58 protein-coding genes, 2 tRNA genes, 2 pseudogenes and 1 riboswitch (2 of these 63 cut by a window edge) are annotated in these 54979 nt (G+C 68.8%); of the genes and pseudogenes, 31 read left to right on the forward strand and 31 right to left on the reverse strand.

Going from position 1 to position 54979, the window contains the following annotated elements:
* Positions 1–541 carry the 5' portion of a glycosyltransferase family 4 protein gene (locus tag AB0J87_RS45235; protein WP_363977185.1) on the reverse strand. 1007 nt of this gene lie to the left of the window's left edge, so the window shows 541 of its 1548 coding nt (coding positions 1–541); the start codon lies at positions 539–541; the stop codon falls past the left edge of the window.
* Between the two features lie 176 nt (positions 542–717).
* On the opposite strand from AB0J87_RS45235, the gene wecB reads away from it, so the two are divergent.
* Both wecB and AB0J87_RS45245 read left to right on the forward strand, forming a co-directional pair.
* The gene (gene wecB, locus AB0J87_RS45240; protein ID WP_363977188.1) at positions 718–1848 is read left to right on the forward strand and encodes a UDP-N-acetylglucosamine 2-epimerase (non-hydrolyzing); all 1131 of its coding nucleotides are present in this window, start codon (positions 718–720) and stop codon (positions 1846–1848) included.
* Positions 1849–1902: 54 nt separating this feature from the next.
* On the forward strand, positions 1903–3939 hold the full coding sequence (locus AB0J87_RS45245; protein ID WP_363977191.1) for a glycosyltransferase: 2037 nt from the start codon (positions 1903–1905) through the stop codon (positions 3937–3939).
* A gap of 205 nt (positions 3940–4144) precedes the next feature.
* On the opposite strand, the gene AB0J87_RS45250 is transcribed toward AB0J87_RS45245, so the two are convergent.
* The 4 genes from AB0J87_RS45250 to AB0J87_RS45265 form a co-directional block, all read right to left on the reverse strand.
* Positions 4145–4792, reverse strand: coding sequence for a hypothetical protein (locus tag AB0J87_RS45250; protein ID WP_363977194.1), 648 nt, complete (start codon positions 4790–4792; stop codon positions 4145–4147).
* A gap of 107 nt (positions 4793–4899) precedes the next feature.
* Entirely contained in the window at positions 4900–6231 is a 1332-nt protein-coding gene (locus AB0J87_RS45255) for an SPFH domain-containing protein (protein WP_363977198.1), read from the reverse strand.
* A 79-nt stretch (positions 6232–6310) separates the two neighbouring features.
* A complete protein-coding gene (locus AB0J87_RS45260; protein ID WP_363977201.1) occupies positions 6311–7795 on the reverse strand; it encodes an SPFH domain-containing protein in 1485 nt (494 codons plus the stop codon).
* Positions 7796–7809: 14 nt separating this feature from the next.
* On the reverse strand, positions 7810–8010 hold the full coding sequence (locus AB0J87_RS45265; RefSeq protein ID WP_350732563.1) for a hypothetical protein: 201 nt from the start codon (positions 8008–8010) through the stop codon (positions 7810–7812).
* A gap of 226 nt (positions 8011–8236) precedes the next feature.
* Between AB0J87_RS45265 and AB0J87_RS45270 the strand changes: the two genes are divergently transcribed.
* The 5 genes from AB0J87_RS45270 (at position 8237) to AB0J87_RS45290 (ending at position 12736) form a co-directional block, all read left to right on the forward strand.
* Positions 8237–9094, forward strand: coding sequence for a PrsW family glutamic-type intramembrane protease (locus AB0J87_RS45270; protein WP_363977204.1), 858 nt, complete (start codon positions 8237–8239; stop codon positions 9092–9094).
* A gap of 167 nt (positions 9095–9261) precedes the next feature.
* Positions 9262–11403 (forward strand): nitrate- and nitrite sensing domain-containing protein, encoded by a 2142-nt coding sequence (locus tag AB0J87_RS45275; protein WP_363977207.1) that lies wholly within the window; start codon positions 9262–9264, stop codon positions 11401–11403.
* A 13-nt stretch (positions 11404–11416) separates the two neighbouring features.
* On the forward strand, positions 11417–11824 hold the full coding sequence (locus AB0J87_RS45280; RefSeq protein WP_350732559.1) for a roadblock/LC7 domain-containing protein: 408 nt from the start codon (positions 11417–11419) through the stop codon (positions 11822–11824).
* Positions 11821–12183, forward strand: a complete 363-nt coding sequence (locus AB0J87_RS45285) for a DUF742 domain-containing protein (RefSeq protein ID WP_350732557.1) — start codon at positions 11821–11823, stop codon at positions 12181–12183. Before AB0J87_RS45280 ends, AB0J87_RS45285 begins: the two co-directional genes overlap by 4 nt.
* The gene (locus tag AB0J87_RS45290; RefSeq protein WP_350732556.1) at positions 12164–12736 is read left to right on the forward strand and encodes an ATP/GTP-binding protein; all 573 of its coding nucleotides are present in this window, start codon (positions 12164–12166) and stop codon (positions 12734–12736) included. The genes AB0J87_RS45285 and AB0J87_RS45290 overlap by 20 nt, the downstream gene beginning before the upstream one ends.
* Here AB0J87_RS45290 and AB0J87_RS45295 read toward each other — a convergent pair.
* From AB0J87_RS45295 to AB0J87_RS45315, 5 genes are all read right to left on the reverse strand, one after another.
* Positions 12733–13110: a DUF742 domain-containing protein gene (locus AB0J87_RS45295; protein ID WP_363977211.1), complete on the reverse strand. Its 378-nt coding sequence runs from the start codon at positions 13108–13110 to the stop codon at positions 12733–12735. The genes AB0J87_RS45290 and AB0J87_RS45295 overlap by 4 nt on opposite strands.
* Positions 13107–15497: a nitrate- and nitrite sensing domain-containing protein gene (locus tag AB0J87_RS45300; RefSeq protein ID WP_363977214.1), complete on the reverse strand. Its 2391-nt coding sequence runs from the start codon at positions 15495–15497 to the stop codon at positions 13107–13109. Before AB0J87_RS45300 ends, AB0J87_RS45295 begins: the two co-directional genes overlap by 4 nt.
* 56 nt (positions 15498–15553) lie before the next feature.
* The gene (locus AB0J87_RS45305; RefSeq protein WP_363977217.1) at positions 15554–16240 is read right to left on the reverse strand and encodes a DUF998 domain-containing protein; all 687 of its coding nucleotides are present in this window, start codon (positions 16238–16240) and stop codon (positions 15554–15556) included.
* A 76-nt stretch (positions 16241–16316) separates the two neighbouring features.
* Positions 16317–16694 carry a VOC family protein gene (locus AB0J87_RS45310; RefSeq protein WP_363977220.1) on the reverse strand — a complete coding sequence of 126 codons (378 nt, stop codon included), beginning with the start codon at positions 16692–16694 and terminating at the stop codon, positions 16317–16319.
* Positions 16695–16832: 138 nt separating this feature from the next.
* Positions 16833–17957: a S1 family peptidase gene (locus AB0J87_RS45315; RefSeq protein WP_363977223.1), complete on the reverse strand. Its 1125-nt coding sequence runs from the start codon at positions 17955–17957 to the stop codon at positions 16833–16835.
* A 181-nt stretch (positions 17958–18138) separates the two neighbouring features.
* On the opposite strand from AB0J87_RS45315, the gene AB0J87_RS45320 reads away from it, so the two are divergent.
* A complete protein-coding gene (locus tag AB0J87_RS45320) occupies positions 18139–18501 on the forward strand; it encodes a hypothetical protein (protein WP_363977226.1) in 363 nt (120 codons plus the stop codon).
* 12 nt (positions 18502–18513) lie between these two features.
* Here the strand turns inward: AB0J87_RS45320 and AB0J87_RS45325 are convergent, their stop codons facing one another.
* A complete protein-coding gene (locus tag AB0J87_RS45325) occupies positions 18514–18846 on the reverse strand; it encodes a helix-turn-helix domain-containing protein (protein ID WP_363977228.1) in 333 nt (110 codons plus the stop codon).
* Positions 18847–18933: 87 nt separating this feature from the next.
* Between AB0J87_RS45325 and AB0J87_RS45330 the strand changes: the two genes are divergently transcribed.
* Positions 18934–19506: an NAD(P)H-dependent oxidoreductase gene (locus tag AB0J87_RS45330; protein WP_363977231.1), complete on the forward strand. Its 573-nt coding sequence runs from the start codon at positions 18934–18936 to the stop codon at positions 19504–19506.
* 15 nt (positions 19507–19521) lie between these two features.
* Positions 19522–20802, forward strand: coding sequence for a TIGR04013 family B12-binding domain/radical SAM domain-containing protein (locus AB0J87_RS45335; RefSeq protein WP_363977234.1), 1281 nt, complete (start codon positions 19522–19524; stop codon positions 20800–20802).
* On the opposite strand, the gene AB0J87_RS45340 is transcribed toward AB0J87_RS45335, so the two are convergent.
* Positions 20799–21032, reverse strand: coding sequence for a hypothetical protein (locus AB0J87_RS45340; RefSeq protein ID WP_185069775.1), 234 nt, complete (start codon positions 21030–21032; stop codon positions 20799–20801). The two genes, AB0J87_RS45335 and AB0J87_RS45340, sit on opposite strands and share 4 nt — an antisense overlap.
* A gap of 44 nt (positions 21033–21076) precedes the next feature.
* Positions 21077–21586 carry a VOC family protein gene (locus AB0J87_RS45345; protein ID WP_363977238.1) on the reverse strand — a complete coding sequence of 170 codons (510 nt, stop codon included), beginning with the start codon at positions 21584–21586 and terminating at the stop codon, positions 21077–21079.
* A gap of 63 nt (positions 21587–21649) precedes the next feature.
* Here AB0J87_RS45345 and AB0J87_RS45350 point away from each other — a divergent pair, with 63 nt between their 5' ends.
* From AB0J87_RS45350 to AB0J87_RS45370, 5 genes and pseudogenes are all read left to right on the forward strand, one after another.
* The gene (locus AB0J87_RS45350; RefSeq protein WP_350732538.1) at positions 21650–22099 is read left to right on the forward strand and encodes a MarR family transcriptional regulator; all 450 of its coding nucleotides are present in this window, start codon (positions 21650–21652) and stop codon (positions 22097–22099) included.
* 60 nt (positions 22100–22159) lie between these two features.
* A complete protein-coding gene (locus tag AB0J87_RS45355; protein WP_350732537.1) occupies positions 22160–22348 on the forward strand; it encodes a hypothetical protein in 189 nt (62 codons plus the stop codon).
* Positions 22349–22377: 29 nt separating this feature from the next.
* A pseudogene (locus AB0J87_RS45360) lies at positions 22378–22575 on the forward strand (xylose isomerase); the annotation flags it as partial.
* A 170-nt stretch (positions 22576–22745) separates the two neighbouring features.
* Positions 22746–24149, forward strand: coding sequence for a xylulokinase (gene xylB / locus AB0J87_RS45365; protein WP_363977243.1), 1404 nt, complete (start codon positions 22746–22748; stop codon positions 24147–24149).
* Positions 24150–24278: 129 nt separating this feature from the next.
* Positions 24279–25022 (forward strand): hypothetical protein, encoded by a 744-nt coding sequence (locus tag AB0J87_RS45370; protein WP_363977246.1) that lies wholly within the window; start codon positions 24279–24281, stop codon positions 25020–25022.
* A gap of 5 nt (positions 25023–25027) precedes the next feature.
* Here AB0J87_RS45370 and AB0J87_RS45375 read toward each other — a convergent pair whose 3' ends face one another.
* The gene (locus AB0J87_RS45375; RefSeq protein ID WP_363977249.1) at positions 25028–25945 is read right to left on the reverse strand and encodes a methyltransferase domain-containing protein; all 918 of its coding nucleotides are present in this window, start codon (positions 25943–25945) and stop codon (positions 25028–25030) included.
* A 10-nt stretch (positions 25946–25955) separates the two neighbouring features.
* On the opposite strand from AB0J87_RS45375, the gene AB0J87_RS45380 reads away from it, so the two are divergent.
* Positions 25956–26468 (forward strand): hypothetical protein, encoded by a 513-nt coding sequence (locus AB0J87_RS45380; protein ID WP_363977252.1) that lies wholly within the window; start codon positions 25956–25958, stop codon positions 26466–26468.
* Positions 26469–26491: 23 nt separating this feature from the next.
* Here AB0J87_RS45380 and AB0J87_RS45385 read toward each other — a convergent pair whose 3' ends face one another.
* Both AB0J87_RS45385 and pyrE read right to left on the reverse strand, forming a co-directional pair.
* The gene (locus tag AB0J87_RS45385; protein ID WP_363977255.1) at positions 26492–27178 is read right to left on the reverse strand and encodes a hypothetical protein; all 687 of its coding nucleotides are present in this window, start codon (positions 27176–27178) and stop codon (positions 26492–26494) included.
* A 103-nt stretch (positions 27179–27281) separates the two neighbouring features.
* Positions 27282–27806: an orotate phosphoribosyltransferase gene (gene pyrE, locus AB0J87_RS45390; protein ID WP_355202957.1), complete on the reverse strand. Its 525-nt coding sequence runs from the start codon at positions 27804–27806 to the stop codon at positions 27282–27284.
* 282 nt (positions 27807–28088) lie between these two features.
* On the opposite strand from pyrE, the gene AB0J87_RS45395 reads away from it, so the two are divergent.
* Positions 28089–29270, forward strand: coding sequence for an Ig-like domain-containing protein (locus AB0J87_RS45395; RefSeq protein WP_363977259.1), 1182 nt, complete (start codon positions 28089–28091; stop codon positions 29268–29270).
* Positions 29271–29480: 210 nt separating this feature from the next.
* Positions 29481–29581: riboswitch (SAM riboswitch) on the forward strand.
* A 7-nt stretch (positions 29582–29588) separates the two neighbouring features.
* Positions 29589–30218, forward strand: a complete 630-nt coding sequence (locus AB0J87_RS45400; RefSeq protein ID WP_363977262.1) for a GNAT family protein — start codon at positions 29589–29591, stop codon at positions 30216–30218.
* A 174-nt stretch (positions 30219–30392) separates the two neighbouring features.
* On the opposite strand, the gene AB0J87_RS45405 is transcribed toward AB0J87_RS45400, so the two are convergent.
* The 3 genes from AB0J87_RS45405 to AB0J87_RS45415 all read right to left on the reverse strand — a co-directional run bounded on the left by AB0J87_RS45405 (position 30393) and on the right by AB0J87_RS45415 (position 32252).
* Positions 30393–30797, reverse strand: coding sequence for a hypothetical protein (locus tag AB0J87_RS45405; RefSeq protein WP_363977265.1), 405 nt, complete (start codon positions 30795–30797; stop codon positions 30393–30395).
* 504 nt (positions 30798–31301) lie between these two features.
* A complete protein-coding gene (locus AB0J87_RS45410; protein ID WP_363977268.1) occupies positions 31302–31505 on the reverse strand; it encodes a hypothetical protein in 204 nt (67 codons plus the stop codon).
* 288 nt (positions 31506–31793) lie between these two features.
* The gene (locus tag AB0J87_RS45415; RefSeq protein WP_363977271.1) at positions 31794–32252 is read right to left on the reverse strand and encodes a hypothetical protein; all 459 of its coding nucleotides are present in this window, start codon (positions 32250–32252) and stop codon (positions 31794–31796) included.
* Positions 32253–32587: 335 nt separating this feature from the next.
* On the opposite strand from AB0J87_RS45415, the pseudogene AB0J87_RS45420 reads away from it, so the two are divergent.
* Together AB0J87_RS45420 and AB0J87_RS45425 are read left to right on the forward strand one after the other, a co-directional pair.
* Positions 32588–33611 (forward strand): annotated as a pseudogene (locus tag AB0J87_RS45420) (IS701 family transposase).
* A gap of 10 nt (positions 33612–33621) precedes the next feature.
* On the forward strand, positions 33622–34005 hold the full coding sequence (locus tag AB0J87_RS45425; protein ID WP_363977274.1) for a hypothetical protein: 384 nt from the start codon (positions 33622–33624) through the stop codon (positions 34003–34005).
* Positions 34006–34026: 21 nt separating this feature from the next.
* On the opposite strand, the gene AB0J87_RS45430 is transcribed toward AB0J87_RS45425, so the two are convergent.
* Entirely contained in the window at positions 34027–34275 is a 249-nt protein-coding gene (locus tag AB0J87_RS45430; RefSeq protein WP_363977277.1) for a hypothetical protein, read from the reverse strand.
* A 266-nt stretch (positions 34276–34541) separates the two neighbouring features.
* Between AB0J87_RS45430 and AB0J87_RS45435 the strand changes: the two genes are divergently transcribed.
* Positions 34542–35852 carry a DUF2716 domain-containing protein gene (locus AB0J87_RS45435; RefSeq protein ID WP_363977279.1) on the forward strand — a complete coding sequence of 437 codons (1311 nt, stop codon included), beginning with the start codon at positions 34542–34544 and terminating at the stop codon, positions 35850–35852.
* A 185-nt stretch (positions 35853–36037) separates the two neighbouring features.
* On the opposite strand, the gene AB0J87_RS45440 is transcribed toward AB0J87_RS45435, so the two are convergent.
* Positions 36038–36226: a hypothetical protein gene (locus AB0J87_RS45440; RefSeq protein WP_363977282.1), complete on the reverse strand. Its 189-nt coding sequence runs from the start codon at positions 36224–36226 to the stop codon at positions 36038–36040.
* Between the two features lie 930 nt (positions 36227–37156).
* Between AB0J87_RS45440 and AB0J87_RS45445 the strand changes: the two genes are divergently transcribed.
* Positions 37157–37600, forward strand: a complete 444-nt coding sequence (locus tag AB0J87_RS45445) for a tyrosine-type recombinase/integrase (protein WP_363977285.1) — start codon at positions 37157–37159, stop codon at positions 37598–37600.
* An 89-nt stretch (positions 37601–37689) separates the two neighbouring features.
* Here AB0J87_RS45445 and AB0J87_RS45450 read toward each other — a convergent pair.
* Both AB0J87_RS45450 and AB0J87_RS45455 read right to left on the reverse strand, forming a co-directional pair.
* Positions 37690–37779 (reverse strand) — tRNA-Ser (locus AB0J87_RS45450).
* A 162-nt stretch (positions 37780–37941) separates the two neighbouring features.
* A complete protein-coding gene (locus tag AB0J87_RS45455; protein WP_363977288.1) occupies positions 37942–38508 on the reverse strand; it encodes a YceI family protein in 567 nt (188 codons plus the stop codon).
* A gap of 191 nt (positions 38509–38699) precedes the next feature.
* Here AB0J87_RS45455 and AB0J87_RS45460 point away from each other — a divergent pair, with 191 nt between their 5' ends.
* On the forward strand, positions 38700–39191 hold the full coding sequence (locus AB0J87_RS45460; RefSeq protein WP_363977291.1) for a MarR family transcriptional regulator: 492 nt from the start codon (positions 38700–38702) through the stop codon (positions 39189–39191).
* Positions 39192–39213: 22 nt separating this feature from the next.
* Here the strand turns inward: AB0J87_RS45460 and AB0J87_RS45465 are convergent, their stop codons facing one another.
* On the reverse strand, positions 39214–39723 hold the full coding sequence (locus tag AB0J87_RS45465) for a SigE family RNA polymerase sigma factor (RefSeq protein ID WP_350732510.1): 510 nt from the start codon (positions 39721–39723) through the stop codon (positions 39214–39216).
* Between the two features lie 216 nt (positions 39724–39939).
* Here AB0J87_RS45465 and AB0J87_RS45470 point away from each other — a divergent pair, with 216 nt between their 5' ends.
* Together AB0J87_RS45470 and AB0J87_RS45475 are read left to right on the forward strand one after the other, a co-directional pair.
* A complete protein-coding gene (locus tag AB0J87_RS45470; protein WP_350732508.1) occupies positions 39940–40884 on the forward strand; it encodes a hypothetical protein in 945 nt (314 codons plus the stop codon).
* A gap of 7 nt (positions 40885–40891) precedes the next feature.
* Positions 40892–41683 (forward strand): MauE/DoxX family redox-associated membrane protein, encoded by a 792-nt coding sequence (locus AB0J87_RS45475; RefSeq protein WP_363977295.1) that lies wholly within the window; start codon positions 40892–40894, stop codon positions 41681–41683.
* A 103-nt stretch (positions 41684–41786) separates the two neighbouring features.
* Here the strand turns inward: AB0J87_RS45475 and AB0J87_RS45480 are convergent, their stop codons facing one another.
* Positions 41787–42968 carry an ATP-binding protein gene (locus AB0J87_RS45480; RefSeq protein WP_350732505.1) on the reverse strand — a complete coding sequence of 394 codons (1182 nt, stop codon included), beginning with the start codon at positions 42966–42968 and terminating at the stop codon, positions 41787–41789.
* 263 nt (positions 42969–43231) lie between these two features.
* Here AB0J87_RS45480 and AB0J87_RS45485 point away from each other — a divergent pair, with 263 nt between their 5' ends.
* Genes AB0J87_RS45485 through AB0J87_RS45495 form a run of 3 tightly spaced genes read left to right on the forward strand, consistent with a single transcriptional unit; the run spans position 43232 to position 45381 of the window.
* Positions 43232–43690 (forward strand): MaoC family dehydratase, encoded by a 459-nt coding sequence (locus tag AB0J87_RS45485; protein ID WP_350732503.1) that lies wholly within the window; start codon positions 43232–43234, stop codon positions 43688–43690.
* A gap of 39 nt (positions 43691–43729) precedes the next feature.
* Positions 43730–44197 carry a SigE family RNA polymerase sigma factor gene (locus AB0J87_RS45490; protein ID WP_363977299.1) on the forward strand — a complete coding sequence of 156 codons (468 nt, stop codon included), beginning with the start codon at positions 43730–43732 and terminating at the stop codon, positions 44195–44197.
* A complete protein-coding gene (locus AB0J87_RS45495; RefSeq protein ID WP_363977302.1) occupies positions 44194–45381 on the forward strand; it encodes a hypothetical protein in 1188 nt (395 codons plus the stop codon). Before AB0J87_RS45490 ends, AB0J87_RS45495 begins: the two co-directional genes overlap by 4 nt.
* Here AB0J87_RS45495 and AB0J87_RS45500 read toward each other — a convergent pair.
* The 5 genes from AB0J87_RS45500 to AB0J87_RS45520 all read right to left on the reverse strand — a co-directional run bounded on the left by AB0J87_RS45500 (position 45353) and on the right by AB0J87_RS45520 (position 49956).
* Entirely contained in the window at positions 45353–46909 is a 1557-nt protein-coding gene (locus AB0J87_RS45500; protein ID WP_363977305.1) for a radical SAM protein, read from the reverse strand. The two genes, AB0J87_RS45495 and AB0J87_RS45500, sit on opposite strands and share 29 nt — an antisense overlap.
* Positions 46906–47637, reverse strand: coding sequence for a prolipoprotein diacylglyceryl transferase family protein (locus AB0J87_RS45505; RefSeq protein WP_363977308.1), 732 nt, complete (start codon positions 47635–47637; stop codon positions 46906–46908). The genes AB0J87_RS45500 and AB0J87_RS45505 overlap by 4 nt, the downstream gene beginning before the upstream one ends.
* Position 47638: 1 nt before the next feature.
* Positions 47639–47932 carry a hypothetical protein gene (locus AB0J87_RS45510; RefSeq protein WP_363977311.1) on the reverse strand — a complete coding sequence of 98 codons (294 nt, stop codon included), beginning with the start codon at positions 47930–47932 and terminating at the stop codon, positions 47639–47641.
* A 231-nt stretch (positions 47933–48163) separates the two neighbouring features.
* On the reverse strand, positions 48164–48796 hold the full coding sequence (locus AB0J87_RS45515) for a response regulator transcription factor (RefSeq protein WP_363977314.1): 633 nt from the start codon (positions 48794–48796) through the stop codon (positions 48164–48166).
* Positions 48793–49956, reverse strand: coding sequence for a histidine kinase (locus AB0J87_RS45520; RefSeq protein WP_363977317.1), 1164 nt, complete (start codon positions 49954–49956; stop codon positions 48793–48795). The genes AB0J87_RS45515 and AB0J87_RS45520 overlap by 4 nt, the downstream gene beginning before the upstream one ends.
* A gap of 229 nt (positions 49957–50185) precedes the next feature.
* On the opposite strand from AB0J87_RS45520, the gene AB0J87_RS45525 reads away from it, so the two are divergent.
* A tRNA-Arg gene (locus tag AB0J87_RS45525) sits at positions 50186–50258 on the forward strand.
* On the opposite strand, the gene AB0J87_RS45530 is transcribed toward AB0J87_RS45525, so the two are convergent.
* On the reverse strand, positions 50224–51396 hold the full coding sequence (locus AB0J87_RS45530; protein ID WP_363977320.1) for a LysR family transcriptional regulator: 1173 nt from the start codon (positions 51394–51396) through the stop codon (positions 50224–50226). The two genes, AB0J87_RS45525 and AB0J87_RS45530, sit on opposite strands and share 35 nt — an antisense overlap.
* A gap of 84 nt (positions 51397–51480) precedes the next feature.
* Between AB0J87_RS45530 and AB0J87_RS45535 the strand changes: the two genes are divergently transcribed.
* Together AB0J87_RS45535 and AB0J87_RS45540 are read left to right on the forward strand one after the other, a co-directional pair.
* Positions 51481–51642: a hypothetical protein gene (locus AB0J87_RS45535; RefSeq protein ID WP_363977323.1), complete on the forward strand. Its 162-nt coding sequence runs from the start codon at positions 51481–51483 to the stop codon at positions 51640–51642.
* A gap of 248 nt (positions 51643–51890) precedes the next feature.
* On the forward strand, positions 51891–54979 hold the 5' portion of the coding sequence (locus AB0J87_RS45540; RefSeq protein WP_363977326.1) for a BTAD domain-containing putative transcriptional regulator. Its footprint extends 52 nt past the window's final position; the window shows 3089 of its 3141 coding nt (coding positions 1–3089); it begins with the start codon at positions 51891–51893; its stop codon lies off the right edge, out of view.

Consider the following 54979-nt stretch of genomic DNA (forward strand, 5'->3'; position numbering starts at 1 on the left):
GCCGGTAGTAGGGGATGCCGTCGATCTCCTCGAACGGCGCCGCGTCCGCGTGCCCCTGCAGCATCGGCCAGCCCCAGCTGGTGACCACGTGCGGGTCGAGCCCGGCGGCTTTCTGCGAGGTGACAATGCGGTGCGTGCGCACCGTGTACCCGGCCTGCGTGTACGGCAACGCGTTCGTGACCATGTGCAGCACCCGGCCCGCGACGCGGTCGGTGATGGCCACCTTCGGCCCGGGCGGGATCGGGTCAGGGCTGATCGCGGCCAGCTCGCCCCGGTAGTAGGCGGCCCTGCGCTTGACGAACGGGTACTTGGTGTGGGCTTCGAGCACCTCGGCGGCCTCGGTCACCCTGCCGGCGTCCCACAGCTCTTTGGCCTCGTTCCACGGCCCCTTGACCACGCGCATGCCGAACTTGCGCACGATGCGCCGGGCGCGCCGGGCGACAGGCCACGCGACGCTGCCCACGACGGGACGCAGCCGGGGCGGGAGCGCGTCGGCGGCGGCCTGGGCCACCCGGACGGGGTCGGATTTGACCTTCGTCACGACGACACGGGAAACGATGATCGGGTGCTGAACGAAACCTTTGAGAAGTCCACCGACGCCGGCTCGGGCGGACTTCGCGGAAACCTTGGAGGAGTCTTGACGACTGGCGTCGGATGCCACGCGGTGACCGTACCATAGGCAACGTTTTTCCCCTTCCGCTATGAAAGGCGAGGTCAATGAGGGAGAACCCCCTGGTCCTGCACGTATTGGGCGCTCGCCCCAATTTCGTGAAAGCGGCCCCGGTGGTGCGGGCACTCGGTGAACTCGGCGTGCGGCAGGGCATCATCCACACTGGTCAGCACTATGACGCGCTGATGTCGGACGTCTTCTTCGCCGACCTCGGCCTCCCCGAGCCCGTCGCGAACCTGGGGGTCGGCTCGGGCAGCCACGCCAAGCAGACCGCGGCGCTCCTCGTCGGCCTGGAGGAGGTCGTCCAGGAGCAGGACCCCGACCTGGTCGTCGTCTACGGCGACGTGAACTCGACGCTGGCCGCGATCCTCGTCTGCTCCAAGCTGGGCATCAGGACCGCGCATGTGGAGGCGGGGCTGCGCTCGTTCGACCGGGGCATGCCGGAGGAGGTCAACCGGGTCGTCACCGACGCGCTGGCCGATGTGCTCTTCGCCACCTCCCCCGAGGCCCTGGCCTACCTGGCGAACGAGGGCGTGCCCGCGTCCAAGGTGCACCTGGTGGGCAACCCCATGATCGACAGCCTGTACTCGGCGCTGCCGTCGCTGGACCCGGCGCCCGTCGTGGAACGGCTGGCCATACCGGCTCGTTATGCCGTGGCGACCCTGCACCGGCCCGCGAACGTGGACACCCCCGAGGCCGCCAAGGAGCTGGTGGACGCGGTGCTGCAGGTCTCGCGGCAGATCCCGATCGTGGTGCCGATCCACCCGCGCGGCAAGGCGCGGCTGGCCGAGGCGGGCCTGGTGGACGGGGAGTCGGTCAAGGTCGTCGACCCGCTGGGCTATGTGGACTTTCTCTCACTCGTACGTGGCGCCGCGCTGGTGGTCACGGACTCCGGCGGCGTCCAGGAGGAGACGACCGTGCTGGGCGTCCCCTGCCTGACCGTGCGGCCCAACACCGAGCGGCCGATCACGATCACGCACGGCACGAACCGCCTGGTCACGCCGACCGTCCTGCCGGCCGCCGCGGAGAAGGCGCTGGCCGACGGGGCCGCCACGCCGGCGGGCGAGCTGCCGGTGCTCTGGGACGGCCAGGCCGGGATGCGGATCGCGCGGGTGATCTCCGCCTGGCTGAAGGGCGACAACCTCGCTCCCGCCTCTCAGGCCAAACGCCCCGTTTAGCTGCCATATCCGCCGTAACATGACGTACCTCCGCTAAGCGATAGGCGTATCACCATGGCCGAAACCCCTGAAGAGCCCACGTACCAGCGGCTCGGGCCCGTCAACTGGCTGCCCGAGGAGCGCAAGCTCGTCGAGCGATTCGAGGCCGAGGTCAGGGAGCTGCGGCGGCGGCTGGAGATCGCCGAGGCCAAGGCCGCGTACGCGAGCTGGAAGCTGGAGGCCACGCAGGCGAAGCGGACGTACAAGCTGGGCGAGGCCCTGGGCTCGAAGAGCCCGGGGAAGATCGTCGAGGCGGTCCGGTCGAAGGAGAAGGCGCCGAAGCCGCCCGTACCGGTCTCCGAGGCGACCGAGCTCGCCAACCACCGGCCGCCGCTCGTCGAGGTGCCGGCGGTGAAGTGGCCGAAGGGGCCGGTCAACCGGCCGGACCTGAAGGTCGCGGTGATCCTGGACGACTTCTCCCGGATGGCCTTCAAGTACGAGTGGGACCAGATCGAGTTCGGGCTCAAGGACTGGCCGGAGATCTTCGCCGAGAAGCGGCCCGACCTGCTGTTCTGCGAGTCGGCCTGGCACGGGAACCAGGGCCGCTGGCGCTACCAGATGACCGGCACCAACGCGCCCAAGGAGCCGCTGCGCGAGCTGGTGGCCTGGTGCAAGCGGGAGGGCATCCCGACGGTCTTCTGGAACAAGGAGGACCCGCCGAACTTCGACTTCTTCATCGACACGGCCAAGCTGTTCGACTACGTGTTCACCTGTGACGGTGACATGGTGCCGAAATATCGGGAAATTTTGGGACACGATCGGGTTGATGTGCTGCAGTTCGCGGCCCAGCCCCGCGTGCACAACCCGATCCAGCAGCGGCAGGGGCGCCTGCACGACGTGGTCTTCGCCGGGATGTACTTCCGCGACAAGCACCCCGAGCGCCGCGAGCAGATGGAGACCGTCATCGACCCGGTCAGGGAGCTGGGTCTGCACATCTTCGCGCGCAACGGCGAGGTGGACGAGAAGTACGCCTGGCCGGAGAAGTACCGGCCGCACATCGTGGGCGAGCTCCCCTACGACCAGATGCTGGCCGCGTACCGGATGTACAAGGTCTTCCTCAACGTCAACTCGGTGCTCGACTCGCCGACCATGTGCGCCCGGCGGGTCTTCGAGCTGTCCGCCTGCGCCACGCCCGTCGTGTCGGGGTGGTCACGGGCCGTCGAGGAGACCTTCGGCGACCTCGTCCCCATCGCGCGCGAGCCGGTCGAGTCGTACAACCAGGTCCTGCACCTGATCAACAGCCCCGAGCTGCGGGCCAGGATGGGGCACCTGGCGATGCGCGAGGTCTTCGACAAGCACCTGTTCTCGCACCGCGTGGACCAGATCCTCCAGGACCTCGGGCACCAGGTGCAGCCCAGGTCGCGCTCGATCTCGGTCGTGCTGCCCACCAACCGCGCCTCCCAGATCGAACATGCCATCTCCTCCGTGGCCCGCCAGATCCACCGGCCGCTCCAGCTCGTCATGGTGCTGCACGGGCTGGACATCGACCCGGTCGTGGTCGCCGACAAGGCCCGCATGGCGGGCATCACGGACGTCGTCGTCCTGCCCGCCGACGCGTCCCTGTCGCTCGGCGCCTGCATGAACCTGGGCATCTCGGCCGCCGAGGGCGACCTGATCGCCAAGATGGACGACGACAACCTGTACGGGGAGCACTACCTGTCGGACCTGGTGCGCGCGTTCGACTACTCCGACGCCGAACTGGTCGGCAAGGGGGCGCACTACGCGTACTTCGAGGGCAGCAACACGACCATGCTCCGCCTGCCGGGGCTGGAGCACCGCTACTCCTTCCTGGTCCAGGGCGGCACGTTCCTCGGCAAGGCGGACATGTTCCGCTCGTACGGCTTCGCGGACATCACCCGTGGTGAGGACACCCACCTGGTGCGGCGGCTGAAGGAGGACTCCGTCAAGATCTACTCGGCGGACCGCTTCAACTTCGTCTACTGGCGCAGCGCGGACGCGTCGATGCACACCTGGCAGGCGGACCACATCAAGCTGACCCGCAACGCCCAGTTCTCCTTCGTCGGCCGCCCGGACGACCACGTCCTCATCTAGGCCGGCGTCCCTTTGAGGAGAGCGCCGCGGAGGAGGTCCGCGGCACGCGCCCCCTGCGGACGGTGGCCGGCCCCGTTGGCCCGGCGCCCCTCCGCGACGCCCGCTCCCGACGCGCATCGGCGGGCGTCCCTTTGGGAGCGTCGGGCAGGTGGTGCGGGCGGCGCCGCCCTCCGTCCTCGAAGGACCCCGGCCGAAGTGCGGCGGGTCAGTGGGTGATCTGGGCCAGGTTCTGGTCGGCGAGGCGGGCGAGCTCGTAGAGCCCCTGCGGCTTCACCCGCTGCCCCACCACCAGCATGCTCATGATCAGCGTCCCCCGCCGGATCATGACCGACCCGATCTGCGCGTTCTTCTGACCCCCCGCCGCCGTCGTGAGGTAGGCCCGCGACTCGTCGCCCTTGGCCGGCATCGCCAGCATGCGCGTCTTGTAGGTCACCTGCGTGCCGCTCACGTCCGCGGTGTACGAGTTGCACTCCTTGGGCAGCGGCGCCGGGAAGGCCTTCCCGGGCAGCGCCACCACGGCCTGCGTGATCGAGCCGCGGTCGGCGGCGAAGGCGATCACCGCCGCCGGCGCCTGGGCGACGTCGGGAGTGTCGGCGTCGAGCTGGGCCGCGCCCGCGCACTCCGGCCGCTGCAGCTTGGCCGCGCGGACGGCCGCGAGGCCCTGCTGGGTGGACTTGAGCGAGCCGAACGCGCCCAGCTCGGGCCCGTACGCGACGTGCATGCCCTTGGGCACCGGCAGCAGGGCGGCGCGCAGCCGGGCCGTCTCGGCGGACGCCTGCGGCGCGGACGACGCGGCGGCCGCCGGCGCCGCCGACGGGGCGTTGTCGGCGGAACATCCGGCAATAGCCAGCAAACTCAGGAATATACCGGAAATGGGCTTCAGCATTCGTCCTCCAATTCGCTCCAGCGGTATTGTCAAAACGCTAGAGGAATGGAAGGCCGGACAGCCGAGTAACGTCGCTATTCGCGGGATTCAGTGGTTTTACGAGCGATTTCCGGTTCGTTGCCGTTTGGCGATCCGCCGTTGAGCAGGGCTCTGGCCAGGCCCAATCCGGCACCCCCGAGCGTGAGCGCCTTGGCGAGCATTTCCTCGACGCCCTGCGCGCCGTTCAGGACCACCATGTGTTCGACGTTTCCGAACGCCTTCGAGCCGGCCTCGACGATTTCCGGCCAGCGTTCGGCGAGTTGCTGCGCGACGACCGCCTCCTGGTTGCTCGCCAGCGCCTCCGCGCGGGCCTTGATGGCCTCCGCCTGCGCCAGACCCTTGGCCCGCGCGGCCTCGGCCTCGGCGATGCCGCGCAGCCTGGTCGCCTCCGACTCCGCCTCGCCGCGCAGCCTGATGCCCTCGGCCTCGGCCTGCGCCTCGGCGACCGCCGCGCGCCGCGCCGCCTCCGCGAGCGTGACCTGCTCGTACGCCCTGGCGTCCGCGGGCCTGCGCACCTCGCCTTCCAGCCGCTTCTCGGCGAGCAGGGCCTCGCGTTCGGCGGCGGTCGTCTGCTGGACCACGACCTCCTGGCGGGCGGTGGCCTCGGCCAGCGGGCCCGCCTGCTTGGCCGCGGCCGACGCCCGGTCGATCTCGGCCTGGTACCCGGCCTGCTGGATGCGGGCCTCGCGGACCGCGGCGGCCTTCTTGATGGCGGCCTCCTGCTCGGCGGCGTTGGCCTCCTGGTCGCGGTGTGCCTCGGCGATCCTGGCCAGCGAGGCCACGGCGGCCGCGTGCGGGCGGCCGAGGTTGGAGATGTAGCCGGTGGCGTCGTCGATCTCCTGGATCTGCAGGGAGTCCACGTTCAGGCCGAGCTTGCTCATCTCGTCGGCCGACGACGTGCGGATCTCGTTGGTGAGCGCGTCCCGGTTGACGATCAGGTCCTCGACCGTGAGGTTGCCGATGATCGAGCGCAGGTGGCCCGAGAAGAGCTGGTGCGTCTTCTCGTCCACGGTCTTCTGCTGGTCGAGGAAGCGGCGGGCGGCGTTGGCGATGGAGACGAAGTCGTCGCCCACCTTGTAGATCACCACGCCGCGCACGTGCACCGGGATGCCCTGCTTGGTGACGCACTTGACCTCGAGCTGGGAGACGCGGCTGTCGAGCGACATGCGGCGCGCGGTCTGGAACCCCGGGACGACCAGCGCGCCCTTGCCCGTGACGATCTTGAAGCCGAGCGTCTCCCGGCCGCGGGCGCCCAGGCCCGAGATGAGGATCGCCTCGTTCGGCTCCGCGACCCGCCAGACCAGCTTGAACGCCACGACGCAGATGAACGCGATGAGGGCGATGATGCCTGCGAGCATTAAGTCCATGACCTGCTCCCGGGAGGACGTCGTCGTATAAGTTGCCGACCAGACTTCCCGGCTCGCCCCAATTAGAAGGTACGCCCGATCAAGGCGCTTTACTAGATATTTCCGGCTCCGTCCCATTGGGAGTCCCATTGGGAGCGGCGCCGTTAAGTAGGGCCCTGGCCAGGCCGATTCCGGCGCCGCCGAGCGTGAGGGCCTTGGCCAGCAGTTCCTCGACGCCCTGGGCGCCGTTCAGCACCACCATGTGGTCCACGTTCCCGAACGCCTTCGCGCCCGCCTCCACGACCTCCGGCCAGCGCTCGGCGAGCTGCTGGGCGATGACCGCCTCCTGGTTCTCCTTCAGCGCCTCGGCACGGGCCCTGATCGCCTGCGCCTCCGCCAGGCCCTTGGCCTCCGACGCCTCGGCCTCGGCCAGGCCCAGCGCCTTGGCGGCCTCGGCCTGGGCCAGACCGCGGGCCCGGGCTGCCTGGGCCTCGGCCTCACCGGCGATCTTCGTGGCGGCGCCGGAGGCCTCGCCGCGCAGCCGTACGGACTCGGCGTCCGCCGCGGCGGCCAGCTTGACCTGGGAGGCCTGCGCGGCGGCGCGCAGCTCGGTCTCCCTGGCCTCGGCCTCCGCCTGCGCGATGCGGGCGTCACGCTCGGCCTGGGAGAGCGTGACGGTCTCGTACGCCTTGGCGTCGGCGGGCTTGCGCACCTGCGACTGCAGCCGCTGCTCGGCGAGCTTGGCCTCCAGCTCGGCGGCCCTCGTCTCCTGGACCACCACCTCCTGGCGGGCGGTCGCCTCCGACAGCGGGCCGGCCTGGCGGGCGGTGGCCTGGGCCTGGTCGATCTCGGCCTGGTAGGAGGCCTCCTTGATGCGGGAGTCGCGGCGGGCGGCGGCCATGTTGGCGGCGGCGATCTGCTCGGCCTCGGTGGCCTCCTGGTCGCGCTGGGCCTGGGCGATGCGGGCGGTGGAGGCGACCTTGGCGGCGTGCGGCTTGCCGAGGTTGACGATGTAACCGGTCTCGTCGTCGATCTCCTGGATCTGCAGGGAGTCGACGATCAGGCCCAGCTTGCTCATCTCGTCGGCGGCCGAGGCCCTGGTCTCGCTGGTCAGGCGCTCGCGGTTGAGTATGAGGTCCTCGATGGTGAGGTTGCCGATGATCGAGCGCAGGTGGCCGGTGAACAGCTCGTGGATGGCGCTCGTCATGAAGTCCTGCTGGTCGAGGAAGCGGCGGGCGGCGTTGGCGATGGAGGACAGGTCGTCGCCGACCTTGTAGATGACCACGCCGCGGATGTGCACGGGGATGCCCTGCTGGGTTACGCAGGAGACCTGGAGGTTGGCGGCCCTGGTGTCCAGCCGCAGCCGCCTGGCCGCCTGGAACCCGGGCAGCACCGCCGCACCCTTGCCTGTGATGATCTTGAAGCCCAGGCTGTCCACGCCCTCGCCGCGACGGCGGGCGCCCAGCCCGGAGATGATCAGGGCCTCGTTGGGTTCCGCGACCCGCCACACGGCCTTGAACAGCAGGATGATGATGACTGCGGCGGCGACGATGCCGCCGGCGGCGATGTAGAACTCGGGGGACATCGGAGCGGCCTCCCTTAGACGAGCGCCCTGACCACGTAGACGGTCCGCGGGGGGAAGTACTCGACCACGACCACGATGGATCCGGTCAGGAACTCCTCGTCGGGCACGCTGGGATGTGCGTAGAACGCCTCCACGCCGCCCCTGACCGGGATCATGACCTCGCCGACGAGCCCTGGGCCGATCTTTCCCGTGACCCTGCCCTGCTTGCCGACCACCTGACTCCCCCCGCTCGCGATATTCCGGACGCTACTCCAAACGAGCATGCGCGGTAATAGGCCGCACGAAAGATTCCGGCGGGCCCGGATACTCGGACATTCGGGACGATCGACCCCTGAGACGACGATTGACGCCTGAGGAACGGGGTATGCGCGGTTCGACGGTTTGGGCTCGGCCTGGCGGCGCCGTCACGGCAGCCCTCCGCGCTGTGGAGGTGAAGGCGCTGTGAAGCTGTGGCCGCGGGTCTTCCTGATCGGGTTCGTCTTGTGGCTGGCCAGCGTCGCGGTCACCGCCTGGACGGCCAACTCCAACCTCGTGCCGACCGTGGTGCTGTTCGGCAGCTTCCTGGTGCCCGTGACGTTCGTGGTCTGGGCGTACGGCCGCGACCGCTCGCCGCAGGTGACGGTCGAGCTGCTGTTCGTGGCCTTCGTGGTGGGCGGCGTGCTGGGCGTGCTCGGCGCCTCCCTCCTCGAGAGCCTGCTGATCCGCCCATCGATCGTCATGTACATCCTCGTCGGCCTCATCGAGGAGGGCGTGAAGCTCGGCGCGCTGATGTTCGTCACCAGGAGGATGGCCCGGCGTTCCGCCCGGGACGGCATCGTGCTCGGCGCCACCGTCGGCTTCGGCTTCGCCGCGTTCGAGAGCGCCGGGTACGCCTTCAACGCCCTCTTCACCGCCGACGGCCTGTCGCTGTCCCAGCTCGTCGAGACCGAGGTGCTGCGCGGCATCCTGTCGCCCGTCGGGCACGGCCTGTGGACGGCCATCGCGGGCGGCGTGCTGTTCGCGGCGCGCGGCCGGATCACCGGCTCCGTCGTCCTGGCCTACCTCGGTGTCTCGCTGCTGCACGCCCTCTGGGACTCCATGACCGCCATCGCGATCGCGATCACGCTCGTGCTGACCGGCCAGCCGTGGCAGTGGGAGCTCCTGCGTATCGGCCGGGTCCCGAACGTGACCGCGTGGCAGGTGCACGTGTACACCATGGTCAACTGGGCCGGGCTCATCGCGATCTCCCTGGTAGCGCTGCTGTGGCTGCGGACGATCGCCGCCAGGGCACGTCGCGATCGCGAGATCTTGTCCCAATAATCACGGTAATGAACGTGTTCCTCCCACTGCGCCGGAACCATAAACGGTGCTAGTCTCCTATGCGATCTTCCGGAGGTGTATTTACACAAGGTGTGGAAATGCCCCCGACTCGAGGTTGGGACATGGGCTCGCGAAACCGGTCAATTCGGTTCAAGATCTTCTTATTGTTGCTGCTACCCCTTCTGTCTCTGAGCGCGCTCTGGGGTTTCGTCCTCAACCTCACCATGGGCGACGCCCAGTCACTGCTCCGCGCGAACACGCTCTATCGGACTATCGGCGTCACCTCCACGGACCTGGGACTACAGCTGCAGGCCGAGCGGGTGCGCTCCGCCGAGACGCTCACTACGCGTAAGCTCACCTCGGTGCTCAGCGCCCAGCGCGCCCGCACCGACCGGTCCGTCACCGACTTCAAGCTGGCCGTCATGGAGGCCGGCGGCTCGGTAGGCGACGACCTGCGACTGCCGCTCGGCACCCTCGAATCCGCCCTCGGCCGCCTCGCGGCGATCAGGGCCGACATCGACGGCGGCCTCGGCTCCCGGCTGGCCGGGCTGAACGAGTACAACCGCATCCTCGACGGGATCTTCACCCTCTACGACCACCTGGTCTCCGTCTCCGACCTGACGATCTTCCAGCAGGCGTCCTCGCTGCAGGCCATGGGCATGGCCAGGGAGTACATCGCCAGGGAGCACGCGCTCATCATCGGGGCGCTGGCCGACCGCCGGCTCACCGCGCCCGAGGTCTCCGCCTTCACCGAGTACGCGGCCTCCAGGAAGTTCCTCCACGCGCGCGGCCTGGCCGGGCTCGACGTGACGCTGCGCCGGCCGTACGAGCAGGTCTTCGCCACCGAGCCGTTCCAGACCTTCGCCACCACGGAGGCGCGGATCATCAAGACCGGCAGCCCGCCCCCCACCGCCGAGGCGTGGACCGAGGCCGTCGACAAGCTCACCTCGCGGCTCGACCAGCTCGGCTCCTCCTCCGCCGGCGTGCTGGCCACGCGCACGTCCGAGGCCGCGACCTCCACCATCGTCAAGATCTCCGTCGCCGGCGGCGTGGGCTTGATCGCCGTGCTCGCGTCGATCATCATCTCTGTACGCTTCGGTCGCCGCCTGGCCGGCGAGCTGGCCGGGCTGCGTACCGCCGCGATCGAGCTGTCGCAGAGCCGGCTGCCCGACATCGTCGAGCGGCTGCGCAGGGGCGAGGACGTCGACGTGCGGAAGGAGGCCAAGGCGATCAAGGTGCACGGTTCCGCCGAGATCAGCGACGTCGCCAGTGCCTTCGGCTCCGTGCAGCGCACCGCCGTGACGGCGGCGGTCGGCCAGGCCGCGATGCGGCGCGGGGTCGGCCAGGTCTTCCTCAACCTCGCCCGGCGCAAGCAGGGCCTGCTGCACCGGCAGCTGTCGCTGCTGGACGCCATGCAGCGCCGTACGCACGACCCCGACCGGCTCGAGGAGCTCTTCCGCCTCGACCACCTGACCACCCGCATGCGCCGGCACGCGGAGAGCCTGATGATCCTCTCCGGGTCCGCGCCGGGACGGGCCTGGCGCAAGCCGGTGCCCGTGATCGACATCGTCCGCGCGGCCATCGCCGAGATCGAGGACTACACCAGGGTCACCGTCGAGGGCATGCCGGTCGCCGCGGTCGACGGCACCGCCGCCGCCGACCTCACCCACCTGGTGGCCGAGCTGGTCGAGAACGCCACCATCTACTCGCCGCCGGACACCACGGTCCAGGTGCGCGGCGACCTGGTGAGCAACGGATACGTCATCGAGGTGGAGGACCGCGGGCTCGGGCTGTCGGTCGCCGAGTATTCGGCGTTCAACACGCGGATGGCCGCGCCGCCGGAGTTCGACCTGGCCGACAGCGACAGGCTGGGCCTGTTCGTGGTGGCCAAGCTGGCGCAACAGTACGGGATCAAGGTGCTGCTGCGGCGGTCGCCCTTCGGCGGGACGACGGCCATCGTGCTCGTGCCGCGTTCGATGGTGACCGAGCAGGCGGCGCTGGAGGCGGGCGACATCGACGGCAAGGCCGATCTGCCGAGCCGTACGCGGAAGAAGGCGCTCGCCGTGGTGACCTCCGGCACGCACGCGGGACTGCCCAGACGCGTGCGCCAGACCAACCTGGCGCCGCAGCTCAAGGAGAGCCCGCCGCTCGGGCAGGAGCGGGCTCCCGAGCAGGAGCCGCGTGGCCAGGAGCCGCGTGGCCAGGAGCCGCCGCCCGAACGCTCTCCTGACGAGGTAAGGGACTTGTTCTCCGCGTTCCAGCGGGGGACCCAACGCGCCCGAGAAGAAGCCTCTGAGGAGGGGCCATGAGTAAGGGGGATGCATGACTTTGCCGACCACCAACACCGGTGAGCTCAACTGGCTGCTGGACGATCTTGCCACCAGGGTCGCCGCAGTGCGCCAGGCGGTCATCTTGTCGACCGACGGCCTCGCGATTGGGTACTCGAAGGGCTTGATCCGGGAGGACGCCGAGCATCTGTCGGCGGTTGCGGCCGGGTTCCAGAGCCTGGCCCGTGGCACCGGACGCCATTTCGGCGGTGGCGACGTGCGTCAGACCATTGTGGAGATGGAGTCGGCCTTCCTGTTCGTGACAGCGGCGGGACAGGGCACCTGCCTGGCCGTGATCGCCGATGCGAACGTGGACGTCGGCCACATCGCCTACGAGATGGCGATGCTGGTCAAGCGGGTTGGCCAGCACATCACCACCAATCCGCGCGCTGGAGCGTCATGAGCGATAGCCCGCAGTGGTTCGATGAGGACGCGGGGCCCGTCGTTCGGCCCTATGCTCTCATCCGCGGCCGTACGCGTTCCTCAGGGGACACGTTCGACCTCGTGGCAACCGTGCGCGCCGTCGGCGACCCGCCTGGCGAGCTCGGTCCCGAACAGCAGCTCATCCTGCGGGCAGCACGCAATCCGATCTCGGTGGCCGACCTGGCCGTCGAGCTCGACCTGCCCGTCGGCGTCGTCCGGGTCCTGCTGGGCGACATGCGTGACCACGGGCTCATCTCGGTGTCGTCGCCCTCATCCGGAGGGTCGCGGTCGAATGAGCGCATTCTCAAGGAAGTGATCAATGGACTCCGTGCTCTCTGAGGACCCCGTCGCGCTGAAGATTCTCATCGCAGGGGGGTTCGGCGTCGGCAAGACCACACTGGTCGGGGCGGTCAGCGAGATCAAGCCGCTGCGCACGGAAGAGGTGCTCTCCGACCGTGGGATCGGGATCGACGACCTCGACGGCGTGGAGGCCAAGAACACCACGACCGTGGCGATGGACTTCGGCCGCATCACGATCCGCGACGGGCTGGTCGTGTACCTGTTCGGGACGCCCGGGCAGGAGCGGTTCTGGTTCATGTGGGACGAGCTGTCCTACGGCGCGCTGGGCGCCGTCGTCATCGCGGACACGCGCCGGCTGACCGACTGCTTCCCGTCCGTCGACTACTTCGAGCAGCGCGGCACGCCGTTCGTGGTGGCCGTCAACTGCTTCGAGGGGGCGGCGCGGCACAGCGTCGAGGACGTGCGCATCGCGCTCGACCTGGACGACGACGTGCCGGTCATGCTGTGCGACGTGCGGCGGCGCACCTCCGCCAAGGAAGTCATGATCGCCCTCGTGGAGCACTCCCTGCGGACACTGACCTCAGCGAACTAGAGCGCCCTGAGGCCGTTGATCACCTCTCGGAGCAGGCTCTCCGTGGGCGTCGCGGCCTTGTCGCGCGGCGGGCGGACCGTGACCAGTCCGTGGTCGAGCAGGTCGCCCAGCAGCACTCTCACGACGCCGACGGGCAGGCCCAGATCCGAGGCGACCTCGGCGACGGGCCTGGTCTGACCTGCCACGACGCCCAGCAACCGCCGGTGCTGAGCGCTGAGCTCCGCCTTGGCCGGGACGGGCAGCCCCGTCCCGGCGACGGTCGCCAGCAGGTCGAGCGCGTTGGAGGAAGTGGGCCTGGTGCGCCCACGCGCGACCGCGTACGGCCGCACGACGGGCCCCGCCTCCTCATCGACCCACTCGTGCTCGCCGCTCACGATTGAGATCCCCCATCCTGTTCACTGGCGTCCTGCCGCCCGCGCTGCCAGCCCGACTGGAGCGAGGAGAGCAGCGCCCTGGTCTCCTCTGGTGAGCGCTCCTCGGCCGGCGGCGCTGGTGGCGGTGTCTGCTTGAGCCGCTGCGGCAGGTCCGCCTGCCGCTCGCGCTGCGGCAAGCCGGTCTCCCGCTGCCGCTCGCGCTGCGGGAGCCCCGTCTCCCTCTGGCGGTCACGCTGTGGCAACCCGGTCTCCCGCTGCCGCTGGCGGCGCGGCAGGTCGGGCTCCTGCTGCTGCGGCAGGGCCACCGGGCCGCTGCCCGTCTGCTGCTGTGACGCCTGCTGTGACACTTGCTGGGGCACGGCCACGGGGCCGGTCCCGCCCGCCTGCTGGCCCCGCTTGCTGGTACGGACCCGGCGCGGCAGCTCGCCGGGCCCCGTGGGCTCCTGCCGGACCTCACCGCGGCCGAGCACCGAGACCGAGACGGACTCGAACTCCAGCGGCTGCACCGGGGTCGCCATGGGCTCCACCAGGGAGCCGGGCACGAGCACGATGGCGGTGGTGCCGCCGTACGGCGAGGGCTTGAGCGTCACCTTGACGCCGTGCCTGGCCGCGAGCATGCCGACCACCGCGAAGCCCAGCCGTTCGGTCTGGGAGGGGTCGAACTCCTGCGGGCTGGCCAGGCGCGCGTTGATGCCCCTGCGGACGGCATCGTCCATGCCCAGGCCGCGGTCCTCGATCTCGACCGCGAAGCCCCGGCCGACCATCTCACCGCGTACGGAGACTTCGTTGCTGGGCGAGGAGAAGGAGGCGGCGTTCTCGATCAGCTCGGCGAACAGGTGCATGAGGTCGGCCACCGCCGCGCCCGAGACGCCGCACTCGTTCATCGGGTAGACGCGTACCCGGGTGTACTCCTCGACCTGGGCCGCCGCGCCGCTCAGCACGTCCTCGATCGGGATGACGCCGCGCCACCTGCGGCCCGCCGCGCCGCCCGAGAGCAGCACCAGGCCCTCGGCGTGGCGGCGCATGCGGGTGGTCAGGTGGTCGAGCCTGAACAGGCGCTCCAGCGCCTCCGGGTCCTCCGTCTGGCGCTGCATCTCGTCGAGCATCTTGAGCTGGCGCTGCAGCAGCGACTGGCTGCGCCTGGCGAGGTTGCGCAGCGCCTGCGACACGCCCTCGCGCAGCCTGGCCTGCTCGACGGCCGCGTCCACGGCCGTGCTCTGCACGCTGTCGAACGCCGTGGCCAGGTCGGTGACCTCGCTGGTCGAGCCTCGGCCCACCGTGATGGGCGGCGCCTCGGTGGCGATGTCCACGCTCTCGCCCTTGCGCAGCTTCGTCACGACGTCCGGGAGCCTGATCTCGGCCAGGTCCAGCGCGGTACGGCGCAGCGTCCTCATCTCGCGGGTGAGCCTGCGGCCGACCTTGATCGAGATGACGATGGAGAAGATGACGGCGATGAGGCCGAGCGCGCCCGCGATGGCGGCCCGCACCACGATGCCGATGCCCGCGGGCTCCATCCTGGCCAGCAGCTTGTCGCCGGTGCGCCAGACGGCCTCGCGGTATTCCTTCTGCACCTGCTCGGAGACGCCCCGCCACAGCTCGACGTCCACCGGCTGGCCGGAGATGTAGCTCTCCAGCAGGTTCTCCATGGTGCCGTAGCGCGGGGAGTAGTACAGCTTCTCGAACGGGGCCCGCAGCTCGGTGTCGAGGTTGGCCAGGGCCTTGGGGAACAGGTACGTCCGGGTGTTGTCCAAACCGGCCAGCAGGTGGAGGTCGGCGTGCATGGTCATCCGGCCGTTGGCGGCGACGATCAGCGCGTGCTCCCGGCTCAGCAGCTCGCGTACCTCGTCGGCGGCGATCAGGCCCTGCGCCTGGAGCGCCATCTGGAGGTCGGTGCTGACCATCATCCTGGAGTACAGCAGGTGGATCTCGTCGGAGACCTTCGCGTACTCGGTGACGAGGGTGCCGGGGGTGAGCTTGCGGTCGTCCACCTTGCGACGGATGTCCGGGATCCGGTTGATCGCCTCGAAGACGTTCTGGAGCTGGGTCTTCATGTCCTGCGTGAGCGCCGACTGCACGTCCTCGGACATGGCGCGCTCACGCAGCGTCTTGCGGTTGTTGTCGACCTTGGCCCGCGCCTTGTTCAGCGCGTCGGGGTCCGTGACCGTGCCCGCGATCCGCTCGGCGGAGGCCAGGCGCTCGGTCTGGAGGTTGGAGATCAGGCCGTCGGCGTTGTTGATGACGCCCGTCCAGATCGTCTCGACCTTGAGCAGGTTGAGCGCGTCCCCCGACGTGGTGCTCGCGGCGAAGCCCCAGAGTGCGACCAGGGAGACCAAGGGGATGACGAGCAGCGTCGAGATCTTGAATCTGATGGATCTGCCCGATGCCATGACACCCGCTCCCGGATAGAAGATCGCGGGAGAGAATAGCATCGAAACAGGTGGTTTTAAGATCGACTTGCGATAAATCTGTGATATGTCAGGAAATCCGCATGTTGCGCAGCAGCCCGCCGGCTGACCGGACGCCAGGTCAGCCACGCCAGCCACGCGGCCAGCACGCCCAGCAACGTCACCTCGGCACCCAGCAGCAACCGCTCGACGAGACCGATCATCACCCGCTCGCCGGGCAGGGCCACGTACGTGATCGCCAGCAGCCCGAACCCCCCGGCCAGGGTCACCCACTCCACCACCCGCGCCACGGGCTTCCAGCGGGCGTCTGAGCCCAGTCTGGGCACCATCAACAGCCCGGCGGCGGGCAGGCTCACGAACGCCGCGACGGACACGTACCGGTGGATCTGGGCCGCGAGGTCGAGATCCACCCCGAGGGGTGTGGTCGGGACCAGGGCCGCAACGACCAGAGCCCCGGACCACACCCCCAGCAACCACTGAGGCATCCCCCGCACCGGCGCCCCGGCCGCCCGCAACCCCACGAGCAGCGCCAGGGATCCCAACCCGAGCACCGCCATGGCGACCTCCGTGACGCCCCCGCGGTCGGACACGGCGTATTCGCTGACGGTTGTGCTCATGGGGTCGAACTGGGGATCGGGCCCGAACTGCCCGACCAGCACGGCGACCACCGAGAACAGGATCGCGGCACAGGCGATCAGGGGGGAGAGCCTCTTCACTGCGGTCATGAAGCAACTCTCCCGCCGGGGGCAGCCCTCTCACATCGGGCTCCGTCCCCGAGCCGACCCTGACCCGACCCTGAGGTCACATGCCTGCGCGATGGGCCTCGCTGAGCTGGATGATCTGGACGTAGTTGCCGTCCGGGTCGATCGCGGTGGCGAACAGGCTGCCGTCGCGGTCCTCGACCTCCGCCAGCCACGTCACGCCCGCGCTGTCCATGCGCGCGGCGACCGCGCGGGCGTCGGCCACGTCGAAGTTCAGGACCACCCTGCCGGGCTCGGGATTCTTGTCCGACACATCCGTCCGCGTGTCGATGAACAGGTAGAACTCGCCGAACTTGAGCACCCCGTACCCGCCGACGTCGGAGTTGTCCTCCGGGTCGAGGGCGTCGACGTACCAGGTGCGCAGACGCTCGGGGTTCGTGCTGGCGAGCAGCAGGCTGCCGAGAACGGGTCGCCTCATCGCGAGCTCCTCCGATGGTGTTGACGTGCTTTCCATCAGACAGACCGGACAGGGCGGGAGAACTCATCGCTGTGAACGCAAAAAACCTCCGCGCGGCGCGCCCAGCCGGGCGTGCCGCGCGGAGTTCGGCGCCGTGGGTCAGCCTGTGCGGAGGGTGAGCCCGTAGACGCTCAGGATCTCGTTGACGGGCTGGTGGTACGTGGTCCCGCCGACGGAGCAGTTGCCGGAGCCGCCCGAGGTGACGCCCTGGGCCTGGCTGCCCGAGATGAACGAGCCGCCGGAGTCGCCGGGCTCGGCGCAGGCGCTGGTGCGGGTCAGGCCGGTGACGGTGCCCTGCGGGTACGTGACCGTGGCGTTGTGCTGCTGGATGGTGCCGCAGCGCCAGCCGGTGGTCGAACCGGAGCGGCAGATGGACGAGCCCACCGCGGCCTGGGTGGAGCCGCGGACGATCACGTTCGCGCCGCCGGAGCCGCGTACCCACGGCTGCGCGGTGTTGCCGGGAGCGGCGACCCACGCGTAGTCGTTACCCGGGAAGGAGGCGCCCTGGAAGGTGCCCGTCGGGTTGGTGGTGTTGGTGGCCACGCGGCAGTGCCCGGCGGTGACGAAGCCGGGGGTGCTGCCCCTGGTGACCGAGAAGCCGACGCTGCAGCGACTGGAGCCGATGTAGAACGGCGCGCCGCCGATGATGTTGATGAGCGGAACGGGCCGCTCGGCGGTCGCCGACACGCTGACCGCGCTCCTGTCCACGCCCGCGGCCGTGGCCAGGGCCTCGGCGGCCTCCACCGTGGGCGCCTGGATGGCGACGCTGTTGGTCTTCACGTCCACGAACCAGAGCGCCGCCCCGGCCTGGGCCTTCTTCGGCGCCTGGTCGAGCTGCTGCACGACCGCGTCGAGCTGGGCGAGCGAGCGCGCGACCACGACCGGCTCGGCGCCCTGCGCCTTGATGGTGCCGGTGGCGTTGGGGTCGGTGGTGGCGACCAGGAACTTGGAGGCGTCGTCGTTCAGCCAGGCGCCGCCGTACGACGCGCCGAGCTGGGAGGTGAGCGTGGCCTGCGTGGACGCGGCGCGTTCCTCGTTGGCCAGGCGGGCGTTGACCTGCTGCTCGGAGAGTCCGAGGTCCCGTTCGAGCGCGTCCACGACGGGCGGGGGAAGGGATGGGGAGGCGGATTGAGGCGCCGGGTCGGCTGCTGCGGGGCTGAGGGGGGTGGCCAGGCAGGCGGCGAGGATGACGCCGCCAACCAACGCACAGCGTTTACTCGACATGTGCACTCCTCGGGTGGGGGTGCTGTCAAGCTAACGGTTGCTAAGGCGCCTGCCAGCATGCCAAAGAGCCTCTATTTCGGTGTTATGGGGTCTTTTCGGACACAGGCTATGGACCGATTTATCGCCTAAAAGGTGAGCGGTCTGGTAGGTCGGTATGGTCCCGTTGCTGGAGGTGTTCTCTTTGCGAAACGGTGTTCGCCATCTGCTCGGCGCCGGCGCGGGACTGCTGGCCACCCCGCTGATTGCAACCGGTTTCATCGTGGGGATCGAACGCTATCGCCACACGGCGGCCATGACCGTCGACTGGGTCGTGCCGGCCGCGTACGTCGGCACGGTGGTGCTCATCGGGATCCTGGCCGGGTCGAGGATCTCACCGCTCGCCTCGCTGCTGCCCGGCCTGGCCTTCCTCGGTTTCATCGGAGCGGCGCCCTCGCTCTTCCCCTCACGCTGGCGGGCGGCCAGGACCGACCCGCCCCCGCCGCCTCCGCGGGAGGCCCCGGAGCCGCCGCCACTGCCCAAGCGGATCCCGTCCTCCCATCGCTGAGGGCCGGGATCGCTAGGCGGACCTGGCCTCCGGCAGCGGGATCCACTTGTGCGCCCAGGTCACCAGCTCGTCCAGCACCGGCCGCAGCTCCTGTCCCATCTCGGTCAGGTGGTATTCGACGCGCACCGGCGACGTGGGCAGCACGCGGCGCTCGATGAGCCCAGCGCTCTCCAGCTCGCGCAGCCGCCGGGCCAGCATCGTGTCGTTGATGCCGGGGATGGCCGCCTTGAGGTCGGCGTACCGGTGGGCGCCCTTGAAGATCATGTGGATCACCGCGCCCGACCACCGGGCGCCGATCAGCTCTAAGGCGATGTGGAAGCGCGCGCACACCAAATCGAGACTCATGCCACAAATCCTATCAGCGCTTGCTCAGAAATATGTAGTAGCTCAATAATGTTGAGCATCTACACCGCCTGAGTGAAGGAGCATGCCATGGGCAAGCCGGTCCTGCAGATCGTCGTCGCCAGCACCCGTCCCGGCCGTGCCGGACGTCCCATCGCCGAGTGGTTCCACGGCAAGGCCGTGGAGTCGGGACTGTTCGAGGTCGAGCTGGTCGACCTGGCGGAGGTCGCGCTGCCGTTCCTGGACGAGCCCAACCACCCCCGGCTCAAGCAGTATGTGAACGCGCACACCAAGGAGTGGAGCGCCACCGTCGAGCGGGGCGACGCGTACGTGTTCGTGACCCCCGAGTACAACCACAGCTTCAACGCCGTGCTGAAGAACGCCCTCGACTACCTGCACCACGAGTGGCAGCACAAGGCGGCCGGGTTCGTCAGCTACGGCGGCGTCTCCGGCGGCACCCGCGCCGCGAACAGCCTGCGCCAGGTCACCAGCACCCTGAGGATGATCCCGGTGCTGGAGGCGGTGAACATCCCGTTCCACTCCCAGTTCATCGGCGAGGACGGCAAGGTGCACGCCAACGACGTCATGGACTCCGCCGCCGACGCCATGCTCGCCGAGCTGGCCAAGCTGACCGGCGCGTTGCGTTCGATGCGCGCCGCCTGAGCTACGCTGCCGGACGTGGCACTGGCTGTAGGTGTGGTGGTCCGTTACCGCAAGGCGGTGACGTACGGCGTGCACGCGCTGCTCGCCGCGCTGGAGAGCGCCGGGGTGGAGCACGAGCTGAGACTCGGCACCACCCCTGAGGAGACCGCGGAGCACATCATGGCCAGCCAGGCCGACCGCGTGCTCGTGCTCTGGTCGTTCTACTCGCCCGACGCCGAGGCCATGGCCGCCGAGCTGGCCACGGTCAGGTCGCTGAGCGGCGGCCGGGGGCTGCACATCGCGGGCGGCGTGCACGCCACGGCCGAGCCGCAGCAGGTCATCGACGCGGGCTGGGACCTGGCGGGGATCGGCGAGGGCGAGACCACGATCATCTCCCTCGTCCGGGCGCTCCAGCAGGACGAGCCACTCACCTCGGTGCCGGGGCTGGCGATCAAGGACGCCGACGGCGTCGCCCTGCGCACGAGGCCGGCGCCGCAGCTGCCGCTCGACGCGTTCCCCTCCTTCGTGGGCAGGAACGGGCCGATCGAGATCACCCGCGGTTGCCGCTACACCTGCCGCTTCTGCCAGACGCCGTTCATGTTCGGCGGGCAGTTCCGCCACCGCTCGGTCGCCAGCGTGCGCGAGCACGTGCGCGGGATGGTCGACAGGGGCCTGCGCGACATCCGCTTCATCACGCCGACCTCGCTCTCGTACGGCTCCCCCGGGCCCGATCCCGACCTGGGCAAGGTGGAGGAGCTGCTGGCCGGGGTCAAGGAGGAGCTGCCGGCGCGCGGCCGGGTGTTCTTCGGGAGTTTCCCCTCTGAGGTACGGCCCGAGCACGTCAGCCCAGAGGCCATGCGGATGCTCAAGCGCTACGTGGCCAACGACAACCTGATCATCGGCGCCCAGTCCGGCTCCGACAAGGTGCTGGCCGCCTCGGGCCGCGGCCACGACACCTCACCCGTGCGCGACGCCGTCAGGATCGCGGTCGAGCACGGCTTCCGGCCGAACGTCGACTTCATCTTCGGCATGCCGGGCGAGACCGAGAAGGACCAGGAGCAGTCGCTGAAGCTCGCCTCCGACCTGGCCGAGCTGGGAGCCCGCATCCACACCCACACGTTCATGCCGCTGCCCGGCACGCCGTGGCGGGACGCCGAGCCCGCGTTCATCCCGCTGGCGACCATGAGCGAGCTGGACCGGCTGGCGCAGCGCGGCGACGCCTACGGGCACTGGCGCAAGCAGGCCGAACACGCCGTACGGCTGGCCGAGACGGCCAAGGCCTACCCGCGCCGGGCACGGCGCCGGCGCACCGGCTAGTGATCGTCGTCGTCGAAGGTGTGCATGACCCGCTCGAACGCGTCGCTGACGGGACGCAGCGCCTGCGCGAACGCGTTGACCAGCGGACCGAAGATCTCCGTCACCTCGGTCAGGAAGTCGGGACTCTTGGTTTCGGGAGGCGACCAGCGCATGGCGTCCGCGCTCAGCGTCTCCCACTCGTCGACGACACCGTCGATGGCGTCGAGCACGTGGTCAGGATCGCTTGGCATGACCGTTCCCCGTGAAAGAAGGGTCGTATCACACCTACGGTACTTCAGACGGGGATGGACACGCCTACTCCGCCTCGGGTCTGAGCGCCGTACCTCTCCTTGTCGGCGGCCAGGTCGAGCGGACGGATGCTGGAACGCGCGGCGAGGACCTCGTCGGTGATCAGCGTGGCCGGCACCAGCCACGACACCTCGAACTCCAGCCCGTCGGGGTCCTTCGCGTACAGCGCCTTGGTCGTGCCGTGGTCGGACGAGCCGACCAGCGCGCCGAGCTCGCTCAGCTTGACCGCGACCCGCTCCAGCTCGTCGAGGGTGTCGACCTCCCACGCCAGGTGGTAGAGGCCCACGGACGTGCTGCCGGCCGGGGACGGGTCCGCCTTGGGGCCGATCTGGAACAGGCCCAGGTCGTGGTCGTTCGTCGAGCCGGGGGCCTGCAGGAAGGCGGCGCCCGGCATGCCCATCACGACGTCGAAGCCGAGGGCCTCGCGGTAAAAGCCGACGCTGCGTTCCACGTCGCGGACGTAAAGGACCGCGTGGTTGAGTCGCTGAACAGGCATGATGTGCCCCTTTCCGGGCGGAGTCCCGTCTCAAGTATATGAGAGTTCAACTAAATTGGGACCGTGACGAGATGGCTGGATGCGGACGAACAGCACACCTGGCGGAACTTCCTGGCGGCGACCCAGCTCATCAACGAGGCGCTCGACCGCCAGCTCCAGCGGGACGCGAGCATGCCGCACACGTACTACATGATCCTCGTGGCGCTCTCCGAGGCGCCCGGGCGGTCGATGCGGATGAGCGAGCTGGCCGCCAGGGCGCAGAGCTCGCAGAGCCGGCTGTCGCACGCCGTGGCGCGCCTGGAGGAGCGCGGGTGGGTCCGGCGCGAGCGCTGCCCCGACGACGGGCGCGGCAGCTTCGCGGTGCTCACGGACGCCGGGTTCGCCGCGCTGGCCGCCGCCGCGCCGGGACACGTCGAGGAGGTACGGCGGAGCCTGTTCGACGTGCTGACGCCCGAGCAGGTACGCCGGCTCGACGAGATTTGCGTCGCAGTGCGGAACACGCTGGAGGGGTAGCGAGCGAACTGTCGTGCCGAGGCCGTAGGTTTCTCCGGGTACCCGAACAAGGAGAGGCCGATGCACGACACCGATGAGGCGCTGTTCAGGGCTGTCCACGGCATCGCGGGACGGTTCGCCGGCCAGCCCGTGCCCGTGGTGATGGAGGCGTTGCTGCGCCACCTGCCCAAGGCTCCGGGCCTCGAGGTGGCGGAGATCCGCAAGATCGCCGAGGAGATCAGCGTGGGACGTGACCCCTCGGGCTTGTGAACAGCTGATCGCCAGGGGAGCATCGAGACATGTACGAGCCAACCCCTGAAGACCGATTCACCTTCGGTCTGTGGACGGTGGGCCGGCAGCCGCTCGATCCGGTGGAGAGCGTGCACCGACTGACCGAGCTCGGGGCCTACGGCGTCACCTTCCACGACGACGACCTGGCGGCCGTCCAGCCCGATCGCGACCGGGCGATCGCGGCCTTCAGGAAAGCGCTTGCCGAAATCGGGCCGGCCTACCGTGTCGAAGGGCTCGGCCTGCCCACGCTCAACCGCGGTGAGACGCTGGCCGATCTCGCCTCCGACGGCTTCGATCCGGACGTCGCCGCCGCGCGCGGATACCATTTCACGCATCTCAACCAGCTTGCGCTGGAGCACTTGTTAGGAGTTCGTGGGTGACGCTGGTCGCTGGGGTCGATTCCTCGACGCAGAGTTGCAAGGTCGTCATTCGTGACGCTGAGACGGGCGCGCTGGTCCGGCAGGGCCGCGCGCCGCATCCCGACGGCACGGAGGTGCATCCGTCGCACTGGTGGGACGCGTTGTTGCGGGCCATCGAGGAGGCCGGCGGGCTGGACGACGTGCTCGCCGTCAGTGTGGGCGGGCAGCAGCATGGCATGGTCTGCCTAGACGAGTCCGGAAATGTCGTACGTGATGCCCTGTTGTGGAACGACACCCGCTCCGCGCAGGCCGCCGCCGACCTCGTGTCGGAGCTGGGCGGGCCGGAGGCCTGGGCCACCGCCGTCGGGTCGGTGCCGGTCGCCTCGTTCACGGTGACCAAGCTGCGCTGGCTGGCCGAGCACGAGCCGGACAACGCGGCCCGTACGGCGGCCGTCTGCCTGCCGCACGACTGGCTCTCCTGGCGCCTGGCCGGCGCGTTCGCCTCGGGGACCTTCTCGGCCGACTCCCCGGTGCCGCCGCTCGACCGGCTCGCCACGGACCGGGGCGACGCCTCGGGCACGGGCTACTGGTCGCCGTCGACGGGCGCGTACCGGACGGATCTGCTGAAGCTGGCGTTCGGCTCGATCCCCCTGCTGCCCCGGGTGCTGGGGCCGGACGAGGCGGCGTACGAAGGGGGCGCGGCGCTGATCGCCCCCGGCACGGGCGACAACATGGCGGCGGCGCTCGGCGTGGGCGCCCGTTCCGGCGACGTCGTGGTGTCGCTGGGCACCTCCGGCACCGTGTTCGCGGTCGCGGAGTCGCCCAGCGCCGACCCGACGGGCGCGGTGGCCGGCTTCGCCGACGCGACGGGACGGTTCCTGCCGCTGGTGTGCACGCTCAACGCCGCCCGCGTCATGGACGCCGCCGCCCGCATCGCCGGGGTGAGCCTGGACGCGCTGAGCGATCTGGCTCTCCAGGCCCCGCCGGGGTCGGGCGGGCTGACGCTGGTGCCGTACCTGGAGGGCGAGCGCACCCCCAACCGCCCGACCGCGACGGGCTCCGTCCACGGGCTGACCCTGGCCACCTCCACCCCCGCCCACCTGGCGCGGGCGGCCATCGAGGGCATGCTGTGCGGCCTCGCCGACGCTCTCGACGCGCTGGGCACCAAGCCGGAGCGGGTGCTGCTGATCGGCGGCGCGGCCCGTTCCGAGGCGGTCCGCCGCATCGCCCCGACGATCTTCGGCGTCCCGATCACGGTGCCGCCGCCGGCCGAGTACGTCGCCAACGGCGCCGCGTACCAGGCCGCCACGCTGGTCACCACGCCGGACTGGCGGTCGGAGGAGACGGAGACGTACGAAGGGGACGCCGTCCCCTCGATCCGCGACCGCTACGCCCGCGCCACCACCCACATCCTCGACTGACCCCTTCGTTTCCGACCGCCTGCCCGGCTTGTTTCCGGTCGCCTGCCCGGCGCCCCTGACTTTCGACAGGGGCGCCGGTTGACCATCGGCCGATGACGGGCCCACCTCAGCGGCGCCAGGCTCGCTCCCATGAACGCCCCCTCCTCTCTCACCGGCGCCCCGATGGACACTCCCTTCCCCGGACGATGGATCGGCGGCGTGACGCTCATCGTGGGACCGGTGATCATGTGCGCCGGATACCTGCTGCGTTACCTGAGCACGGTCACCGCCCTCACCCCTCAGCAGCAGGCCTGGGCCGAGGCACAGCCCTTCGCCGCCTACGGCCAGCTCCTCGCCTACACGTCGGCGCCCGCCCTGCTCACCCTCTCCTACGCGGTGTTCGCGCTGGGGGCGCTGCTGCTCTTCCCCGCCTTCGTCGCTCTGGCCCAGCAGGTGGGCGGCCACCTCGCTTACTGGGGCGCCACGCTGCTGGTCATCGGCCTGTTCGCCCGCCTGTACTTCGCCGGCGCCGACCAGACCGCCTTCCAGCTCACCGAGGTCATCGGCCTGGACCAGGCGACGAGCGCGATCATGAAGGAGTATGTGGACATCTCCTACGGACCGTGGCGAGTACCGGTCTGGGCCTCCGTCGGCCAGTACGCGGGCTCGCTGCTGCTGGCCATCGCCGCCTGGCGCTCAGGCCTGCTCGGCACCGCCCGCGCCGTGATGTTGCTGCTGGCAGGAGGTACGTGGATGGGCGTGCTGAAGGGCGCCTCCATCCCCGACGTGCTGGTCACCGGCCTGCTCTGCGTGGCCCTAATCCCGCTGGGCGCCCGGATGCTCCGTGACCGGCCGCCCACCACGACCGGCCGGCCGAAGGCGCTGAGTTGGTGAGCGGGTCAGGGCTTTCGGAGATGCCAGACGATCAAGGCAGGAGTGTCCCGATAGGCCACCGCCGCCGCTTCCGAACACCACCGCTGAGCGAGAGGGCCACCGTGCCCGCCGGGCGACTCGCCCCACCGAGGTTCGTGGCAGGCCACGATCCGCAGCCCTGCCTCGTGGATGGCGTTGATGTAGTCACTGGCCAGGAAGCGGCTGGCCGGCATGGCCCGTACGCCCCCGTCCGGTCCCGCCACCCGCGGCACACCTCCCAGATACAGCGACAGCGGATGGATGTCCGACAGCACCACGTGCCCACCGGGGCGAGCGACACGGGCCAGTTCGGCCAGCGGCGGCCCCAGGGCCGGCAGATGGGTCAACGCCAGCGCGCAGACCACCGCATCGAAACTCGCCGACGGGACCGGCATGCGACACAGGTCCCCCTGACGGAACTCCCCGTCCGGAACCTTGGCCTCCGCTCTGGCAAGCATCTCCGCCGAGGAGTCCACGCCGACGACCTCATGCCCCAGCCCAGTCAGGAACGCGGCATGCCGGCCGGTGCCGCACGCGGCGTCCAGCGCCCGCCCCACCGCCAGCGTTTCCAGGATGCGCCGCACCAGCGGCTCCTCCACGGCGATCAGCGGGTTTCCTTCGCCGTCGTATTGCTCAGCCCACTGCGCATACCCCTCCGTGGTGGAGGCCTGGCCGACGACCACGCCCGCGTTCAGCTCCGGATCCGGGTCGGTCACCATCTTGCGGATCTCGGCGATCCGCTCTTCCACAAAGGCCGCATCCTCCAGATCACCCGCCTGCGCGCGTAACAGCGCGATTCCTTCCAGCCCCAGCAGCCAGGCCAGCGAGTGAGCGTAGAAAGGCATGCCGACACGATAAGAACCACGCCATCGCCACCGCGACCCAATAAAGGCGGAGCCGTTCATCCTCCGGAGTGTGGTCAACGGCAGAGTCGCCGCAGGCGGGCGACTGCGCCGCGTACCCTTCGGCGACCAGCAAGTACACGCAGTTCCACGCGAGGGCCGGTCAGAACGGCAACGAAATGACGCTTTGCCTGCTCATAGATGTCCGGTCGACAGGGCAGAACGACGCCCGCCGTGGATCTCGGGAATCTCGCGCACGATCACTGCCACTGTCTCCTCAGGGGCCCTGATCAACGCTACTCACGATCTTCAACCTTCCCACAAGAGGCTGGCCGGTGCGACAACCGAACTGCTGACCTTCCACAAGAGAATCCACGTCGCTCTTCCAAGTACCCAGATCAAACGCTGGCCGTACTACCTTCCGGGCAAATGGATACCCCACTGCACCCTCGCCCTTGGCCTGGACCGCGCGGAGTTGTCGAAAGCGATGAATGCCATACACGGCTACGAGCCGATGGTCGCCACTGTCTCCGGCATCAGCATCACCGAGACCTCCACGGGCACGGTCACGCCATTGATTCCATGAATGCGTGCAACCCAGTGGCGTCATCAAGACCTGTAGACGTTCACAAGCGGCAGATAGGCACTGAAGTGGTCGGCCACGATATCCGCCACAGCCCCCGCATCATCGGCCCCATCCACCTCCAGAACCCGGATGCCCAAACGGCGAGCGGACCGAACGGCCTCGTCGGCGACGAGCCGGTCTCGGGCGAGTCGGTTGCGCTGTGCTCGATCAGGATCGCTGACTCGGTGATCGACGGCGGCGGCCCGGGGCAGCTCGCGAACCTGACGCCGGCGGAACTCTTCGCTCGGCACCATGACGATCATTCGCCAGGTTGAGTCGATGATGGGAGCGACCAGTTCGGGACGCAGCCCCCAGCCTTCGGCGAGGACCGGCCGCCCCGAAACCAGGCCACGCAGGTCGTCCAGAACCCATTCGAACCGCGCGGGAAACCCGGCCAGGATCTCGTCGGCCATTTTCTGAGGGCTGGTGTTCACCCAGACGGCGTCCGGCTCAGGGTCCGCGATGGGCTCGCCAAGCCGCACGCGACGGGCGATCCGACGGTCATTGTGCGCACGTGCGTCGTGATAGTCGTAGTGATAGGCGGTCAGCCCGTACCGGGTGGCCAGCAGCCTGGCGACGGTGGATTTGCCGGCCCATTGTCCCCCTCCGATCCACAGGGCGTTGTGCAAGGTGCCGAACGGATCCCAGACCTCGCTATTTGTGGCGTTCACGGTTACAGCATGGCGACGGCACCGACCAAAGAAACAGTCTTGTTCTGCCTGCCCGGACGGGTGACGATCGTAGAGAGAAGCCCTTGTCGATGGGCCCGGCGGATCAGTCCGTCATGCGCAGATCGGTCGCGGTCAACAACGACGAAAGCCTGATGCCTTCCGCGGCCAACGCCGCCGCACCTCCCTGCTCGCGGTCGATGACGCACAATGCCTCACTGACCTGGGCCCCGAGGCTCCGCAGCTCAGCAGTGGACAGGACGATCTGGCCACCGCTGGTGACAACATCCTCAACCACCAGAACCCGCCGCCCCACCACATCCGCACCCTCGGCCAGACGACAGGTCCCGTACGCCTTGGCCTGCTTACGGACGAACGCACACGGCAGACCGGTGTGCCGGCCAAGCGCGGTGACCACCGGAATCCCGCCCATCTCAAGCCCGGCCAACACCTCGATGTCCCCCGGGACCACGGGCGCCATCGCCCGAGCGATGTCATCCAGCAGAACGGGGTCACCCTCGAACTTGTACTTGTCGAAGTACTCGGTGGCGGTACGTCCTGAGCGGAGCACGAAGTGGCCGGTGAGGTGGGCTGCGGCATGAATCCTGCGAGCCAGGTCAGAGCGCGTCACAGGCACCCAGTCTCCCAGAGGCATGGCGGACGCGCTCAGGGGCCGCCCCACACAGCCGAGAAGCACGAACAGCCTCACCTCATGGTGGGCGGGTGCCACGTCCCGAGGTCCCACTCCTCGATCTCGCAGAGGCCCTCTGGATACGCCTGCCTCGCAGCCTGCCGCATCGATCAAGGCACTTTTGCATTGCTACCTACAGTTATGGGCATATAGCTCTCCGTATCGCTAATAGGCCGTCTTGTCCGAAAGATGCCTATTTGTCGGGGAGTGGAGGCATCGACGATGCGGAACGGCCGAACCATACTCGTCAGCACGTTCACGGCTGCGCTGCTGCTGACCGCAGGCTGCACCTCGGGTGGCTCGAACCCACCACCGCCCGCCGGCCCACAGGAGCGGGCCCTCGCAGCCAAGCTGTCGATCATCCCGGCGAACGGCACGAAGAAGGTGCCCCCGGACGCCGGAGTCAGGGTCAAGGCCACCGACGGCAAGGTCACCAAGCTGACCGTCGCCGACGCCAAGGGGCATGAGGTCCGCGGAACCCTCGGCGCGGACGGGACGTGGCACCCCACGTGGCCGCTGCGACCCTCGACCGCGTACACGGTGAGCGCGCAGGCGACCGGCACGGACGGCAAGCCCGTCACCGCGCGGGCCACGTTCACCACGCTCAAGCCGAAGCGGGTGCTGGAGAGCGGCATGTCCCCGCTGGACGGCGAGAAGGTCGGCGTCGGCATGCCCGTCCAGCTCCTGCTGTCGCGCCCCGTGACCGCCAGGAGCGACCGGGCCGCGGTCGAGAGGTCGCTGGAGGTGCGGATGTCGAAGCCGGTCGAAGGCGCGTGGAGCTGGGTGAGTGACCGCGAGGTCCAGTTCAGGCCGCGCGAGTACTGGCCGGTCGGCGAGAAGGTCACGGTGGTCGCGCACCTGGCCGGGCTGCGGGCGGGCCGGGACCTGTGGGGCACCAGGGACCGCACCCTGACGTTCACGGTCGGCGACGAGCACATCACCAAGATCCGCAATGCCACCCACCGGGCGGTCGTGCGGGAGAACGGCAAGGTTGTCAAGGCCATCCCGGTCAGCCTGGGCAAGAAGGGCGACGAGAGCTGGTCCGGCGTCATGATCGCCCAGGAGAAAGCCGCGTCGACCCTCATGGACTCGGCCACCATCGGCAGGCCCGGCGAGTACTACGCCCATACCAAGTGGAATGTCAGGATGACCTACAGCGGCATGTTCTTCCATGCCGCGCCCTGGTCGACCGGCGCGCAGGGCAACAGCAACGTCAGCCATGGCTGCGTGAACGCCAGCATGGCCAACGCCCGCTGGTTCTACAACTTCACGCAGCGGGGAGACATCATCGAGGTCACAGGGACGTCGCGGAAGCTCGAGTTCGGCAACGGGCCGACGCCGTGGGCGAAGTCATGGGACGACTGGCTCGCGAGCAGCGCCCTCGGCAAGTCGATCAACGCCTAGGGTTTGATCGGGCAGACCCGGTTCTCGGTAGCCGCCGGTGGTGAGCACTCCCGACGCCTGGGCCGCCATGAGTCTTAAGGCCAGAGCGCGCCGGGTGTGTCCAGCTGCCACGCTTCCCACATTGGGTAGAGCTCCTCTGCCCCGTTCAAGTGCGGTCCATGGAAAGCGCATTGACGGTGTCCGCCTGTGCAGGCATGATCTCGACTCGGTAGTTCATCCAGAGGATCTGAGGGACCTGGCCCTGTGACGGTCCGGCAACCTCCCCGGCGGGAAACCCGCGGGAAAGGTGCCAATGCCAGGAACGATGAGGGAGAGCTGATGAGCGTGCGGCTTGATGTTCCTGTCCTTTCCGGGGATCTGGTGCGGTTGGAGCCGCTGGCGATGCGACATGCGCCGGATCTCGCGGAGGCGGCCGAGGAGGATCGGTCGTCCTACGACTTCACGCTGGTGCCTCGCGCTCGCGAGATACCGGACTACCTGGCGGCCCAGCTCGTCCGCGACGGGCTGACCCCATTCGCGCAGGTTCGGCTCAGCGACGGCAAGGCGGTGGGCTGCACCGGCCTGTGGGATCCCCGCAGGTGGCCGGACCGGCCGGACCTGCGCGCGATCGAGATCGGCTTCACCTGGCTGGCCGCCTCGGCGCAGGGCACCGGGATCAATGCCGAGGCGAAGCTGTTGCTGCTGTCGTACGCGTTCGACACGCTCGGCGTCGCCCGCGTCGACCTGAAGACCGACGCCCGCAACCACCGGTGCCGCCAGGCCTTGGAACGCCTCGGCATCCCCTTCGAGGGCGTGCTGCGCGCCTGGTCCATGTCGTGGGCGCGCGGCGAGGAGGGCAAGATCCGTGACTCGGCCATGTTCGCAGTGGTCGCCGAAGACTGGCCTACCGTCAAACCGGCACTGCAAGCCCGTCTCACCGCCGTGAGCTCCCGTTCGCCGGCCCTCTGAGAAACTTCGGCTGGGTGCGGTGAGACGCCCCTGAGCGTCTGAACACGGCCTGTCGGTAAGTTCGGCGCCCACCAACTTGGCCGCCCGGTGGCGGGACTCGCCCCGTGCCTGACCCGTCACGCCGCCTTGTCACGGGGTCCGGAGTGGACCCCGCGACACGAGGTTGACATCCCATCAAGCAGCGTCGAGCGCTGCGGTGATCTTGCGGGTCATCTCGGCCAGGGTAGGGCTGGGCCGACCCTGGTGAGTGTGGGCGGCTGCTTCGAGGGCGACGCTGACGGTGCTGCGGAAGTTGTCGGCCTCGGCCGCATCCTGCTGCTTGAGCAGGTTCATGGATGCGGTCAGAGCCGGCAGCACCAGGTCGGCGAGGTCGGCGACGGACTTGCCGTACTTCACGCCCTTGGGCGCCTTGGCGAGCACGTGCCCGACCAGACCGGTCGCGGAGGTCAGGGCGATGGAGCCTTCGGTGGCGACCTTGTGGGCCGAGCCGGCGGCGCCGGCGGCGGACATCAGGGAGACGGCGCCCCACGCGGCGGTCCGCAGGGTGAGCTTGTCCTGGTCGGAAAGGGTGATGGACATGGTGGCGTACTCCCTTGGCTCTGTTATGAAATGGGCTTCCACGAGAGGCGGGGGCGAGCTGGGCGTGCCCCGGTTCGCGCTCTGTGCATTCACTGTCGCCGACCGCTCTGATACCGGGCCGTTGGCGTGCTGACACAGCCGCTGACACCGACACAGCATCCGACCCGATCGCCCCCGGGACACTGCCTGCCGCGCTCCTGGCCCTCCTACGGGCGCAAGAAGGCCCAGACCGCGGAACGACGGCTCAAGGCTAGGAACAGGTGGACCGATCATGATCCGGCCTTCACCACGAAGCTTGGCGACCCGATCGCGCACACGGAGGACTGGAAGCGGTGGAAGTCCATCCTCAAGCAGGCCGACGTACGGGACCCCAAGTCAACAATGCCGTCCTCATCGAGCAAGGCGTTCAGGAAATCCTCGGCCACACCCGTGTGACCACCACCGGGCGCGCCACCCCCACGTAGCAACCCTCCAGATGAAAGACACCCTCTGGGGTCTCCCTGATCAGTGCCGGTTAAGGTCCTCGATCGCCAGCACGACGGCTGTGATGAGAAACCCCAGCCCCACGCCCACCAGCGCGATCACCGCCGTGGTCGCATCGCCCCCTGTTCCGGTGAGAACGACCCAGCCGGCCACAACGAGGAACAACCAGCCGAGAAGGACGAGACCACGAGCACCACTACGACGAGTTCCGCTGCTGCGCTTCAACGACCATCCTTCGGTTGGGTGAGGCTACAGAATGATGGTCCATGCATCACCGCTCAGGAAAGATCCAATGCATGGGCCCTTCCAGAAATACGGGGCGAGCAGCTCTCGGTGCCTCTCCCAACTACGCCTAGAGCCGGTCGTGATCGATGAGTACCGAAACCCCCCGGTCAACCCACTCGTCTCCCTACTGATGACGACCGGCAAAACCGATGATTGCCGGGCCTGACGGTCCGGCAAAGGTCCGGCATGATCCACCGCCAGGCGGGCGCGGCAGCCATATGGCGCCATCTAAAGGCCGAGGCGTTCCACCTCCGTCGCCTTCGCTTTGAGCGTCCTGGACGAGGACGTAGTCGAGGCGAACTCCTCCTCCTGGTAGCTGACCTCATCCCCCTGAATCGTGAACGTGTTGACGGCCGGGCCGTCCTCGAGGCCGGTCACCTCATAGGTGACCTGGTACTCCTGGTCCGGGTTCAGAGCCGGTCCGGAGTAGCTGACGCGGATGCTGTAGGTGACGTTGCAGCCGACGCTGCCGTAGCACTTCTTTTCTAGGGTCTTCACGCGGAGACTGAATTCCTCAGGGTCAGGCGTGTGCGTGAACGAGGCCGGGCTGGCGGAGGTGGTCGCGGCTGCCGATGGTGTGCCACTCGTGGAGGCGGGGGCGGACAGCAGTCCTTTGGCAGCAGGGGCACAGCCTGCCAGCAGCAGGCCGGCGATCAGGGTGCCAGGCAGGACGGTAAGGGTACGCATGGGTTCTCCTTCTCGGGTGATGGAAGCGTGAGCGAGCACGCATGCGTGCCGGTTGACGTGCGCTTTCTCAGCGGACATATCGGGTAGCCGTCTCGATCACGGCTGATGGCGCACCCTGAGCCACGAGCTCACGACGGCACAACGCACACGCCGAGGTGCCAACCTCGGGGCGCCGTACGGCGCCGCCGGCATCCGAAGGGCACGACTAGCGCGCCCCGCGCGGCGGTACTCGGTGTCGAAGTGATTCCCTTCGCCCGAGCCGTGCTTAGCCTCGACACCACGCTAGAGGCCATCGGACGCGTAGCTATGCGGGAGCCTGAGCGCCGTGCTAGCGGATCGCCGGGCGTTTCGGCCGCGTCGAGTCGCGTCGCACCGCCACCGCGTACGTCCCGGGGCTGCTGTCCGATCTCGAACGCAAGAACTGCTGGAATCTGGCCGAGCACGCCGGATTGACCGGCCATCAGTCCATGCAGCGCCTGCTGCGCACCGCGTGCTGGGACGCCGATGCCGTACGCGACTACGTCATCGAACAGTTCGGCCAGGACGGGTCCTGATCGTGGACGAGACCGGCTTTCTCAAAAAGGCATCGGCTCGGCCGGGGTGCAGCGGCAATACACCGGCACCGCGGGACGCATCGAAAACAGCCAGATCGGCGTTTTTCTGGCCTACACCACAGCGCGGGGACGCGCGTTGGCGGACCGGCGGCTCTACCTGCCCGAGCATTCCTGGCTGGCCGACCCCGAACGCTGCCGTAGCGCAGGTGTGCCCGAGGGAGCCACCTTCGCCACCAAACCTGCCCTGGCCGCAGCGATGATCGCCGCCGCGTTGGATGCCGGGCTGTCGGCGCGGTGGGTGAGCGGTGATGAGGTCTACAGCCAAGACCCGCGCCTGCGCGGCCTACTGGAGCAACGAGGGATCGGCTACGTGCTGGCGATCGCGGGCAACCGGCGGGTGAACCTGGACGGGACCGAGCTCAGCGTGGCCGACATCGCCGTCGGCGTGTCCGATCGGCACTGGCACCGCTACCGCGCCGGCCAGGGCGCCAAGGGCCAAGTCGGGCTGGACCATTATCAGGTCCGCGGCTGGAGGGCCTGGCACCGGCATATCACCCTGGCCATGCTCGCCCTGGCCTTCCTGGCCGCCCTCGCCGCGCTTCAGCCTGCCCGCGATGAGGAGCACATGCCGCTGACCGTGCCCGAGATCCGCCGGCTGCTGGCCGTTCTCGTCCTGACCCGCTACCCGACCACCTGGCAGATTCTGCACTGGTCACGATGGCGCCGCTGCCACCAAGCCATCGCCCGACGCTGCCACTACCAGCGCAGATCCCAACCATCATCGCGCATGTCGCTGGAACACTAGGTTATGTCGCATGATCTCCGTGATCCTCGCCTGCGACGACCCCTACCGCGCCGCCGAGTCCTTCAAGCGGGCGGGCTGGGAGCTGGTATTCGCCACGCCATCGGACTCCGATGACCGCCTTGCCTGCGTGAGCCTCGGCGATGCCCAAGTCATGCTGGGCGTCGACGACGAACGATTCCTCCCAGCGGCCGCACGCGACCACCGCGGCGCAGGTGTCGAGGTCTACATCCGGCTCGATGACGGTGTGGAGAAGGCCCACGAGCAGCACCAGGCAGCCGGAGCGGTGACTCAGGAACTACGCCACGCGCCATGGGGTGAATGGGCGTTCAACGCCATGATCGAGGGCTACCGATTTCTCATCGCCCAGGAGGGCGCATCCGAACAGCAGCCATGATCTCAAAGTGACACTGGAGTACTAGGAGTAGAAGCCCCGCCCGTATTCCTCGCGAGACTTCGTGAAGTCATCGGGCCGCACCTCCCGGAGGTACTCGTAGCGCTCGGCGAACCTGTCGATAGCCTCATGGATCGTGTCACCGAACTGGTCCCGCATGATCATCAGGACCGGAAGGACACGTCCACGGACGATGTGATCATCAATGGCGCCCCAGAGATCTCCCACAAGAGCATCTTCCCGCACTATCAGCTTGGGAACTGTATCGATCACAGCTCAACGGGGGGCCGAGCAAGGCAAAAGCCGTTCCTGCGTGACCATGGCTTCCCCTTCGTCACCCCCTTCAATGGCCCGCTGATGACCCGGACGATCAAGCTGGCGCAAGCCGAAAGAGCAAGATCATTCCGCGCGTGTTCCGAATCTTGCCACTGCCGGTGTGCTGACGAATACGCAGAGCCATGTACGTACGAACGCACAAGGTCAGTTGGGATGATCAAGCCGTGGCACATGGTCGCCGAGACTGATCAGGGGTGGACTGCGTGAATGGAGTGGCTGAGGCGCTGCTGACTGCGTACGACAACCAGTTGCGGGGCCGGGTGCCGCAGGAGTTGCTGTGGGGAGCCATGATCGAGCGGGATGGACCACTGGTACGAACCCACTTCGGCACCCACGGGACCGTCGACCTCACCAGTCTCGTCTGCGAAGATCTGGCAGGGCTGATCCGCCGACAACAGGAGATCTTCGCCGCACGCTGCGAACCGATCGAGTGGAAAGTCCACTCCCACGACTCACCCCTGCTCCCTGAATCGCTGCGAGACGCAGGATTCATCCCGGGGCTGGAGCGGACCCTCTTGGCGGCCGATATCGCCGACATCCCGTCACCCGAAGTCCTGCGATCTGGCATGCGCATACGGCCCTATCTCCGTGGGGAACGAGAGCGGCTGCGTCGCATGGCCGCGGCCGCGCCAGAGCAGCGAAGGCCGCTTACGGAGTTGGAGGCCGACGGGACGGCCCGCGGAACAGGATCAGAGATGCAGATCCTGGTGTTGGAGTACGACGGGCGGATCCTGGACGCAATCTGGATCGAACGAGTGGCCGACACCGACTTCGCGGCCATCGGTGGAATCACCGGCCCACGCCCCGAACTGCTCCACGCCGCGGCCGCCTGGGCGGAATGGCGCGATATTCGGCACGTGTATCGGCCTCGGACGCCGCGTCACCTTACTGCCGAGGCGACCGGCGCCTTGATCCCTGCCTACCTCGCGGCGGGCTTCCATGAGATCGCCCGGGTGAGCACCTACCGCTGGGCGCCTGCTGGTGAACCGGCCCGGGAGCGCCCCGCGAAACAGCTTCTGTCCGATCCTGAGCATGACGAGATCTGGAAGCGGTTCGAGACCCGGTTCGAGGTGACCTACGAGACCGCCGATCGGGGTCTCGCCGAACCTCCGGCCTCCGCCACCTGGCACCTCGAGGCCGTCGACCGCCCGGACGACCCCCTGCTTGCCGAGGTAGAGGAGATCGTCGCGCGCGGATTACGTGCCAGCGCTCGGCCCGGCGACCGGCTCTACCGCCTCAAGTGGTACATCAGCGGCTCTCGCATCGACCCAACCCGCGTCGGCGGGCCGGGGCAACCCCCGTGGATGAGTTACGCCTATCTCATCGATGAACACGTCATCCAAGTCACTGAGGACCTCCGGATGGGCACGTTCGGCAACTGGCGGGAAGCGTCTTTATGTGTCTTCGGCGACGAACTTCTCGCCCACGTAGACGATGACCTCACTGGCCTTCTCGGCACCGTGCTGCGGCGCGGCGGGCGCCCCGTCGGCAACGTCTGGAGCTTTGGTCCCTGACGACATGCCACGTCGGCACGCCAGCCCTACGACCGACTGGCCGCTTATGGTTGCCCAACGGTCCGTTCCGCCCGGCAACATGGACGACGACTACAGCTACCCACTGGTCCTTTGGTACGACTGGAAGCCATGGATGGCGTATGAGGCGCCACCTCGCAAAATCTTCACCCGGAGCGGATCACCTCCTACCGCTTCATAGCTCGATAACATTTGAGGAGAGCCGTGATCTTGTCGTAGTCACGCGCGCCGTTCAACTCGTCGAGCAAATCGTCGGGGCATAACTCGTAGAGGTCGCCCCACCAGCGTCGCACCTTGTTGTCCCAGATCCGGTAGCCGCCGGGAACGCCTCTGGCGACGTAGCGCCTTCTGCCCATAGCTCGTCACCCTGCAATCCGCCGGTTCAGGGGTCAAGCTCGGCGATCAGCCACGTTAGTCGGTGAGCCAGGGTAAGGAACGAACCCTACCGTGTACGGCGACCAGCCATGCCGCGGCGATCGTAAGGGCTACTTGGGTGCGGCGGTGTGGCAACCCCGGCCGGTGCGTTCGGTCGGTACGGCGGGGGCGGCGTGCGGTGCCCGGCCCGGCGTCCCGCGCCGTCCGGGACCGGCCCCCAGGCCGCACGCCCGGACGGCGGGCGGGCGGGCGGAGGGCCGGGGAGTCGGTATCAAGCCGGACGGGTCACCTGATCGCCGCCACCGTAAGGGCAAGGCAGAGGCGGAGGTGACGCGCAAGGTCCGCGAGCTCGAAACCCAGCGAGAGTCAGGGCGCGTGAGCAAGGCGTGACGTGCTCCGACCGTTGCCGAATGGATGGCGGAGTTCCTCGATGTGATCTGCGAGCGCCTGGTTCTTTTCGAGAAATTGGTGCCGCGCACGCTGACGGACTACCGATCCAAGACGAGGAGTTGGATCGTGCCGCTCCTCGGCAAGCATCGCCTCGATCGGCTCGCCCCTGAGCACTTGGACACCGCCTATACCGCGATACTCGAAGAGGGCCTCTCCCCCAGCAGCGTTCTCAAGGTCCACCGCATCCTGTCTCGTGCCCTCACAATCGCAGTACGGCGGGGACGCCTCGCACGAAACGTAGCCACGTTGGTGGACGCGCCTTCCGTCCAGATCCAGCGGTCGGAGTGGCAGCACGGCTGCAACAATCCGCACGCCTGTGGAGAGAAGTGGCACCGCAAGGCGTGCCAGAAGAACTGCAAGGAGCACCGGCATGATCGCGACTGCAAGCCGGACTGCAAGAAGCGCTCGCACCGCTGCTTCAGGCGCCCATGCCTCAAGGACTGTACGAGTCACGCGGACAAGTGCCCGAAGCGCACCGGCGGCGGGCTGATCTTCGGCAACGCAAGGGCAAGAGCAAGCTCACCCTCCAGTACCCGCCGGCGCTTCTGGCCCTTCTACGAATCCACAAGAAGCTCCAGGCCGCCGAACGGCTCAAGGCTGGGGATAAGTGGACCGATCACGATCTGGTCTTCACAACGCAGCTCGGCGGCCCGATCGAGCGCACGGAGGACTGGAAGCAGTGGAAATCCATCCTCAAGCAGGCCGGCGTACGAGATGCCCGCGTTCACGACGCCCGCCACACCGCGGCAACCCTGCTCATCGAACAGGGCGTCCACATCCGAGTCGCACAGGAGATCCTCGGCCACACCCGTGTGACCACCACAGAGCGCTATACACACGTGGCCACGCTCCAGATGAAGGATGCCAGCAACCGCATGGACCAGGCCCTCTGGGGACAGCCCTGACGGGCAACTGCAACCCAAACTGCAACCCTGGTGCCCACAGAAGATCAAAAAGGCCCTCTCCCCGATCAAGGGAGAGGGCCTTCCGCCTGCGGAGGATCGGGGATTTGAACCCCGGATGGGCGGTAAACCCAAACCGCATTAGCAGTGCGGCGCCATAGACCTGACTAGGCGAATCCTCCTGGAAGCCTTCGCGGCTCAGGACAGCGTACCGGCCTTCTGGCGAGGCGGCAAAGTGATTGATCCCCGTCCTTCGCCAAGAGTTATCAACAGCCTGTGGGTAACTGCCTGTGGATGAAGCCCGCCCAGAGCGTGGACGGGCTTCGGGGCTGTGGATAACCGGGTTACGCGGCCGGGTTGGCCTCGCCCTCGATCTCAATCTTTACCTTCTTGCCCACCAGAACGCCGCCGGTCTCCAGGGCCTGGTTCCAGGTCAGGCCGAACTCCTCGCGGTCGAACTCCGTGGTGATCGAGAAGCCCCAGACCGGAGCGCCCCACGGGTTGGTGCCGGCGCCGCCGTACTCGACCGTGAGCTCGACCTCCTTGGTGACGTCGCGGACGGTCAGGTCGCCGGCGACGGTGAACTCGTCGCCCGAGTGGCCGACCACGCGGGTGCTCCTGAAGGTGATCGCCGGGAACTTCTCCGTGGCCAGGAAGTCGTCGCTGCGCAGGTGGCCGTCGCGGTCGGCGACCCCGGTGTCGATGCTGTCGGCCTGGATCGTGAGCTCGGCGGTCGACTCGAGCGGGTTCTCGGCGATCGTGACCGAGCCGCTGAAGGAGCCGAAGTGGCCACGGACCTTGCTGACCATCATGTGCTTGACCACGAAACCGATGCGGGTGTGAGCCACGTCCAAATTGTAGGTGCCGGCGGCGGGGATGGTCAGGGACTCCCAGGTGCGGGTGGTGGTCATCGGGGTTCTCCTCGATTGGGGGTTCGTTGCTGTGCGGATGTCTGCGGCAACAAATTTCTACACGAGGAATATTCCGCGCGTCAACTATCGTCGGTTACGCTATGAGGGTGATGAACTTTGACGACCACCGGCTGACGGCCGTTGGGCTTCTGACGGAGGTGCATGGGGGGCTACTGGCCAGGCTTCAGCCAGTGCTCGGCGGCGCGGGGTTGTCGGAGATTGATTTCGAGACCGTCCTCCGGCTGGGCCGCTCCCCGGGACAGCGGCTGCGGATGAGCGATCTGGCCGCGCAGACCGAGCTGTCGACGAGTGGGGTGACCAGGGTCGTCGATCGGCTGGAGCGGGAAGGACTGGTGACCCGGGAGGCGTGTCCCAGCGACCGCAGAGCCTCCTACGCCGTACTCACCGAGACCGGGCGGGCGCGGCTGGAGTCGGTGCTGCCGCAGCACGTGCAGGACATCGACGACTGGTTCACCGGGCTGCTGGGCGCGGAGGAGCTGGAGGCGTTCCTGGCCACGCTGCGGAAGATCAGGGACGTGGTACGGCCCTGCGCCACCGCAGGGGCAAGTGGGGCGACTGGGGCTCAGGCCGCGGCAGCGTGCGCGGAGATGGCCGCACAGCAGCCGGAAGAAGCCACGGCCCTGGCGCAAGCCGCCATGCGCGTGCAAGCCGAAGCCCCATGAGGCCGAGGTCGTAGATCGAAGGTCATGAGCCGTGCCCGTGCGATGGAAGGCCCAGCGCGTTCCTGAGCTTGGCCATCGCGCGCGACACCGTGCTCTTTACCGTGCCCACACTGATCCCCAGCGTCCTGGCGATCTCCGGCTCGGTCATGTCCTCGTAATACCGCAGCACGATCGCCGCCCGCATCCGCTCCGGCAGCTCCTCCAAAGCCTGTTCCAGCTGCTCGTGCACGTCCCCGTGCGGCTCCTCGGAGGTGCAGCACACCTCGGGCAGATCGTCCGAGGGGTACTCCTCCAGCCTGCGCCGCCGCCACTGCGAGATGTTGATGTTCACCATGGCCCGCCGCACGTACCCGTCGAGCGCCCCCCGGTCCTCGATACGGTCCCAGGCCAGGTACGTCTTGGTCAGCGCGTTCTGCAGCAGATCCTCCGCGTCCAGCGGGTGTCCGGTGAGCTGGTGGGCCGCGCGCAGCAGAGCAGGACCGCGCGCCCTCACGTACTCGCGGAACTCGTCTTCCCAACCGGTGGTCTGCATCGTGGCCAGAATCGCAGCCTGATGCTCTATTGAGCTTGAACCAGAATTCAGGTTTCGGCCCGCCGACGATAAAGGTAGGTCAAGGTCGGTGGCGGTTTGTTCGACGCCGGGTGTCATCTCACTTCCCCGGGGATGCGTATTTTGATCCCGTCTGCGCCGCTACGGTGTGAGCTACGCCCAAGTCGTGTGAATCTAGTACCGACGAGGGAGGGGCCGATGGGGTATCCGAGCGTTGAGCGCCGTCGGGTGCTCGCCGCGGCCGCGCTCGGTCGCGAATCCGGCGTTCCCGGTCCTGACCCGGACAATGGGGAGCCTTTACGCGCCGTCGCCGGCGAGATCAAGGACGTCAGCCCGCATCTGATCATCATCGAGACCCCCGACGGCGCCGAGGAGCGGCTCGTGATCGCCCCCTGGGCCACCGCCTGGCACGGGAAGGACGCCGCGCCCGCCGATCTCCCCGCGGGTTCCATGGTCGTCATGCGTACGCGTGACGGACGCGTGGTGGAGCGCATCTGGGCGGACACCACCCGCATCACCGGGACGATCCTGTCGATCAGCGGACGCAGGGACCTGACGGTCGAGCTCGACTGCGGCCCGCACCGGGGCCACCGTACGGTCGTCATCCCCTACCGGGCGTCGGGGCGACTGCAGGTGCGGCATCCCAAGTTCGAGCCCGGTTACCTGTTCGACGCGATCGGGATCAGGCAGAACGGGACGAGCCTGGCCATGTTGCCCGCGACCTCGCAGCCCCCTTACCCGGCCCGCGCGGTGCCCACCCCGCCGCCCGCGTACGCCGGGCTGCAGTCCCGCATCTCGGGCCCCGCCACCTGGTCGGACACGTTCGACGAGGAAGAGCGCGGCGCCGCGTACCCGATGCTGGAGCGCTCCGACACCGGCTGCCCCGACGCCGGCGTGTCGTGCACCGGGCTACCGTACCTCGCCGTCGGGTCGCTGCTCCAGGTCAGGAACCTGTGCTCGCAGCGGAACGCCAACGTTCCCGTGGTGGCGTGCGGGTGCGTGGCGGGGCGCTTCTGCGACCGCTGCGTCGAGTGCGACACGTCGCCGCGCGGGCGGGTCGTGGAGCTGTCGCCGTTCTCCTATGTGGAGCTCGGCGGCGACCTGGTCAAAGGCTGTTTCAACGCTCAGATCGGATTGGGGTGACGGGCACGTGTTCGAATCGCAGCTGCCGCTTCTGATCGCGGTGCTCCTCTTGGGCATGGTGGCCAAGTTGATCACCGTGCGCACGGGAGGCGAACCCGGCTCGCTGTCCAGGCTGGGGCCCGCCGTCCTGGTGCCGGGGCGGATGCAGGCCGTCGCGCTGCTGGTCTGCGCGGCGGGTGAGCTGTTCCTCGCCGTGGGGCTACTGGTCACGGCGCATCCGTTCTTCCGGTGGGGTACGGTCGCCTTCTTCGCCCTGTCCACGTACGTACTGCTGGAGCTGCGCAGACGCCGGCCGGACGCCGGCTGCGGCTGCTTCGGTGAGGTGAGCTCGGCGCCGGTCGGACTGCGTTCGGTCGGCCGGACGGTCGCGCTGACCGGGATGGCCGGGTTGTCGGTGTGGGCACCGGTGCCGGGGTGGGTGGCCGTGGTCCACCCGCAGTGGCTGACGGTCGCGGGCGTGGCCGTGCTCGCGCTCCTCTCCCCGGAGATCGAGGAGCTGATCGACCGCGTACGGTTCCGCGCCCCCTGCGAGCAGCGCCGCGGCCCCGCCGAGTCGGTCACGCTGGCCAGGCTCAGGTCGAGCGGCACCTGGCGGGCCCACGCGGGCGAGCTGACCTCGGCCGAGCCGTACGACAACTGGCGCGAGCTGTGCTGGCGCTTCTACGCCTTCCGCAACCACGACGCGGACGACGTGGTCTTCGCCGTCTACCTCAGCGGTCGGCGCCCGGCGGTGCGGATGGCCGTGGTCAGCGCGGCGGGCAACGGGACTCTGCCGGAATATACGCCAGTATCGGCCTGACACTAGAAAGCATTAGATTCCGCTCGACAGGCATGGCGATATAGCTCTATTGGGCTGTCTAGCTTCCCCACTAGACAGCCCAATAGAGGTCTAGGGGCGTCGCTCAGATCGGCTGAGCGCGCAGGAACTTCCCGAAGTGCGGCACCGTGAACGCGATCAGGCCGCGCTCGGCGCTGTAGATGAGCCCTTTCTTGATGAGGCTGTCACGGGCGGGTGAGAGGCTGGACGGCTTTCGCCCGAGGGCGTCGGCCACCTCCGCGGTGGCGACCGGCTCGTCGCCGATCTGCGCCATGGCGTGCATGTAGTCGCGTTCGGCCGGGGTGGCCCGCTCGTAGCGGCTGCCGAAGAACCCGACCGCGAGCTCCTCCTCGGCCTCCGGCGCGGAGACCTTGACGTCTTCGATGGTGATCGGGCTGCGCGGCGCCAGGTCCCAGGCGACCTTGCCGTACGCCTGCACGAAGTAGGGATAACCGTCGGCCGCCTCGTAGAGGGCGTCGAGGGCCTCCTGGGTGAACTCCACCTCTTCCTCCCGCGCCGGCAGGATCAGCGCCATATCGGCCGCCTCGCGGTCGAGCTTGTCGATGCGCGCGTAGCGGAAGAGCCGCTCGGAGTAGCTCTTGCTGGCCGACAGCACGCTCGGCAGGTGCGGCAGCCCGGCCCCCACCACGATCAGCGGCCCGCCCGTCTGGGACAGCTCGTGGCAGGCGGCGCAGAGCGCGGAGACGTCCGCGGCCGGGACGTCCTGCATCTCGTCGATGAAGAGCGCGATGCCCACGGCCAGGTCGGTGGCCACGCTCGCGGCGTCGACGAACAGCTCGGTGAGGTCGATCTCCAGGTCGCCGGAGTCGGCGCGCCCGCGGCTGGCAGGCACCTCGATGCCGGGCGACCAGTGCGAGGTGCCCTTGGCCGCCGCCGGATCGCGCATCGCGAACGCCTTGAGCACGCCGAGGAACTCCTCGATGCGCTCGGGGGCGCGGTGGCGCGGCGCCAGCTCCCGGATGGCCATGTGCAGCGCGGCCGCCACGGGGCGCCGGATCGACTGGTCGGGCCGGGCCTCGATCTTGCCCGTGCCCCACAGCCGCTGCATGGCCATGGACTTGAACGTGTTGAGCAGGACGGTCTTACCGACCCCTCGCAGGCCGGTGACGACCATGCTGCGCTCGGGACGGCCGCGGGCCACCCGCTCCAGCACGACCTCGAACTGCTGCAGCTCTCGGTCGCGCCCGGCGAGCTCCGGCGGACGCTGGCCGGCTCCGGGGGCGTAGGGGTTTCGCACAGGGTCCACGCTCTCGGACTTTATTGCCGGATATAGCGGCCGTCTTAGATTTGGGAAGAAAGTGCTACGGCGTGTCCGAGCAGGGGCGGTCGCGAGCACCGTCATCGGACACACCCCCTCTCACCAGGCCGAACCCTTGTTCGATTGCGGTACACAGAACTGTAGCGCGGACTCGAACACCTATGCGATGGTTTCGAGTAAAGATCTTCGCAACAGGTCGCGGTGGCGCCGAACTTGGCACCCGTCCCGCCTGCGCAATAGCGTTCGGATCCATGCGGACCTTCGCGAATGTTCAGGAGCTCAAGGCGGCCGTCGGCGAGAAGTTCGGCCCGACCGAGTGGCGCACCGTCACCCAGGACCAGGTCAACCTCTTCGCCGACGCCACCGACGACCACCAGTGGATCCACGTCGACGTGGAGCGGGCCAAGGAGGGGCCGTTCGGTGCCACGATCGCCCACGGCTACCTGAGCCTGTCGCTGCTGCCGTCGTTCATGTTCTCGATGGTCAAGGTCGAGGGCATCGCCATGGGCGTCAACTACGGCCTCAACAAGGTCCGCTTCCCCCGGCCGATCCTGGTCGGCGCCCGGATCAGGGCCGTGGGCGAGCTGACGGACGTGAAGGGCACCCCCGCCGGCTACCTGTCCAACCTGAAGATGACGATCGAGATCGAGGGCGAGAAGCGGCCCGCCTGCATCGCCGAGACGCTGAGCCTGTACGTTCCCGCCGAGTAGGTTTGCAACAGAAGCGCGTCCCGTGTGATCCCTGGGTTCGTGGAGGATTTCGACGAGTTCGTCCGAGCCCGGGGCGACGCGCTGCTCCGGTACGGCTTCGTGCTGGCCGGAAATTCCGAGGACGCGGCCGATCTCGTACAGGAGGCCCTGGCCCGGCTGGGTGACGCCTGGCCCCGCGTGCGCAAGAAGCACGACCCTGAGGGGTATGTCCGCACGACCATGGTCAGGCTCCACATCAGGTCGTGGCGCCGGCGGCGCCGGGAGGACCTGGTGGCCACCGTCCCCGAACGCGGCGAACTCGATCGGTACGGCGACGCCGACCTCTGGGCCGAGCTCCAGGAACTGCCCCGCAAGCAGCGGGCCGTACTCGTGCTCCGGTACTACGAGGACCTCTCGGACGTAGAGATCGCCGAGATCCTCGGCGTCTCCCGCGGAACCGTGCGCAGCCAGGCGGCCCGCGCCCTGGACAAGCTCCGGATCACGCGAGTGCTGCAGGAGGCGCGATGAACGGGGCTTCGGGAAGGCGTGGTGACGCGGTGCGGGACGAGCGCGACCTGGTCCGGACCCTGCGGGCGGCCGCCGTCCAGGTCGAAGGCCAAGATCTGGCGGGCGGCGTGGCCCACCGGCGCCGCGCCCGGCGTACCAGGAAGCGCGTGCGGGTGGTGCTCGCCGCCGCGGCGGTGGTGGCGGTCGTGGCGGGTACGGCGGCGGTCGTCTCACGTATGGACGGTCGCCGCGAGCCTGTGACCCCTTCGCAAGGGGTCAGATCGGTCACCGAGGTGTGGCCGCGAGCCATCGTCAAAGTGCCGGCCAAGAACGCCCTGGGCTTGACCACGGAACCAGTGACCAGTCTGAGCGCGACCGAGGTGCTGCTGGCCGCGGTATCCGCATCAGGGAAGTCGACTGTGCGGCTGGAGGCGTACGACTCGACCACGAAGACCACGCGCGTCCTCGGCGACGTCCCGGCTCCGCGTAAGGAGTATCACCTGGCGAAGATAGCGGTGAGCGCGCAGTACATCGCCTGGTTCGGTGGGACCTGGAATGGGGGCAAATGGTCAGATTTCTGGATCATGCCCCGTGCAGGGGGCACGGCCAGGCGGGTGGGCGAGGTCGCGGCGAACGTCGCTGCGATCGGCATCGTGGGCGACTCCCTCGTGTGGTCGCCGGCGGAAGGCGGCGTCTACCGCATGCCGATCACCGGCGGGACGCCTGCGCGGATGCCACGCACCGACGGCCTCCATCTGACCTCCTGGCCCTGGGCGGCCCGGAAGGTCGGCGACAAGCGGAAAATGAACGAGAACCGGCTCGTCAACCTGGAGACCGGCCAGGCCGTCGACGTGCCGCTGCCGCGCGATGTGAGCTTCATGCGGTGCCATCCACAATGGTGTGTCGGTGTGGAGGGCAGGCGCGTGATCGTGCAGCGTGTGGACGGCTCCCAACGGCGGACTCTGCCTCCTGAGCTGCTTCCGTGGAGACAGGACTCGCTCATCGGCGACCGGTACGCCCTTTTCGTGCTGCGCGGCGGAACGGACACCGTCGTGCTCTACGACCTGTCCACCGGGACAATGGGCCGCCTCGGTCCCTGGGCGAAAGGTCCGGGAAGATCCTCTTCGCCCTCCGACACGCCCTTCTGGGACACCGGCACAGGAGGCGGACAAGAGTTCACTGTGGTGAACCTGGCTGCTCGATGAGTACCGGCTCGAAGGGCGCGCGCGGCCGGGCCGCCACCGCCGACAGGCGCTGGCGGGAGAGCTGGGGCCAGGCCTGGACGGCGCAGAACGGCGCGCACTGGTCCTGCTCGGCCCGCGTCCCCACGTGCACGCAGCACTGCGCGAGCCGTTCCTCGATCATGGTCGAGATGTCCATGAACGGCTTGATCGTGATCCGGACCACCCGCTCCCCCAGCATCCTGCGCAGCTTCTTCCGCCTGACGGTCAGGGCGAGCAGCGTGGAGATGCCCAGGTCGCAGTTCTCGCTGATGGTCCGCCACAGGTCGCCGATCTGCGGGTGCGACAGTGACGACTGCTCCGACAGCAGGCCGAGCAGCGACTCCTGTACGGCCAGGCGCAGCTCGCGCGGCAGCTCGGTGTCGGCGATGCGGTTGGAGACCAGGCCCAGGTTCTGCTTGAGGCGGTCGTGGCCGATCAGCGCGGTGAGCGAGCGCCACCTTCTCGAGTCGTCGCGCAGGAGGTAGCCGACCGAGCAGCAATGGGGGTGGGAGCAGGGCAGGGCAGTCAGGTCGCGCCAGGTCACGAGGCCGTCGGTCTGCGGGCCGAGGCGCTTGAGCACGCCGGTGTGGGTGAGCCGGTCCATGGGGTCGATGGCGCCCGACCTGCCGGACCCGAACTGGGGCTGGATCGACACGCCTCCCACGTACGGCGTGTCGAGGGCGAGGCGTACGACGTCGCCGATCTCACCGTCGTTGACGCCCAGCGCGACGGTCATGACGAGGGTCGTGAAGATCTCCCGCTCGGACAGCCTGCTCACGGCCTGAGCCTTGATGCGCGTCAGGTCGCCGCCCCGGTGGTGCTTCGAGGCCTCGGCCGACGGGCCGTCGTACTGGAGGTAGACCTCCACCCGATCCCTGTGCTCGGTGAGCAGGTCGAGGAGGGAGTCGTCCCTGGCGACGAGGACGCCGTTGGTGTTGATCAGGATGCGGGTGACGGGACGCTGTTCGAGCTCGGTGAGGAGGATCTTGAGCTCGGGATGGAGCGTGGGCTCGCCGCCGCTCAGCATGAGGACGTCGAGCTTGCCGTTCTCCCTTTCGAGGCGCTGGTCGACGTTCGCGAGGATGTCCTGGACGGGGACAATGCCGGTCAGGTCGGGGGAGCTGTCGGCGAAGCAGGTGGGGCAGCGGAGGTTGCAGGCTTCGGCGATGTCCTCAAGGAGAATGCAGGTGTGCTGGGTCTGCATTTCGGGGAGGCCGTGGAGGTAGGCGGAAGGGATGGGGAGGAAGTTCCCGGAAATATCGGGTACGTGCTGCTTGGTCGGAGCGGTCCACTCTTCGAGATATTTCAGGATTTCTGGGTCTTCGTCGTACAACGTCTTGATTAGGCCGTGTTCGCGGCAGCCGCGCTCCAGCCAGATCCTGCCGTCGCGTTCAGCCAGATAGCCGCTCAGCCGCTCGACCTTGTCGAGGTCCTGGCCGTGGCAGTGGGGGCAGAACGCATTGACGTACCTGTGGATGCGGTCGCCCCGCAAACCCATACCTGCACTCATGCCATGACCCTTCGCTCGAACAGGGGATCGTAATAGCCGCGCCGCCAGCCGTACCCGAGCCTGAGGGCGAGCAGCAGCAGGCTCGGGACGAGGAACCACTGGGGCCTGGTCAGGTCGAGCCAGACCGTCTCGTTCGCCCTGGTGAACTCGACGAGGAAGCGGAAGACGGCGTACGCGGCGACGTAGAGCGTGAACAGCTCGCCCGGCCGAGTGAGCCGCTTGCGCGCCCATTGGAGCGCGGCGAAGGCGGCGAGCTGGAAGATGATCTCGTAGAGGAACGACGGGTGCATGGCCTGCCCAGTGAGACACCCGGGGCACTCGGGAGTGGTCGGGGGCGCGTGCACTCCCCATGGCAGCTCGGTCGGCCTGCCCGGCGCCTCGGTCAGATGGCATCCGATCCGGCCGACCGCCATGCCCAGCGCGACGGCCGGGGCGAACAGATCTCCCGTCCGCTCCTTGTAGCCGATGATCTTCTTGGCCAGCAGCACGCCCACGTACGCGCCGGTCAGGCCGCCGAGGATGCTGCGGGAGCCGTACAGCCAGAGGTCCTTGAGATCCAGCGTCTCCAGCCAGCCCGCCAGCCGCATCCCGATGGCTCCCCCGACCAGCGCGCCGGCGACGGCGGTCAGCGACTGCTCGTTGAGCGCGCCCCTCCGCCGCGCCTCCCGTACGAAGACGACGGAGGCCACGAGCACGCCCAGGCCGACGAATATCTCGTGGTAGGGCATGTCAGGTGTACAGGCCGGGGTTGAGGCCCGTGCAGAAGCCGGCGGTCACGATGGACCAGAGCGCCCATCCGATCATGAGGCCGAGGCCTATGCCTCTGGTCCACGGCTTGCGGACGAACTGCAGCCCCGCGCCGGCGCCCAGGCCGATGAGGGCGAGCAAGATCGCGCCGACCGCCAGGTATGGGGTGGTGGCGCTGTCGGATGTGCCGAACGCGGCGACGAAGACGAGCAGCCCGATGACGATGTTGAAAACGCTGTAGATGGCCACGCCGGCGAACACCAACGCGACGAACACCCCCGTAGACGTACGCCCAGCCGCCGGCGCCCCCTGAGGATAGGGCGGCGGCCCGTACGGGGGCTGCCCGTACGGCGGTTGCCCGGATCCGCCCCCCGGAGACGCGGACGACGACGGGGGCACCCAACCCGCCTGCCCCTCGGACGACCCTTCCTCCGGAGGCGGGGTGGGCTCTCCGGGCTGCTCCGGGGGCGGGGGCGGCGGCGTGCTCACAACGCCCAGATTAAGCCTCTACGCCCCTTCTCCCGAGTAGTAAATCGCCGCCTGCACCCGGCTCTTCAACCCCAGCTTGTTCAGAACCCGGCTGACATGCGTCTTCGTCGTGGCCTCCGCCATGTCCAGCTCTCTGGCGATTTCGGCGTTCGACAGCCCCCGCCCGATGCAGGCCAGCACCTCCCGCTCCCGAGGCGTCAAACTCCCCGGATCGGCCGCCGGCTCCCTCCGCGGCGCCTGCCCGGCGAACGCCGCAATCAGCTTCCGCGTGACCCCCGGCGAGATCAGCCCATCCCCGCGCGCCACCAGCCGCACGGCCTCGACCAGCGATTCGGCATCGGTGTTCTTCAGCAGGAACCCGGCGGCCCCCGCCCGCAGCGCCCCGAAGACGTACTCATCAAGATCGAACGTGGTCAGGATCAGCACGTCGCTGACCCCCGCCAGCTCCCGCGTGGCCGAGATGCCGTCGAGCCGCGGCATCCGCACGTCCATCAGCACCACGTCCGGGCGCGCCTCCCGGGCCATGGCCACGGCCTGCTCCCCGTCCGCCGCCTCGCCGACGACCTCGATGTCCTCGGCCCCGTCCAGAATCAGCACGATCCCCGCCCGGACCGCCGCGTGATCGTCGGCCACCAGCACCTTGATCGTCACCGCGCCTCGACCCCCGACTCCCTTTCCCGCGAACCAAGGCCCAGGACGGCCGCGTACGGCACCGCCTGCTCATCACCGGTGGGCAACTCGGCCGACACCCGCCACAGATCACCGTCCCCCGAAGCCCCGGCCTCGAAAGAACCACCGACCAGCAAGACCCTCTCCCGCATCCCGATCAGCCCTGCCCCAGCACCGGGCAGCCGCGCCCCACGCCCGCCGACCGCGTTCTCGACACTCATCAGAACCCGCCCCGCCTCGTACGCGATGACGACCCGGACCGGCGAGTCCCCATGCTTGAGCGCGTTGGTGAGCGCCTCCTGCAGGATCCGGTATCCGGCGAGATCAACCGATGCGGGCAGTTCCCGCGGCTCCCCCTCGACCCGCAGCTCGGCGACCAGCCCGGCCCGCGTGACCCGCTCCACCAACGTCTCCGCATCGGCCAGCCGAGGCCGCATGGCCTCAGCGGGATCGTCACCCTCCTGCCTCAGCAGCCCGATCATCGTCCGCATCTCGGCCAGCCCCTTCACGCTGTTCTCCCGTACGGACTCCATGACCTTCCGGACGGTCGCCCGATCGAGATCCTTGCGCGAAAGCGCGGCGGTGGACTGGATGGCGATGGCGCTGAAATGGTTCGCGATCATGTCGTGCAGCTCGCGCGCCATCCGCGTACGCTCCGCCGCGACGGCCGCCTGCCGGTCGAGCTCGGCCAGATGAGCCACCTGCTCGGCCCGCTCCCGCTCCGCCGCCGCCCGATCCCGGTGCTCCCGCAGCACCAGCGCCGTGGTGACGGGCGTCACCAGCACCAGCCCCGCCTGCACCCCCATGACAGCGAGCAGCCGCCAGTCCGCGGCCAGGAACCCGGCCACGGCCCCGGCCGCCACCGCCAGCACGGCGGTGATCCCGAGCAGCCACCGAGCGAACCGAGCCGGCCCGTAAAGCGCCGCGGCATAGAGGTTGTCAGTGAAAATCAGCACCGTCGCCAGCGAAGGCCCCACGAACGCATCGATCGTGATCGCGACGACCCCCAGCCCCAGCGAGGCGAGGGGCGCCCGCTGCCGCACCAGCACCCCGGCACAGGTGATCGCCAGGGGCACGCACAGCAGCCAGACGGGCACGCCCCGCTGGAGCGCGGCCCCACCCGCGATGAGAACCACCCCCATCGCAAAGGCCACCCCGGCCCCCAACGCCTCCCGTTTCATGTCCCCATCTCACCACCCCACACGCCCTGTTCCCTCCTGCGCGGGACCCGCCTGTGGATACACCCTTCGATGTACCGCCACCCCCGGCCAACCAGCGAGATCACGGGCAAGATGGAGGGAGCGGGCCCCACGGTTGCCATATCTGGTTCGAGGTACTCCGCAGAACCCGCTATGCTTGCTTACGCAGCGAGCGGCCGTAGCTCAATGGATAGAGCATCTGACTACGGATCAGAAGGTTACGGGTTCGACTCCTGTCGGCCGCGCACAGCAGAAAGGCCCGCCACCAGGGAAAACCTGGAGCGGGCCTTCGTGCTTTTCAGGACGATCTACGCGGTGCGTGATCGACGGGCGCGCTGCTCGTCCACGTCGTGGCGGGTCGCCTCTGTCATGCCGGCCGCCGTCCCGACCCTGGGCCCGCCTCGGAGACGCCATCCCGTGACCACGTCCCGACCGCCTCAGCAGCGCCTCGTCGGCCTCGGGCAGCCAGGAGTGCGGCGGCCGGCGCAGCCGGCGTTCCACGCTTCGGATCTCCGTCACGGCCTGGAGCAGCGCGTCCAGACCCGGATGTCGCAGGCCCTCGGGGAAGACGAGGTTCTCCAGGGCGAGCGGTACGGGATTGACCAGCGGCCGCACCACGGCGCCCGGAATCCCGCCGACCTTCGCCGTGGCCAGCACGGGCTCGCGGTGCCGTTGCAGGTAGAGGCCCATCTCGTGGGATCCGACCGGTGGCGCGTGTGGCGTGGCCAGGGTGAGCCCGAACTCCTCCGCCAGGCGCTCGCCCAGGTCGGTCCACTCGGTGGTGGCGGGATTGCCCGCCATGGCGTCCAGCGGGAAATCGGCCAGCACGCCGAGCGGCACCTCCTCCAGCGCGGCCAGCGGATGGTCCTCGGACACCAGCACGGCGAGCGGATCCAGCCGTACGGGCACCTGAGCCAGCCCCTTGCGCACGGAAGCGGGCAGTCCGGCGAAGCGGCCGAACGACACGTCGAGACGCCCCTCCCGCATGGCGGCGGCCCCGGAGGCCAGCCCGCCGTGGAAGCGGGCGAGGATCTCCACTCCCGGCGCCAGCTCCCTGGCCCTGACCAGCGGCCGTGGCGGCTCGTGCCCCTGCATGTTGACGTCCACGAGCAGCGGTCCCCGGGCGCTGGCGACCTCCGCGACCAGCTCGTCATGCAGCGCGAGCAGCCGCCTGGCCCCGGACAGCAGCCGCGCTCCCGCAGGGGTCAGCTCCACCCGCCGGGTGGTCCTGGTGAACAGCGCCTGCCCGAGTTGCTCCTCCAGCCGCCGCACGTCGCGGCTGAGCGCCTGCTGGGCCACGTACAGGCGGGCGGCGGCGCGGCCGAAGTGCAGCTCCTCGGCGACGGTCACGAACACCCTGAGCAGCCGGGGATGCAGGTCCACGCGGCAACATTAACAACAGATCCGCGTTAATCCTGGCTTTTCCGGTGTTGGACCCGGCGTCGTGATCTCCGTCAGGGTGGACCCATGATCCCCATGAAAGAGCTGCTCAACGGCATGCCGCTGTCGCCCGCCCAGATCGGCGTCCTCCTGAGCCTGATCCACCCGCCGGGGTTGACGGCTCAGAACGTCACAAACGGGTGGCCCGCGAAGAGGCCGAAGCGCAGGAGGTTCAGAGCACCGGCATGACGTAGTGCTGCGGCAGCGGGGATCGAGGCGCCCAGGTTTGACCTGCTGGCCGACCAGTCCAGTCCAGCAGGCAGGCTACGGGCCGGTCCTGGCTGCCGGCGGGGCTCAGGCCGCGGGCATCCGCCGCTGCCGCAAGGGTCGCTGAAGACCCAAGCTGAAGACCGAACACGTTCGCCTGACCTGCGACAACGCCTTCGGATTGCATGCGGTGGCGGTAGTCGCCGCCGCGGTTCGGCACAATTACCGATATGCGAGTCGGATTGCTCGGACCGTTCGAGGTCAGGAACCATGACGGGGCCGTGGTGGAGGTTCCTGGGATTCGGCTGCGCGCACTGCTGGCGGCGCTCGCCCTCGAACCCGGCCGGATCGTCACGCGTGCGAGGCTGGTCGACTGGATCTGGGGGGAAGAGCCGCCCGCGGACGAAGTGAACGCCTTGCAGGCGCTGGTCTCCAGGCTGCGCAGGGTGTTGCCGGCCGGTGTGATCGAGGCGGATTCCGGCGGGTACCGGCTGGCCCTGGCTGCTGATGCCGTGGACGTGTCCCGGTTCGAGCAGCTGGTCGGTCAGGCCCGTGCCGCCGAGCCTGCGGCGCGGGCGGATCTGCTGCGCCCGGCCCTGGCGTTGTGGCGTGGTACGGCCATGGCGGACATCGCGCTGCAGGGCAGCGACGCGTTCGACTCCGCGGTCGCGCGTCTGAACGAGCTCTACGTCGCCGCGCTCGGGGATCGGGTGGATGCCGACATCCGCCTCGGCCACGGCTCGGAGTTGGTCTCCGAGCTGACCGACCTGGTTGCCACGTACCCGCTGCGGGAGGGGTTCGTGGCGGCCTTGATGCGAGCGCTCGCCGAGGCGGGGCGTGAGAACGAGGCGTTGACCCTGTACCAGCGGACGCGCGAGCGGCTCGCCGAGGAGCTGGGCGCCGATCCGTCGGCCGAGCTCTCCGCGCTGCACACCGCGTTGCTCCGCGGCGAGCTGGGCCGGCGAACGGAGAACCACAGGACGAACCTGCGCGCCGAGTTGACGAGTTTCGTCGGCAAGGATGACGACGTCTCCGCGGTCGCCGAACTGGCCGTCAAGCACCGGCTGGTCACCTTGACGGGGGCGGGCGGCTCGGGCAAGACCCGGCTGGCCACGGAGACCGCGCGAACGATGCTCACCGAGCTGCCGGATGGGGCGTGGCTCGTCGAACTGGCCTCGGTGGGGGCAGGCGGTGAGCTGGCGCAGGCCGTTCTCACCGCGATCGGCCTGCGTGACCAGGCATTGCTCGGTGGCGCTCGGGCCGGGGACCCGATGGAGCGGCTCATCACCGCGGTCCGGGAGCGCACGATCCTGCTGATCCTGGACAACTGCGAGCACGTGATCGAGGAGGCCGCGGCCTTCGCGGATCGGCTCCTGGGAGAGTGCCGCAGGCTGCGGATCCTGGCCACGAGCAGGGAACCGCTCGGTATCTTCGGGGAAGTCCTTTGGGGGGTCGAGCCACTCGCGCTGCCCGCCGAGGGAGCCGACCCCTCCGAGGTCGCGTCCTCGTCCGCGGTGCGGCTGCTGCGGGACCGCGCGGGTCTGGTGCGCAAGGACATCGGCTCCGACGCGCACACCTTGGCGACCATGGCGCGGATCTGCCGGGCGCTCGACGGAATGCCGCTGGCGATCGAGCTGGCCGCGGCACGGCTGCGCACCATGTCCGTCGATCAGCTGGCACGCGGGCTCGATGACCGTTTCCGTCTGTTGACCGGCGGCAGCCGTACGGCGCTTTCCCGGCACAAGACGCTGCGCGCGGTCGTGGACTACAGCTGGGACCTGTTGACCGAGGCCGAACGTGGCGTGCTGCGGCGACTGTCGGTGTTCTCCGGCGGGGCGAGCCTGGAGGCGGCCGAACGGGTGTGCGGGGGCGAGGCGTTCGCCGGGGAGCAGGTGTTCGACGTGCTCACCGCGTTGATGGAGAAGTCGCTGCTGCTCGCCGACGGCGAGGACACGCCGCGCTACCGGATGCTCAACACCATCAGGGAGTACGCGGCGCACCGGCTCGCCGAAGCCGGGGAGACCGAGCAGGCGCGCCGGGCGCACCTTGCGTACTTCACCGAGCTGGCCGAGACGGCCGATCCGCACCTGCGTCGGGCCGAGCAACTGGAATGGCTGTCCACGCTCGAGCCCGAGCACGACAACATCAGCGCGGCCCTGCGCGGGGCGATCGCCGAGGGATGGGCCGAGGAGGCGACGCGGCTGGTCGGGGCCGCGGGCTGGTACTACTTCAGCAGGCACCGGGTCGAGGGCGCCGAGTTGAGCATCGCGGCGGTCTCGCTGCCCGGTGAGGTGCCCGATGAGGTGCGGGCGTTGGCGTGCCTGCTCGTGACCATCTTCGTGAGCTCCGGGGTCGGCGGCGATCAGTATCAGGCGCGGGAGTGGATCCAGGAGGCGTACCGGTTGTCCCAGCGCAGCGGGTATCACCACCCGCTGCTCGGGTTCGTCGGGTTGCTGGAGCGGATTCTGGAGGGTCCGACGGACTTCCTGCCCGCGTTGGAGCCGCTCATCACCGATGATGATCCATGGGTGCGCGCGCAGGCCAGGCTCACTCGTGGCCGGTTCCGGCTCACGCTCGGCGGCGACGAGACCGACGTGGACGTCGACGCCAAGATCGCCCTTGCCGAGTTCCGCACGCTGGGTGACCGGTGGGGGATCTCGTTGGCGCTGACCTTCCTGGCCGAACGGCTCGCCATGCGCGGCGAGTTCACGCGCGCGTGTGAGCACTACGAAGAGGCGGCCGTGGCGCTGACCGAGATAGGCGCGACCGAGGACGTGATCGGCCTGCGGGCGCGGCAGGCCCAGCTGTACTGGCTGCTCGGCGATGAGCGATCCAGCACGTCCGCCATGGCAGAAGCGCAGCGGTGCGCGGGCGGGATCGCGTGGCCGGACGCGCTTGCCGAGCTGGCGCTGTCGAAGGCGGTGCTGGCGCGCTGGCGCGGCGAGCAGGAACAGGCACACGAGCACCTGGCCACGGTGCAGGCGGTGCTGGGCGGCTCGGACAGGGTCGGCTCCATCTTTGCCAAGACCATGGACCTGTACGGCTACCTCACCGAGGATCTCGAGACGGCCCGCGCACACCGGACCGAGGCGTTCCGCACGACTGTGGAGCATGCGTACCTACCGGCGGTCGCCGAGCTGTTGATCGGGATCGCGGATCTCGCGCTGCGCCAGGGACAGTACGAGCAGGCCGCGCGACTGCTCGGGGCGAGCGACAGCGTGCGCGGCACGCCGGATCGTTCGCTGCCGGACGCTTCCAGGATCGCCGCGGACACGCGGAATCGCCTCGGCGAAACCCTGTTCACCGAGGCGACCCATGA

The organism is Nonomuraea sp. NPDC049625, assembly GCF_040675285.1.
Taxonomy (GTDB): domain Bacteria; phylum Actinomycetota; class Actinomycetes; order Streptosporangiales; family Streptosporangiaceae; genus Nonomuraea; species Nonomuraea angiospora_A.

What these genes read in the sequence shown, in the direction of transcription:
- wecB (WP_363977188.1), top strand. Translation starts at nt 718, where the DNA reads ATGAGGGAGAACCCCCTGGTCCTGCACGTATTGGGCGCTCGCCCCAAT.
- AB0J87_RS45245 (WP_363977191.1), top strand. Translation starts at nt 1,903, where the DNA reads ATGGCCGAAACCCCTGAAGAGCCCACGTACCAGCGGCTCGGGCCCGTC.
- AB0J87_RS45255 (WP_363977198.1), bottom strand. Translation starts at nt 6,231, where the DNA reads ATGGACTTAATGCTCGCAGGCATCATCGCCCTCATCGCGTTCATCTGC.
- AB0J87_RS45260 (WP_363977201.1), bottom strand. Translation starts at nt 7,795, where the DNA reads ATGTCCCCCGAGTTCTACATCGCCGCCGGCGGCATCGTCGCCGCCGCA.
- AB0J87_RS45280 (WP_350732559.1), top strand. Translation starts at nt 11,417, where the DNA reads ATGACTTTGCCGACCACCAACACCGGTGAGCTCAACTGGCTGCTGGAC.
- AB0J87_RS45285 (WP_350732557.1), top strand. Translation starts at nt 11,821, where the DNA reads ATGAGCGATAGCCCGCAGTGGTTCGATGAGGACGCGGGGCCCGTCGTT.
- AB0J87_RS45290 (WP_350732556.1), top strand. Translation starts at nt 12,164, where the DNA reads ATGGACTCCGTGCTCTCTGAGGACCCCGTCGCGCTGAAGATTCTCATC.
- AB0J87_RS45300 (WP_363977214.1), bottom strand. Translation starts at nt 15,497, where the DNA reads ATGGCATCGGGCAGATCCATCAGATTCAAGATCTCGACGCTGCTCGTC.
- AB0J87_RS45305 (WP_363977217.1), bottom strand. Translation starts at nt 16,240, where the DNA reads ATGACCGCAGTGAAGAGGCTCTCCCCCCTGATCGCCTGTGCCGCGATC.
- AB0J87_RS45310 (WP_363977220.1), bottom strand. Translation starts at nt 16,694, where the DNA reads ATGAGGCGACCCGTTCTCGGCAGCCTGCTGCTCGCCAGCACGAACCCC.
- AB0J87_RS45315 (WP_363977223.1), bottom strand. Translation starts at nt 17,957, where the DNA reads ATGTCGAGTAAACGCTGTGCGTTGGTTGGCGGCGTCATCCTCGCCGCC.
- AB0J87_RS45325 (WP_363977228.1), bottom strand. Translation starts at nt 18,846, where the DNA reads ATGAGTCTCGATTTGGTGTGCGCGCGCTTCCACATCGCCTTAGAGCTG.
- AB0J87_RS45330 (WP_363977231.1), top strand. Translation starts at nt 18,934, where the DNA reads ATGGGCAAGCCGGTCCTGCAGATCGTCGTCGCCAGCACCCGTCCCGGC.
- AB0J87_RS45340 (WP_185069775.1), bottom strand. Translation starts at nt 21,032, where the DNA reads ATGCCAAGCGATCCTGACCACGTGCTCGACGCCATCGACGGTGTCGTC.
- AB0J87_RS45345 (WP_363977238.1), bottom strand. Translation starts at nt 21,586, where the DNA reads ATGCCTGTTCAGCGACTCAACCACGCGGTCCTTTACGTCCGCGACGTG.
- AB0J87_RS45355 (WP_350732537.1), top strand. Translation starts at nt 22,160, where the DNA reads ATGCACGACACCGATGAGGCGCTGTTCAGGGCTGTCCACGGCATCGCG.
- AB0J87_RS45370 (WP_363977246.1), top strand. Translation starts at nt 24,279, where the DNA reads ATGAACGCCCCCTCCTCTCTCACCGGCGCCCCGATGGACACTCCCTTC.
- AB0J87_RS45375 (WP_363977249.1), bottom strand. Translation starts at nt 25,945, where the DNA reads ATGAACGGCTCCGCCTTTATTGGGTCGCGGTGGCGATGGCGTGGTTCT.
- AB0J87_RS45395 (WP_363977259.1), top strand. Translation starts at nt 28,089, where the DNA reads ATGCGGAACGGCCGAACCATACTCGTCAGCACGTTCACGGCTGCGCTG.
- AB0J87_RS45400 (WP_363977262.1), top strand. Translation starts at nt 29,589, where the DNA reads ATGAGCGTGCGGCTTGATGTTCCTGTCCTTTCCGGGGATCTGGTGCGG.
- AB0J87_RS45405 (WP_363977265.1), bottom strand. Translation starts at nt 30,797, where the DNA reads ATGTCCATCACCCTTTCCGACCAGGACAAGCTCACCCTGCGGACCGCC.
- AB0J87_RS45415 (WP_363977271.1), bottom strand. Translation starts at nt 32,252, where the DNA reads ATGCGTACCCTTACCGTCCTGCCTGGCACCCTGATCGCCGGCCTGCTG.
- AB0J87_RS45425 (WP_363977274.1), top strand. Translation starts at nt 33,622, where the DNA reads ATGATCTCCGTGATCCTCGCCTGCGACGACCCCTACCGCGCCGCCGAG.
- AB0J87_RS45440 (WP_363977282.1), bottom strand. Translation starts at nt 36,226, where the DNA reads ATGGGCAGAAGGCGCTACGTCGCCAGAGGCGTTCCCGGCGGCTACCGG.
- AB0J87_RS45455 (WP_363977288.1), bottom strand. Translation starts at nt 38,508, where the DNA reads ATGACCACCACCCGCACCTGGGAGTCCCTGACCATCCCCGCCGCCGGC.
- AB0J87_RS45465 (WP_350732510.1), bottom strand. Translation starts at nt 39,723, where the DNA reads ATGCAGACCACCGGTTGGGAAGACGAGTTCCGCGAGTACGTGAGGGCG.
- AB0J87_RS45470 (WP_350732508.1), top strand. Translation starts at nt 39,940, where the DNA reads ATGGGGTATCCGAGCGTTGAGCGCCGTCGGGTGCTCGCCGCGGCCGCG.
- AB0J87_RS45485 (WP_350732503.1), top strand. Translation starts at nt 43,232, where the DNA reads ATGCGGACCTTCGCGAATGTTCAGGAGCTCAAGGCGGCCGTCGGCGAG.
- AB0J87_RS45495 (WP_363977302.1), top strand. Translation starts at nt 44,194, where the DNA reads ATGAACGGGGCTTCGGGAAGGCGTGGTGACGCGGTGCGGGACGAGCGC.
- AB0J87_RS45500 (WP_363977305.1), bottom strand. Translation starts at nt 46,909, where the DNA reads ATGAGTGCAGGTATGGGTTTGCGGGGCGACCGCATCCACAGGTACGTC.
- AB0J87_RS45505 (WP_363977308.1), bottom strand. Translation starts at nt 47,637, where the DNA reads ATGCCCTACCACGAGATATTCGTCGGCCTGGGCGTGCTCGTGGCCTCC.
- AB0J87_RS45520 (WP_363977317.1), bottom strand. Translation starts at nt 49,956, where the DNA reads ATGGGGGTGGTTCTCATCGCGGGTGGGGCCGCGCTCCAGCGGGGCGTG.
- AB0J87_RS45535 (WP_363977323.1), top strand. Translation starts at nt 51,481, where the DNA reads ATGATCCCCATGAAAGAGCTGCTCAACGGCATGCCGCTGTCGCCCGCC.